The following is a 57,113-nucleotide window of genomic DNA, read 5'->3' on the forward strand; positions in this document are numbered from 1 at the left end:
CGCGCGCCGGACCTGGTGCCGTTCGACCATCCGCTGTGGATCGTCTACTCGAGCGGCACGACCGGGCTGCCCAAGCCGATCGTGCACGGCCATGGCGGCGTGCTGCTGGAGATGCTCAAGGGCTCGATCCACAACAACGTCGGCCCGACGGTGCAGACCAGCGACCGCTTCCACTGGTACAGCTCGACGGGCTGGATCATGTGGAACTGCCAGGTCGGCGCGTTGATGGGCGGCACGACGATCTGCCTGTTCGACGGCAGCCCCGCCGGGCCGAAGGACGCGCCGGACTGGAGCACCTTGTGGCGCTTCGCGGCGCGGTCGGGCGCGACCTTCTTCGGCGCGGGCGCGGCGTTCTACGCGAGCTGCCTGAAGGCCGGCGTCGAGCCGATGAGGCACGGTGACCTGAGCCGGCTGCGCGCGATCGGCAGCACCGGCAGCCCGCTGGCGGACGAGAGCTACGACTGGATCTGGGCGAACTGCCCGACAACCGACGGCCAGCCGATCTGGATCTGCATCATCAGCGGCGGGACCGACTTCGCTGGCGCCTTCCTCACCGGGCTGATCACCGAGCCGCTGGTCCGCGGCCAGATGCAGGTGCGCAGCCTGGGCGCGGCGGTGCACGCGTTCTCGGAGGCCGATGAACACGGGCAGGGGCAGCCGCTGATCGACGAGGTCGGCGAGCTGGTCTGCACGCGGCCGATGCCGTCGATGCCGCTGTACTTCTGGGGGGATCCGGACAACGCGCGCTACCTGTCGAGCTACTTCGACATGTACCGCGGCCCCAACGGCGAGGGCATCTGGCGCCATGGCGACTGGCTGCGGATCACGCCGTCGGGCGGCGCGATCATCTACGGGCGCTCGGACGCGACGATCAACCGGCACGGCATCCGGATGGGCACGGCGGAGCTGTACCGCGCGGTGGAGACGCACCCGGAGGTGCTGGACAGCCTGGTCGTCGACCTGGAGTACCTGGGCCGGCCGAGCTGCCTGCTGCTGTTCGTGCAGCTGCGCGACGGGGTGGCGTTGGACGCGGCGCTGCAGCAGCGGCTGCGGGAGTCGATCAAGAAGGCGTTGTCGGCGCGGCATGTGCCGGACGAGATCCATCAGGTCGAGGCGGTGCCGCGGACCTTGTCGGGCAAGAAGATGGAGCTGCCGATCAAGAAGCTGCTGCTCGGCGCCGCCGCGGAGCAGGTCATGAAGCGCGATGCGATGGCGAATGCGGAGGCGGTGGCCTGGTATCAGCGGTTCGCGGCGGAGCGCGCTGGTTGATGCGCCTTCCCGGACAGGGAAGGAGCGATCGCACCATCGCTCCGCAGTCGCTCAGCGGGGTTTGCGCCGGCGCGACCTGTCGGACCGATCAGACTGCTTGCATCGATTGAAGAGACCGTCGATCGACTGGAGTTGAAACGCCGCGAACTGGCGCGGAAGAGGGAGATGAACCTCGTAGTCCGCGAACGTGCGGCGATCCCGCTGTTCTCGAAGCTGCTTGCCAATGGCCCTGGATTGCCGGGCCTGCGCGGGACTGCACCGCCTGTGCGGACACTGCAGGCGGCTGATCAGGCACGCGTGAACGCCATGGATGCCGTTGTCGTCGCCACGTTTGGGCAACTGCCTTTCCCATTCCAAGCAGCGGTAGTAAGCGGCGTAGTAGCCACGGCTGATGGAGGCTCGCAAGGTCGCTTCGTTCGTGCTGGCCGACAGGTGGCGTGCCAGGTCGAGCAGGTCATGGCAATCGATGGGCATGGACGCTTCCCCCAGGGCGGCGACATCAACGAGGGCCGCGGTCGAGCAGCCAGATCTGGAAGCATTCGATGCGCAGGTCACGGCTGGCGAGCACGTCATCGAATCGGTCTTGCCAGACCGAGATGTCCGGGCCGCTGAGCGCCGTATGGATGTCGTATCGAGCCCAGATGTCGCTCTCGTCGTGGTACGTGCACAACCACGGAGATCCTTCGAGCGGGATGTCGTGGTGTTTCATGAACTCGGCGGCCAGGTGCAGTTTCGCCATGACGAGGTCCGGGGCGACGTCGTAACGATCGAGGATCCTCCTCAGCGACGCCGTCGTCGCCTCCCAGTCCGCCATCTCGCATCGCGCGACAAGGCATGGATCCGCCATCTCCTTGAAGAGAACCTGCGGACGGCGAAGCGCCTCCGCCAAGCGCTCGAACGATGCGGAAGCGGGCGCCAAGCAGGCGCTCGGCGGCGCCTCCTGTGCGGAACGGGTATCGACGCTCATGGACAACTCCTTCGTTGCCGGGCCTCTCGACCCGAAGGCACGCAGTGTCGACATGCGGTGAGCGCCTGTCTTTCCTCCGAATTGCGGCCTCGGCGGGGGAACTGATCGGGGGAGGCCATCCCCCACACGCATCCTCATCAGCGCCTCCACGTCAGCGTCCCGCCGGGATCCGGGGGATGACCACCCACGGACGCATCGCGTCACGCCCGACACCGTTGCGCACACCGTCGCAACACCCAGCGTTACATGACGCTCCCGCGTCGGTTCCGCGACGCGCCCCCGCTTCCGGCGACAAGCCCCCCGAGGGCAAGTTCCCGGCCCGGGGATGACACCGACCCTTCACCGGTCTGTCACCCCGCCCTCTGAACATCCGCCGCGCACCGCCGAGCGGGTGCGCCGGCAAGACCTGACCCCGGTGCACCCGCGCGGCGCTTTCCCGACCGCCGACCTCCCTGGAGTTCCCATGCGCAAGCCCCTTGCCCGCTTCTTCGTCCGCGCCTGCCTGCCGCTGCTGCTGGCCGCCGCCGCGCCCTTCGCCTCGGCCACCGTCGTCACCTTCGACGACCTGACCAGCGACGGCCTTCTCCCCGCCAACTACGCCGGCCTCGACTGGTCCGCCAGCTCCTGGTTCCAGTTCGCCGGCGAGCAGGCGCCCTACACCGCCCACTCGGGCGACCGCCGCGCCACCCTCGGCTTCGACGGCAGCAGCGCCACCAGCGCCATCGGCTTCCTCTCGCCCAGCACCTTCCAGGGCGCGTGGTTCGCCGGCTTCGACGGCGTCAACGTCGCCATCGACCTCTACCTCGGCGGCACGCTCGTGGCCTCCACCGCCACGCTGGACCTGGGCGCGACGCCCGCCTTCCTCACCAGCGGCTACGCCGGCCTGGTCGACCGCCTGGTCTTCCGCAGCAGCGATCCCGCCTTCTTCGTCATGGACGACCTGACCTTCACCTCCGCCGTCCCCGAGCCCGCCTCCGGCGCGCTGGCGCTGGGCGGCCTGGCCGTCGCCGCGCTCGTGGTCCGCCGCCGCAAGGCCGCCGCCAACGACACCGCCGCCAACACCGCCGCCAACACCGCCGCTTGAGGAGCTCCGCCATGACGCAGCAGCAACCGCCCCGCCGCCAGTTCCTCCGCGCCGTCGCCACCGCGGCCGGCGCCACCGCCGCGATGACCAGCTTCCCGCCGGCCATCGCCCGCGCGCTGTCCATCAAGGCCGCGGTGCGCACCGGCACGATCCAGGACGTCGAGCACATCGTCATCCTGACCCAGGAGAACCGCTCCTTCGACCACTACTTCGGCACGATGAACGGCGTGCGCGGCTTCGGCGACCCGTTCCCGGCGCCGGTGGCCGACTCGACCAACGTCAAGGGCCGCAACGTCTGGGTCCAGCCCACCGTCAACAACGCCGCGCCCGGCGCCATCGCCCCGTTCCACCTGAACACCGCGCAGAACTTCGCCTTCATGCGCGTCAGCGGCACGCCGCATTCGTGGACCGACGCCCAGGCCGCCTGGGACCATGGCCGCATGAACAACTGGCCCAAGGCCAAGCAGAACCACTCGATGGGCTACTTCAAGGAGCAGGAGCTGCCCTTCCAGTTCGCCCTGGCCAACGCGTTCACGCTGTGCGACGCGTACCACTGCGCCACGCAGACCGGCACCAACACCAACCGCCTGTTCATCTGGACCGGCACCAACGACCCGCTGCGCCAGGGCAACGGTCCGTCCACCGACAACAGCCACGACTGGTTCAACCCGAACCCGCTGGACGACTACACCTGGACCACCTACCCCGAGCGACTGCAGGCGGCCGGCGTCAGCTGGCAGGTCTACCAGAACATGGACGACAACTTCACCGACAACTCGCTGGCCGGGTTCAAGGTGTTCCGCGACGGCTGGTACAACCGCCCGGGCTTCTCGCAGGTGCTCAAGGACCGCGGCATCTCCACGCGCGACCTCGACCTGCTGCGCGACGACGTCATCAACAACCGCCTGCCGGCCGTGTCCTGGGTCGTCGCGACCGCGGAAGGCTCCGAGCATCCCGGCCCGTCGAGCCCCGCGCAGGGCGCCGACTACACCTCCAAGGTGCTGGACGCGCTGACCGCCAATCCCGATGTCTGGGCCAAGACCGTCCTGTTCATCAACTTCGACGAGAACGACGGCTTCTTCGACCACATGCCGCCGCCGGCCGCGCCGTCCTACGTGACCTGGAACGCCAACCCGGCGCAGGCCGTGCTGGCGGGCGCGTCGACCGTCGACACCACCGGCGAGTACTGCGAGATCCTCAACGGCGCCTCCGCGACCTACCTGCACCGGCCCTACGGCATGGGTCCGCGCGTGCCGCTGTACATCGTCTCGCCGTGGAGCAAGGGCGGCTGGGTCAACTCCCAGGTGGCGGACCACACCTCCACGCTGCGCTTCATCGAAGCCCGCTTCGGCGTGTCCGAGCCCAATATCGGCAAGTGGCGCCGGGCGGTCGCGGGCGACCTGACCTCGTGCTTCAACTTCGCCGACCCGGAGGACAGCGAGTTCTTCTCCAAGCTGCCCGCCACCGTCGCGCTGGCCAACAAGGCGCGCGCGCTGCCCGGCACCACCACGCCGCCGGTGCCCGGCGCGCTGTCGCTGCCCACGCAGGCCTCGGGCGTGCGCCCGGCCCGCGCGCTGCCGTATGACCTGCAGGCCACCAGCGCGCTGACGCCCGGCGCCGGCCCGAACGGCACCTCGATCGCGGTGACCTTCCAGAACACCGGCCGCGCGGCCGCCGTGTTCCATGTCTACGACCGCACGCGCCTGACCGAAGTCCCGCGCCGCTACACCGTCGAGGCCGGCAAGCAGCTCAGCGGCAGCTTCGCGCCGCAGGCCACCGGCGCCTACGACCTGTGGATCCTCGGCCCGAACGGCTTCCACCGCCACCTGGCCGGCAACGCGCGCCGTCCGGCCGCGGCGGGCCAGCCCAACCCGGACGTCGTCGCCAAGAGCGCGCCGGCCACCGGCGAACTCGTGCTGTCGCTGGTCAACACCGGCCCGGTCGCCGCGACCTTCACCGTCGCCCACAACAAGTACCAGAGCGTCGCGCCGGTCACCGTGACCGTGGCGCCGCGCAGCAGCAGCGACGTGCGCATCGGCGTGGCGGTCGCGGCGCACTGGTACGACGTGTCGGTGCGGGTCAACGGCCAGGCGGACTTCCTGCGCCGCTTCGCCGGCCACGTCGAGACCGGCGCGCCGTCGGTCAGCGACCCGGCGATGGAAGGCGCGGCCAAGGCGGACCAGTACAAGGTCCAGGGCGCGTGAAGGTGCGCTGAGCGCGCCAGCATTCCCACAGGGGCGGGCAGGACGCGGGAGCGTTCCTTGCCCAGCCCGGGCCTCCCCATGAAAACACGGAGGTCCTCATGTCCGTCATGCGTCTTCGTCTTCAGCGACAACCGCGTCCCGTTCTCCGATCCACCCTCGCCGCAATGGCGACCGCCGCCGCCTTGGGCCTGTCCGCCGCCGGCGCGCACGCGCAGGCGGGCGTCGTGCCGCAGGACGCGGCCGGCTTCACCGAGTACGTCGCCTCGCAGCTGCGACAGCAACTGGGCGAAGGCACTGTCGTCGTGCGCGAGCCGCTGACGCTCGGCATCGCCGATCACCGGACGCGGCTCGACAAGCTGTATGCGGGTTGCCAGGGCAACCGCGGCAACTGCGCCGACGATGTCAACGTGTTCGTGAAGTCGACGACGGAGCAGTTCCGGGCCTCGACGATTCCCGCGACGCGCGAGTCGCTGCGGCTGGCGGTGCGCACGGCGGCGTCGGTGCAGCAGGCGCAGCGCGAGGTCGGCGGCGACGCGACGACCTTCCGTCCGCGGCCGTTCGTCGGTCCGCTGGTGACGGTGCCGGTGTTCGACACGCTGAGGGCCTCGCGGCTGATCAGCGAGAAGGACTACAAGACGCTGAACCTGTCGGTGGACCAGGTGCGCGAGATCGCGCGCAAGAACACCTACGACGCGATGCCGCAGGTGCTGCAGGCGGCCAAGCCGGTGGCGTCGGGCGAGGTGGGCAAGCTCGATGGTCCGGTGCTCGCGACGGGTCGACTCGTGTTCATCGACGACTGGAAGCCGCTGGCCGAGGCGCAGAAGGGCAAGTTGATCGTGGCCGCGCCGGCCAACGACACGGTGCTGTATGTCAGCGATGACGACGCCGCGTCGCTGGACGCGTTGCGCGCGCAGATGCGGGAGATCAAGGGCAAGACGGCGAATCCGTTGACCGACGTCCTGCTGCGCTGGTCGCCGTCGGGCTGGGCGCCGATTCCCTGATCAACGCTTGTTCCGGACATCGTCCCGACCCGAAGGCCCGACCCGGAGGCCCGACCCGGAGGCCCGACCCGAGGGCCCGATCCGGAGGTCCGATGCGAGGTTCCGACCCGATGTTCTCGGTTGGAGTTCGACGGAAGTTCTCGGTTCGGAGGCGGAGGGAGGCGGGGCGGTTGGCGGCGATTTGCGGAGCTTGCGGGAGCGTATGAGCCGACGGCCGCCCCGCCTCCCGCAGCCGGAGCGATCGATCAGGAGCCGGAGCCGGAGCCGGAGCGGGAGTGGAAGAGTTTCCGCCCGATCCACCACCCTGCGCGTTGTGCTGCGAGGCCGAAGGCGAGGGTGAGGTAGAGCGCCCCGACCAGGATCAATGCGCGGGGTGTTCGCGCGGTATCGGCGAGGAAGCTGCTGGTTCCGGAGTAGGCGATGGTGATGGCGCCGAGGGTGAGTCGCATGCCGCTGATGCTGGCGAGCCAGCTCATCATTGTGGGCAGTCCGATGGTGAGCAGGGCGAGCATGGCTTTGGCGCCGCCTGTGGGCCAGCGTGGCTGGATGCGGAAGTCTGGGTTGGGGACGTACAGGCGCAGGCGATAGATGCTGGTGCCGGCGGAGACCCAGGCGGCCAGGAGGCCGGCGCCGAGGAGGTTTGTCGAGGGCAGGGTCAGGACGAGGAAGCCCCAGAGCGCGGTCGCGGTGACGACGAGGTGCAGGGGCCCTTTGAGGCCGAGCAGGATGCCGGCGATCAGCACGATGACGCCGCCGATGGCGATGGCGGCGCCGACGTCGCCCTGGATCAGGGGGGCGCCTTCGAGCGCCGCGCCGCCCAGCGCGAAGGCGGCGGCGCCGACCCATGGCGAGGCTTTTTCCCAGCGGCCGCCGGAGAGGGCGGTCTTCAGCCAGTCGGGCAGGGCGTCGCGCAGGAAGTCGAGCACGCGGCAGACCAGGCCCATCGCGGTGCAGAAGATGACCAGCGACATCAGGGCGGAGAGGCCGCGCTCGAACGCCGCGCCTGGCTCGTGGCGCAGGGCCAGGTCGAGTGCCGCGACCAGCGCGGCGATGTGCACCACCGCGAGGTTGCGGACGCGGCCGATGACCTTGTTGACGGCGGTGATCTCGGCTTCGTCGAGGCCGAAGCGGCGCAGCAGCTGCCAGCCGGCCCATTGCAGGTGCAGCAGCAGCGCATGGCCCATCAGCAGCGCGCCGAAGAAGGCCTTGATTTGGTCGAGGTCGCTTTGGGATCCCGCCAGTTGCGCGACGCGGACCGATGGGCCGAATTCGGCCAGCGTGTCCGGGTCGGTGATCGGCATCGGACGGCGGTCGAGCACTTCCGCCAGCGCGGCCATCCGTTCGGCGCCGAGCAGCCGCTCGGTGCGGAAGTCGCGTGACCAGTCGAAGTGGTCGCGCAGCAGGTCGAGGAGGGCGCCGGGCAGGTGGTCTTGCAGCGCGATCGCCAGGTCGGCGAAGCGCGCCGAGGCTTCGACCTGCGACGCCAGCGGCAGCTCGCCGAGGGCGACGCGCAGGGCGGGCAGCGCCGCCTCGACCTTCGCGGGGCCGCGCTTGAGCAGGTCGACGAGGTCGTTGCACAGCGCTTCGGGCGTCGGGCCTTGCGGCATCGGCATCGCCAAGGGCGGCGGTGCCGGACGCTCGGCGCGCGGACGGGGGATCGGTGGCGGCGCCGGCGGCAGTGGCGGTGGGGGCGGAGGTTCCCGGTCCAGCATCGCCACGTCCGCGTCGTCGACAGGAACGGGAATCTCGGTGGTGGGCGATCCCGCCGTCGCGGGAATGGGCGTCGGCGCGTCGGCGACGAGGGGCTCGACATGGGTCCGGGACTCGACGACCCGCGGCGGCGCCATCGCCTCCACAGGCGTCGCCGCCGCCGGCTCGGTGTCCCCTGCTGTCCGCAGCGCCTCCGACGTGTTCGCCGTGCCGCCGTCCGCCTCGGCGGCCGCGGCCGCCTCCGCCGCGGCTTCCGCGGCCATCGCCTGCTGCCGCCGCGCGAAGGCGACCAGCCGGTCATAGGCCTCGCGCAGCGCCTGGTAGGCCTGCGCGTCGTCGTCCGGCCGCGTCTTGCGCAGCGTCTTCGCGTACGCGCGCTTGATCTCGACCAGGTCGGTGCTGGGAGCCTCCAGTCCGACGCGTTCGCAGTCTTCCTGCCAGTCGTTCATCCAGGACGTCATCGCCGCGCTCCGCGTCCAGGCTTCAGAAGCGGAAACCGCCGTCGATGCTGTCCAGCGCCTCGCGCAGCCGCTGGCGGCCCTGGCGGATCGCCCGCGGGTCCTGCGCGTCGAGCACCTGCTCGAACTCGCTCAGCCAGGCCTGGATCGCGTTGCGCTGTTCGCCGAGCCGGTCCTCGTAAAGCCGCTTGGCGCGCTCCACCAGGTAGCGGTTTTCCTCTTCCTCGCGCGGATGGCGCTTGAGCGCGCGCAGCTGCAGCAGCGCCTCGGCGATCTGCGCTTCGCTCATCTCGGTGGCGGTGTTGCGGATCAGCGTGCTGGCGGTGCGTCCGCCCTGCACGTCACGCACGTCGACCTCCAGCAGCCCGTTGGCGTCGTAGGTGAAGCGGACCTCGATCGCCGCGTCGCCCGCGGGCAGCGGCGGCACCTCGATGTCGAGCTTGCCCAGGTGCAGGTTGTCGCTGCCGAGCGGCGACTCGCCCTGGCGGATGTCGAGTTCCACCACCTTCTGGTTGTCGGAGACGGTGCAGTAGCGCTCCATCCGCGACACCGGCACCGGCGTGTTGCGCTCGATGATCGGGCTGAAGCGGTCGCCGATGCGTTGCTGGCCGACCTGCTGCGACGTGATCACGCCCAGCGAGAACGGCATCACGTCCGTCAGCACCACCTCGTCCAGCGCCGCGTCGCGCGCCTTCAAACCGGCCTGCACCGCCGCGCCCTGCGCGATCGCCTGGTCCGGATCGATGGTGCGCAGCGGCAGCCGCTGGAACAGCCGCGTGATCATCTGGCGGACCATCGGCATGCGCGTCGCGCCGCCGACCAGCACCACCTCGTCCAGCGCCGACGGTGACAGCTGCGCGTCCTGCAGCGCGCGCTCGATCGGGCGGCGCAGGCGCTGCAGCAGGTCGGCGGTGGCGGTCTCGAAGTCGGCGCGGGTCAGCTCGAGCTCGGCGCGGCGGCCGTCCAGCATCAGGCCCATCGTGGCCGTGTCGCGCTCGCTCAGGTCGCGCTTGGCCTGCTCGGCCGCGCGCCACCACAGGGCGGGGTCCTTCTGCAGCCGCTCGCGGTCGGCCAGCGACAGCGCGCCGCAGCGCTCGATGAACAGCTTGCCGATCGCGTGGGCGAAGTCCTCGCCGCCCAGCCGCGTGTCGCCGGCGCTGGCGCGCACCTCGACGACGCCGTCGAAGTACTCCAGCACCGACACGTCGAAGGTGCCGCCCCCCAGGTCGAAGACCAGGAAGGTGCTGTTGTCGGGCCGGTCCTGCAGGCCGTAGGCCAGGCCGGCGGCGGTCGGTTCGTTGAGCAGCCGCTCGACCTTCAGCCCGGCGAGCTCGCCGGCGGTGCGGGTGGCGCGGCGCTGGGCCTCGTTGAAGTAGGCGGGGACGGTGATGACGGCCTCGGTGACCGGTTCGCCTAGGAAGGCCTCGGCGTCCGCCTTCAGCGCCTGCAGCACCAGCGCGGACAGCTCCTCGGCACGGAAGGCCTTGTCGCCGAGCTTGACGGTGCGCTCGGTCCCCATCCAGCGCTTGAACGCCTGCGCGGCGCGCGCCGGATCGGTGGCGGCGCGTTCCCGGGCGGCCAGGCCGACGATCAGCTTGCCGGTCTCGTCGATCGCCACGGCCGACGGGGTCGAGAAGTCGCCCAGGGTGTTGGGGATCAGCTGGGGACGGCCGTCGCGGAAGACGGCGATGAGGCTGTTGGTCGTGCCGAGGTCGATGCCGACGATCATGGGCGTGTGCGGGGGCCGGAGGTTGCGCGGACCAGGCCGCGGTCCCGCGGGAGCGCGGGGCGGCGGCAGGATATCAGCGCCCCGACGCCGGCCGCGACCCGGAGGGATACCGATCCCCCGCAAGGGCGAGCGATCCGTGAGGGATCGCCCGCGTCGGCTCACACCGCGGTCGCGCCCGCGTTGCGCACCGTCAACAGGTCGCCCAGCTGGACGCGGCGCAGGAACTCGGCGCGGATCCGGTCGGCGACCGCGCTGACCGTCTCGCTGCCGTCGTCCGACGGGTCGATGTGGACCCGGAACGGGCGCTTGCCGAACGGCGCATCGACCACCCGGACCACCGCGCGCGCCACCTCCGTCGGATCGGCGTCGGCGGGCTCGGCCGCGGCGAGGTTGGTCATGATCTCGTGGGCCAGGCCCTGGGTCGCGCCGGTGTCGTAGGCGGCGGCGCGTTCGGCGTCGGCCGGCGCGCCCGAGTGGACGAAGTGGTTCGTTCCCTTGGTGAAGGCGCCCGGCACCACGATGGCCGTCTCGATCCCCCAGCGCGCCAGTTCCCCGGCGTAGCTGACGGCGACCGCGTCCATCGCGGCCTTGGCCGCGAAGTACGGCGCCAGGTAGGGCGGCGTGCCGCCGCGGGTGCTGCTGCTGCCGATCCACAGCAGCAGGCCGCGGCCCTGGCGGCGCAGTTGCGGCAGCGCCGCGCGGTTGACCCGCTGCGCGCCGATCACGTTCACGTCGTAGAGCTGCGCGAACTGCTCGGGCAGGAAGGCTTCCGTCGGGCCGAAGGCCATGTGGCCGGCGTTGTGCATCACGACGTCGAGCCGGCCCTGCTCGGCCACGATGCGGGCGATGGCGGCGTCGGCGGAGTCCTGGGATTGCACGTCCAGTTCCAGCGCGTGCAGCTGGACGCCGTGCTCGGCGGCATGGGCCTGGACGGCCGCGACCTGCGGCGCGTTGCGGCCCTGCGTGGCGCGCATGCTGGCATAGACGACGTGGCCGGCCTCGGCCAGCGCGCGGGCGCTCATCGCGCCGAAACCGCTCGAGGCGCCGGTGACGAGGATGACCTGGGGAGTGGGCTTCTGGGTGTTCATGACGATGCTCCGGAGGGGGAAGTCGGAAGGACAGGGGGCGGTCGATGGGGGGCGATCAGGCGAAGCCGCCGTTGGCGCGCAGCACCTGGCTGTTGATCCAACCGCCGTCGGGGCCGGCGAGGAAGGACACGGCGTTGGCGATGTCCTCGGGCGTGCCCAGGCGTTCCAGCGGCGCGATGCGGGCGACCTGGTCGACCTGCTCCTGCGACTTGCCCTTGAAGAACAGCTCGGTGCCGACCGGGCCTGGCGCGACCGCGTTGACGGTGATCGAGCGGCCGCGCAGCTCGTTGGCAAGCACGTGGACCAGGCCTTCGACGCCGGCCTTGGCGGCGATGTACGGGCCGTAGTTCGGGAAGGACTTGGCGATCACGCTGGTCGACAGCGCCACGATGCGGCCGCCGGCGGCGACCTTCTCGGCGGCGTGGGCCAGCACCAGGAAGGCGCCGCGCAGGTTGGTGTCGATGACCTGGTCGAAGGTGGCCAGGCTGGCCGGCGCGATCGGCGCCATGGGCATCACGCCGGCGCTGTGCACGACGGCGTCGACGCGGCCGAAGCGGCGCAGCGTCTCGTCGAACAGCGCGGCGACCTGACCGGCGTCGGACACGTCGGCCTGGACGGCGACGGCGCGGCCGCCGGCGGATTCGATCGCGGCGACGGTCTCCTGCGCCGCGGCGGCATTGCCGGCGTAGTTGACGACGACCGCGTAGCCGTCGGCGGCCAGCCGCGTGGCGATGGCCTTGCCGATGCCGCGCGAGGCGCCGGTGACGATGGCGGTGCGGATCGGGGAAGAGGTGGTGGCGGGGGTGGTCATGGTGGGCTCCAGGGTTGAAGTGGGGTGCAGAGGTCGGGTCGCGGTGGGGAGGCATTCCCGGTGGCGATGGAACGAATTCTGGTTATTGGCCGCCTTCGGATAAAGGCGCCACAATCGACTTGTTAATTCAACCCAGCTCAACAAAAGTGCGAGAGGATCCCTGCCCATGGACCGCTTCGACACCCTTCAGCTCTTCACCCGGATCGTGGAGCTGCGCAGCTTCACGCAGGCCGCCGCGCAACTGGACATTCCCCGCGCGAGCGCCACCCATGCGATCAAGGCGCTGGAGGCGCGGCTGGGCACGCGGCTACTGGACCGCACGACCCGCGACGTGCGGCCGACGCTGGACGGCCAGGCGTATTACGAGCGCTGCGTGCTGGTGCTCAATGAGCTCGACGATGCCGAGGCCTCGCTCAAGCAGGTGGCGTCGAATCCGCGCGGCGTGCTGCGGGTGGACATGCATGGCGCGCATGCGACGCACATCGTGTTGCCGCGCATCGACGAGTTCCGCGCCCGGTTCCCGCAGATCGAGCTGGTGGTCAGCGGCGGGGACCGGCTGGTCGATCTGGTGCGCGAGGGCGTGGACTGCGTGCTGCGCGCGGGCACGCCGCGCGATTCGACGCTGGTGGCGCGCCGGTTGGCGTCGATGCCGCAGGTGCTGTGCGCGAGTCCGGATTACCTCGCGCGGGCTGGGACACCGCGGCATCCCGATGACCTGCCGTGGCATCAGACGGTGCGCTTCTTCGCCAGCGGCGGCGGGGCGGACTATCCGGTGGAGCTGACCGTCGACGGGCAGTTGCGTCGGTATCAGCTGCCGGGGTGGATCTCGGTCAACGACGCGCAGAACTACGTCACCTGCGCGCTGCGCGGCTGCGGGTTGATCCAGCTGCCACGGTTTCACGTCGAGCAGGAGCTGGACGAGGGGCGGTTGGTCGAGGTGTTGGCGGACTGGGAGAGTCCGCCGATGACGCTCTCCGCGCTGTACCCGCAGCACCGCCAGCTGTCGCCGCGCGTGCGGGTGTTCGTGGACTGGGTGGCGCAGTTGTATGGGGAGAAGTTCGGCGCAGCGGCTTGAGGACTCGGTGATACCCCGCAGTCTCGGACTTGACGCTCCTCGTCCATGTGTATTACTGTACCGATACACGCAAACGACGCCCCGCCTTTCACCGCCCCGCCCGCCCCGTGGACCCCGACCTGATCTTCACCATCAACCCCGGCTCCCCCGAGCCGATCTACCGCCAGCTGGTGGACCAGCTGCGCCGCCGCGTGGCCAGCGGCCAGCTGGTGGCGGGCCAGGAGATCCCCTCGGTGCGTGAACTGGCGCAGGTGCTGGCGGTGAACCCGATGACGGTGTCCAAGGCCTTCGGCCTGATGGAGGCCGAGGGCCTGGTGGAGCGCCGCCGCGGGCTGCCGATGGTGGTAGCGGCGCAGCACCAGAAGGCGATGAAGACGCGTGGCCGCGTCGAGCTGCTGCGGCCCACGCTGGAGAAGGCCGCCGCCGAGGCGCGGCAGCTGGAGTTGCCGCCAGAACAGGTGCTGTCGCTGTTCAAGGCGCTGCTGGAGGACAAGGGAGAGACGCGATGACACAGACGCTGACGATGGACCTGGCCGCGACGCGCGCCGACGAGGCCGCCGGCGCGCCGCCGGTCCAGGCGACCGGCCTGCGGGTCGACTTCAAGGGCCAGCCGGGCGTGCTGGCCGGGCTGGACTGGACGCTGGCGCCGGGCCAGGTCGTCGGCCTGCTGGGTCGCAACGGCGCCGGCAAGACCACGCTGCTGGAGACGCTGCTCGGCCTGCGCGAGCCGGAGGCCGGCGAGGTCCGCCTGTTCGGCCAGCCCGCGCTGATGCCGGACGACGCGCTGCGGGCGCGGCTGGGCTACGTGCCGCAGCAGTCCGCGCTGTTCGAGGACTTCCAGGCCGGCGACCTGCTGCGCTACTTCCGCAGCTTCTACCCGCGCTGGAACGACGCCAAGGTCGACGGCCTGATGTCGCGCTGGGACATCCCGCGCGATCGTCGCGTCGGCCAGCTGTCGCAGGGGCAGCAGCAGCGCCTGTCGATCGTGCGGGCGCTGGCGCACGAGCCGGACCTGCTGGTGCTGGACGAGCCCGTCGCCAGCCTCGACGCGGCCGGGCGGCGCGATTTCCTGCGCGAGCTCGTCGACCAGGTGCTGGACCGCGGCACGACGGTGCTGTTCTCCACCCACATCCTGTCCGACCTGGAACGCGTGGCCTTCAACATCGCCTTCCTCAGCCGCGGCCGCATCGCGCTGCAGGCGCCGCTGGACGTGTTGTCGGACGAGGTCCGGCTGCTGGCCGGGCCGATCGGCCGGCTGCAGGCCGCCGTCGACACGCATGGCGGCCAGGTGCTGAGCCGCCGCGACCTGGGCGAGCAGCCGCGTTGGCTGGTGCGTTTCCCCGGCGGCCGCGTGCCCGAGGCCGACGCGGCGCTCCATTGCGAGGCGCTGAACCTCGAGGACCTGTTCCTGGAGCTGACGCAATGAACGCCGCGCTGCCGCTGCCCGGCGTCGGCGGCCATGGCGCGGTGTTCCGCGCGGTGGCGCGCAAGGTCGGCCGCCTGTGGTGGCTGGCGCTGCCGGTGCTGGGCGCGACCGGCCTGGCCACGATGAGCGGCAAGCCAAAGGTCGTCGCGGTCGCCTTCGCGGTGGCCGCGGCCATCGCGCTGCAGCTGATGTGGTGGGCCGCCGCCAGCGCGCTGGTGAGCTTGAACGACCCGTTGTCCGCGCGATTGGTGCCGGGCCAGGTGCGGCGTCTGCGCGAGGTCGCGGTGGGGCTGATGCTGGTGCTGGCCGTGGCCTGCGGCGCGCTGCTGGGCTCAGCGACTGGGCATGAGCTCGCGATCATCAGCGGCTGCGCGGTCGCGATGCTGGCCTTCGTCGCCTGCCTGCGCTGGCCGAACCTGTGGATCGCGTTCTGGTTCACGCCAGCGATGTTCTCCTCCACCCTGCACGACATGGCGCTGACGAAGGCGCTGGTCGCCTTCGCGCGGGATTGGTACCAGGCCGAGGCGCTGACGCAGACGGCCGTGGTGCTGCTCCTTGCCGGCATGGCGCTGTGGCGTCTGTTCCAGGACGGCGGCTCCGCGCATGCGCAGTCCTGGGGCCGATCGCGGCGCTGGCGCGAGACGATGTCGATGCAGCGCGGCGGCGGCGCGGCACGCATCGCCTGCCCGCGCGGGCCCCTCGCGCCATTGGCGCGGCTGTTCCAGTGGGGTCATCCGCTGTGGCGCGAGCACCTGCTGCGCACCGCCCGACCGACCGCGGCCAGCGTCGCCGCCCGGGCCGACTTCGCGGTGCTGCGCGGCCTGCACTGGTCGGCCAGCGGCTCGACCTCGATCGTGATCCTGGGCTTCTTCCTGATCGCCGAGATCGTCTTGCTGATCACGATCCCCGACCGCGCGGAGCGGGTGATCCGTGGCGCGCTGCCCGGCGTGTCGATCGGGCTGATGAGCTCGATGATGGCGCCGCTGTTCGGCCTGGCCACGACGCTGCTCCAGATGCGCCGCGAGCAGGCGCTGCTGCTGCTGGTCCCCGGCATGCCGCGCGGCTCCGCGATGAACCGGCAGCTGGCCTTCCGTCTGCTGCGCCAATACCTGGGCGTGTGGGCCGTGGCCGTCGGCGCGGTCCTGACGATGGGCGCGCTGGTGCCGGGCGATACCTCGGCCTTCGACGCCCGGATGCTCGGCCTGCACGCCGCCGCGGTGGCGCTGCCGGCCGGCCTGCTGCTGTGGCGCGACTGGTCGCGCCAAGCGCCGCTCAGCGGCGGCCGCGTGGCCACGCGGACGATGGCGATGCTGTTGCTGATGGGCCTGAGCGGCGCGGCCAGCGGCTACTGGGAGTTCTCGCCGCTGTGGACGCTCGCGGCTTCGGTGCTGCTCACGGTGGCGGTGGGCGCGTGGCGCTGGCGCGCGCTGGACCGGCTGGCGCCGTTCTGGCCGGTCGGCCGCCATGGCGGCGGCGAGGACCCGGGCCGCGCCTGAGGCGCGCGCGCCGGGCTCAGATCGGCAGCTCGGTGTAGTAGCGGCCGCCGTGGAAGATCAGCGGCTGCGCGTGCTCGGCACGGCTGCAGGCCTCGACCTCGCCGACGAAGATGACGTGGTCGCCTTCCTCGTACTGGCTGCGGTTGGCGCATTCGAAGACCGCGGCGCAGCCCTCCAGCACCGGCGCGCCGCCGCAGCCCTCGCGGAAGGCCACGCCGGCGAAGCGGTCGATGTCGCGCGTGGCGAAGCGCTGCGCGAGCTCTTTCTGGTCGGCCGCCAGGATGTTGATCGCGTAGTGCGAGCCGCGGCTGAACACCGGCATCGAGCCCGCGCGCCGCGCCAGGCTCCACAGCACCAGCGGCGGCGTCAGCGACACGGAGTTGAAGGAATTGGCGGTCAGCCCGACCAGGGTGCCGTCGTCGGCGCGCGCGGTGACGATGGTGACGCCGGTGGCGAACATGCCCAGCGCGGCACGGAACTGCTGCGGGTCTAGCGGCGAGGTGGCGCAGGCCGGGGACGGCGTGATCAGGGGCGGCTGGGACATGATGGGAGGCATTGTCGCCTCCCTAGAATCCCGCCATGGCTGATGCTGACTTCTCCCCCGATGCCGACGTTCATCTGCCGTCGGCGCCCCTGTACGGATTCGGACGCTGTGACTGCCGCGCCTGCGGCGGCGACGGCGCGCCCCGCCAGCCGGCGCGGCGGCTGTTCACCGGGCTGCTCGCCGCCGGCGGCGTGAGCGCGATGACGCCGGCCTGGGCGCAGGAAGGCGTCGATGTCGGCAAGCAAAGCCGCTTCACCAAGCTGATCTCCGCCGAACAGGTCGAGGCCGCGGCGCAGCAGCAGTACGCGCAGATGACGCGCCAGGCCCAGTCGCAGAAGGCGCTGGCGCCGGCCACCCATCCGCAGGTGGTCCGCCTGCGGGCGATCGCGCAGCGGATCATCCCGTTCGCCGGCGCCTGGAACCCGCGCGCGCAGCAGTGGCGCTGGGAAGTGAACCTGATCGGCAGCCGCGAGCTCAACGCGTTCTGCATGCCGGGCGGGAAGATCGCGTTCTATTTCGGCATCCTGCAGCAGCTGCAGCTCAACGACGACGAGGTCGCGATGATCATGGGCCACGAGATGGCCCATGCGCTGCGGGAACACGCGCGCGAGCGCATGGGCAAGACGGCGGCGACCAACGGCGCGATCGAGCTCGGCGCGGCGCTGCTGGGGCTGGGCAACGTGGGCCGCGGCATCGCCAACATCGGCGGCCAGCTGCTGACGCTGACCTTCAGCCGCGAGGACGAGAGCGAAGCCGACCTGGTCGGCATGGACCTGGCGGCGCGCGCGGGCTACAACCCGCGGGCTGGCGTCTCGCTGTGGCAGAAGATGGGACAGGCCAGCAAGGGCGCGCCGCCGCAGTTCCTGTCGACGCACCCGTCGGGCCCGACGCGGATCCGCGACATCGAACGCACGCTGCCGCGCGTCGAGGGCCTCTACGCCCGGGCGCCCAAGCCGACGCAGCGTTTCCAGCCGCCGGAACCCGCGAAGTCGTAACAGCCGGATGACGTGACGGCCTGACCCCGAGGCCGCCGACGCCCGGGAAGTCCGATGCCATCGGGTTTCTCTCGTGTATCCCTATGTCAAGGGAGACGGCACGGCGATTGCCGACGCCGCCTGCGAGGTCCACACTGGCGCCTCATCGACCAGGGAACGACATGTCGCGAGATGAGTCCACGCACGGGTCCGGTGCGTCGGCCGCACCGCAGGATGGCGTCGAGCACGTCGGCGCGGCGCTGGACTACGTGACCGACGCGGTGATCCTGTTGCGCCACGACTGGACGATCGAGTTCGTCAACGTCGCCTTCGAGCGCGCCTGCGGCCGCCAGCGCGAGGCCTTGATCGGCAGGAATTACTGGACCAGCCTGCCCGGGGTGATGGGCGGCCGCTTCGATGTCGAGGCGCGCGCGGCGATGCAGTCGCGCTCGGCCCACCTGTACGAGGAATTCAATGCGCGCCTGAGCAAGTGGTTCGAGTGCCGCGCGTTTCCCTGCGAGCACGGGCTGGTCGTGCTGTTCATCGACGTCACGATGCGCAAGGCCGACGAGCTGACGCGGGTGGACCTCGAGGAGAAGCTGGTGCGCATCCAGCGGATGGAGTCGTTGGGCACCTTGGCCGGCGGCGTGGCGCACGACTTCAACAACATCCTGGCGGCGATCCTCGGGCACGCCGGGATGATGCTGGACGAGCTGCCGGCGGGATCGCCGTTGCGATCGCACATGCAGCAGATCAAGCGGGCCGGCGACCGCGCGCGCGACATCGTGCAGCGCATCCTGGCGTACGCGCGCGGCAGCGGGCACGAGCTGTCCAAGCACCGGCTGCGGCCGCTGGTGGAGGACAGCATCGGGCTGCTGCGCTCGACGCTGCCGGCGACGGTGCGGCTGACGGTGGACCTGCACGGCGACCACTGCGTCGCGACGGTGGATCCGGCGGAGGTGCAGCAGGTGGTGCTGAACCTGTGCACGAACGCGTGGCAGGCGATGCCGGGCGGGCACGGGACGCTGCATGTCGGATTGCGCGCGGTTCACTTCGACGTGCCGCATGCGTTCGCGATCGGACGCGTGGCGCCGACGCGGTACGCGGAGCTGACGGTGCGCGACGACGGCCACGGCATGGCCGAGGACGTGACGAAGCGGCTGTTCGAGCCCTTCTTCACGACCAAGCCGCGCGGGCAGGGCACGGGGCTGGGGCTGCACATCGTGCACGGCATCGTGCATGCGCACGGCGGCGCGATCGACGTGCAGTCGCGGCCGGGCCAGGGGACGCTGTTCGCGGTCTACCTGCCGGTGGTGGGGGACGAGGCGGCGCCGCTGGACTCGTCGGCGCTGGCCAAGGTGGCCGATCCGGGCGAGGGCGAACACGTGATCTACGTGGACGACGACCCGATCGTGCTGCTGATGGTGGAGGCGCTGCTGAAGAAGGCCGGTTACGACGTGCGGACCTACGCGACGCCCAGCGAGTGCCTGGACGACATCGAGCAGGGCCGGGCGCCGGTGCAGCTGCTGATCACCGACTTCAACATGCCGGGCATGAACGGGCTGGAGCTGGCGGTGGCGGTGCGGGCGACCCTGCCGCGGGTGCCGGTGATCATCACGACCGGCTACATCGGCGACGAGCTGACCGACGCGGCGGACCGGCTGGGCGGCGTGGCGGTGCTGCAGAAGGAGCGCAGCTTCGAGGAGCTCTCCGAGCTGGCGGCGCTGGCGCTGCGCGGGTTCCCGGAGTCGCGTTTCCTGGACACGGGGCTGTCGCCGTTGTGAGCGGCGGCGCGCGGCGGTCAGCCCCAGCGGCCGCCGACGAACGGGTTGGTGCGGCGTTCCTCGCCGAAGCTGCTCTCGTCGCCGTGGCCGGGGATGAAGACGGTGTCGTCGCCCATGGGCCAGAGCCGCTCGGTGATCGAGCGGATCAGCGTGTCGTGGTCGCCGCCGGGGAAGTCGGTGCGGCCGATGCTGCCGGCGAAGAGCACGTCGCCGACGAAGCAGCGCCTGGCCGAAGCGGAACGGAAGACGACGTGGCCGGGCGTGTGGCCGGGGCAGTGGCGCACGGTGAGGGTTTCGTGGCCGATCTGGACGGTGTCGCCGTCCTCGAGCCAGCGGGTGGGGGTGAACATCTCGGCCGGCGTGAAGCCGAACATCGCGGCCTGCTGCGGCAGCGCGGTGATCCAGAACTGGTCGCCCACGTGAGGACCGACGATCGGGAGATCGCGCGTGCGGGCGAGCTCGCCGGTGCCGCCGGCGTGGTCGATGTGGGCGTGGGTGAGCCAGATCGCCTTCAGCGAGAGACCGAGGCGCTCGACTTCGGCGAGGAGCCGAGGGACCTCACCGCCCGGGTCGATGACGGCCGCGTCGTTCGTGACGTCGCACCAGACGATCGAGCAGTTCTGGCGGAAGGGGGTGACGGGGACGGTGTGATAACGGAGGGGCATGGGGGCGGAGTGAAATCCGAAATCAAAGGATCGAATTCGGGATCAAAGGGCGGAATTTGATCTTGGGCTGAACATTCGTCTTGGAAGTCAAGGGGCAGAACTTTTGGACCGAAGGGCTTCGTGCGCGGGAGCCTTGGAGAAATCCTCTGTGCGCCGGACATGATGACATCACAGCGAAAGCGCCGCGCAAGGCTCAAGCGGCGCACTGAGATATTGCTCATGCAGCGCTCGGGCGCCTTCGATCCAGCGCTCGCCGCTTCCATCACTGGACGGCAACTGGGCATGCTCAAGGGCAAGCTGCTCGTTCCGCCGGCCTTCGATGCGCCGCTGCCCGATGACGTCCTTGCGGAGTTTGAAGGTGTACTGCGACCCTGCCAATCCGGCAAATACTTGGTCCGGGCGCGGCCGCGCCGCGAAGTGGCTGGCCGACCACGAGTCCCAGGGGCACAGTCGCCAGGAGTTCAAAGGTTTGACCAAGCCGCAGTGCTAGTCGCCGTGACACGGCGGCCGTTCATACGCCCGGCGGCAGCGAGGCTTCCACTGCCTGCGCCTTGAACTCAGCGCTATGAATTCGCCGCGAGCGGTCGGGGGCCGATTGATCCCCGATGCGTTCATGACCGGGGTGGCTCTTCGCCTCCAACACGCCGCGTGATCAGGCCTTGAGCACGGGAATGTCGATCACGAAATCGACGCCGTCGGGTACGTTCCTGGCGGAGATCGTGCCGCCCATCTTTGAAAGATAGGTGGCTGCGACAAACAACCCCTGACCATGGTTCTCTTCGTCGGCGTCGCGTCGGTCCGACACCCCGTACTCAAAAATCCGATCGAGCAACTCCGAGGAAATGTGCGGACCGTTGTTGTGAATAGTGACTGATGCCGTTGTTGCCGCTGCCTCGAGGCGGATGATGATCGTTGTTCCGAGCGGCCTGTAGCGATTGGCGTTCTGCAGAATGTGTAGGAAAACGTCCTCTAGGGCCGCTTGGTCCGCACGGATCTCGACGCCAGATTCGGGGCCTTGATAGGTCACGTCTTCGATGCCGGCATGATGGGCGTTCTTTGCGGCGCTGTGCAGGTACGCCGAGAGATCCAGTCGCTCCTCCTCTAGTTCCGCACTCTGGATGCCATCCGAGGGGCTGGCGCTCCCATACAGAGCGGCGACGGCCTTGAGCATCCGTCGCACGTAGCCTGAGCCTTCCTTTGAGTCAGCAAGGACAGCTGAGAGCGACTGCAGGGGACCGCGGATCTCATGTCCGATGGCACGCAACATCGATCTCTCCTGCTGGATTCGCACCGTGTTTCTCTGCACGTCGTCTGCAATGCGCTTTAGCAGGTCGTCCAAGCCTGTGGCCAGCACACCAAGTTCGTCTTGACCTTTCAGCTCGGTGAAGTCGATGTTCTTCAAGTTGCCATCCGTGCGCACCGCAAGCGACACAAGGCGCGTCCGCCTGGTCAGACGCATCACCCGCCGCATGATCAAGAACTCGATGGCACCCCAGGCCAGCCCGGTCATCGCAAACATCAGGACCGCGACGGTGGCGACCGACGCGGCGCTTCGCACGAGTTCGGGATCGAGTCCTCGCGCACTACGGTGGTGAACAATCTCGAAGCTATCGCCACGCGTGCCAAAGGAGCGTCGCTCCTCCCGGCCAGGACCGACTCCGGTCAAATCGACGCCGACGAAACGAAGCGCTCTCGCCCCGATGGTCTGAATGCCAAGCCCTCCTGTGGCCGAGGGGCGCGCAAGCGAGAAGAGTTCGTGAAGTCCCTTTCCAGTCTTCTTGTAGATGGTGAGAGATTCCCCTGCTGCCACATAGCTGTCGATGTCCGAGGCACCGAACGGCACCGTGACGGTCTGCCCCGCCCGGGAGTCGAGAACGACGATCGCCTTCCCCTCATGGTTTGGTCCGCTGATTACGGCATCAAGCTGGAGATCATTGGGGGCTACCCGGCGCCCGTCGCCTCGGCTCCAACGGTCTCGCGGGATCGCAATCGAGAACGAGTTCTCGCGCAGGCAGGTGGAGGCATCTCCATTCGGATCGATGCATTCGCCTTCGATGATCCAGGCACCAGTGAAGTCCGGCCTCCACGTGATGGGAACGCCGCTCGCATCGAGTCGATAGGCCGTCAGACTCAGCCCATCGCGCGCCCGATGGGTCCTTCGATCGATGGGGAGTTGCACCGGAAGAATCCACTCATGCTTATCCTTGCCGTCCTGGAGCGTGAGCCGAATCCGATGCGCATCCTGGAAGCGGCGCGCCAGTTGGCGATCTGCGTCAAGTGATCTGGGGTCGATGAATACGTGAGGCACCAGACGGCTGGACAGGAACGTGCCGGTGATGAGCAGGCGCCCCCGCACCTCTGCCGAGTCCCCCTTGCGCACGCCCACGCAAATGGATCCCTGGTCGAGGAGCGAGTCCGGACCTGCTTTGAACAGGATCGGGCACCCGACGGCGCGCACCTGATCAAGCACCACTCCGGGCATATCGGCCTGGATCTCGGAGAAGGGCAGGATCACCGGGCGCAGCGGTGTGGGGGCCGAGACCATCCGCGAAGGGTTTGCAAGTGCCAGCTGTCCAGCCGGACTCAGCAGCCGCTCCACCACGCGCTGTTCCGCAGCCTCGCGATGCTTAAGCTGCTCGGCATCGCTGCGCTCCTTCTGGGTCCGAATCGTCAGATACGGCAGCGCGACGGTGACGATCAGAAAGACCGAGAAGGCGCCGCGGATGGTGATGCGTATCTGATTCGCCTGGAACCATCGAATCAGACTGGTCACCGGCTCACCCATCGATAGCCACGCAGCGGCTCGGCGACGATGCCGTTCCACTTCTTGCCCTCTACGTCGCTGAACGCCGCGCGTATCTGGCTGATCTGACGCTTCAAGTTGGCGGTGTTCTTGCCGCTGGTGAGGAACTCGTAGAGATCCTCGTAGGAGACCGTCGGGTCCTTGTCGTTGCGGCGCGTGTAGATGGCATGGAGCAGGCGCTGCTGAGTCGCGGCTAAGTTCAGTCGGTGGCCCTTCCACGTAGGGTGGGCGGAGATCAACGGGTCGATGTGGAGCGGATCCTCTTCGACCTGCGTCTTGCCATCACCCGCGCCCAGCATGCTGAGCAAGGTCTGGTTGAAATCGTGTTCCCCAACTGGCTTCTGAAGATAGTCCCAGGCCTCCAACGCTTTCATGACACCGCGGTAGAGGTCGGCGGGCATCCCGGTGACGACCAGGATGGGAACGATGCGCGACTTGGTCGCTTCATGGATGAGAGAGACCCCCGCATTGCGTTCGGCGCCCAACTCGATGTCCAGCGTGATCAGGTCATAGGCCGTGGTGCGGATGGCGACCTCCGCGTCCTTGCGTGTGAACAGCTGGTCAATCTGAGCGCCAGGAACAGCCTTGGAAGCCCATTGCGCCAGTTGGTTGCTGGTGGGAAGGTCGTCTTCAATGATGGCGATTCTTGGCATGGGGCAGTCTGTGGCGCTCCTCGCGAGTGTCGGTGCATTGTGGAAAAGAGTCCGTCCACGTCGGTGAAGATTCCTTCACCCACGTCGGCTTTCCCTATCCGCCGGGAACACATCCGCACCTGACGGCAATGAATGTGTTGCCGGAGAAGCCTAGAACGGTTCCCAGGGGGCAATCGAAGATCCAGGTGTCGACTTCTTCTTAGACAAGCCCATGACGACCACGACCTTCAAATGCACCGGCAAGCGCCTGAGCGGTGGCACCGGTCACGAACACATCAGCCACCTGGCCTGGGTCAAGTGGCAAGGCAGCCAGGAAACGAACGAACGTGGGATCAGCACGCGCGAGCAGATGGTCGCCTTCATCGAAGCCAACGGGGACAGTGTGGTGTGGTGTCCGGATCGCAACCCTCAGGTCTCAGGAGCATGGGTGCACGCCCAGAACAATGGTCGGATCAAGTACGTACGCACCGTGGCCGATGGCCGCACCACGGACAACTTGCTTTCTCTGCCTGACATGTGAGCGCTCAAGCGCGCCCGTTGCGCGATCCAAAGAGGGCAACACCAGGCCCCGCAGCACTGCGCCACCCTGCACGCAGGCGCGGGGCAAGGGGCCTCGGCCGATCTTTTCTACACGGAACACGCCACTACTTCCAAGGATCAATCGCAGATGATCGCTCCGCAGGAACACGAATATTCAGTCATGGGAGGAGCCAACCGGGCCAGCGTTGGCCGACTCCTGAGCTTCGCCGCCAGTGCTGTCTCAGCCGCGCTGGTGTTCTCGTTGCTCACGGCCGTCGACCTCGCGCATAGGCTTGGATGGAATGTGAACGTCCCGCCAACGCTGCTGTCGCTCCTGGGCGCCGGGGCGGTGTTCGGCGCGCTGTATGGCGTCCTGAACCGATGGGCGTGGAAGTGGCCTGGCATCGGACTCGCGCTGAAGGTTCCCGACGTCTCGGGCACCTGGGACTGCGTTGGAAAAACGCTCGGCAGCGATGGCAGCACGCGGTACGAGTGGGTCGCGGAGGTCACGATCGTTCAATCCTGGGACAAGCTCCGCATCCGTCTGGCGACGTCGACCTCGGGTTCGAGCAGCATCAGCGCGGCACTTGCTCACGACAGCGTCGATGGCTTTGTACTGCTCTACCACTACCGCAACGACCCGAAGGCGGGAGCAGTGGGTCTCGCGGCCCACGCTGGTTGCGCGGTGATGACGATCGCCAAAGACGTGCAGTCCGCGGCCGGGGACTACTTCAACGGCCGTGGGCGCATGACCTTTGGAACGATGAGCTGGACGAAGAGGAAGTGATGGCCACCGAAATCAACACCCGACTCTCTCAACTGCGCGCGCGCCGTTCGGGAGCCACGCCAACGAGCACCTTCTCGGAAGCGCCATCCATCTTCAATCGAGGCTTCGCCGCCGACGCCGCGAGTATTGAGAGCTGGGAGACCCGCGGCAGTGCTTCCCAGCGCTGGACGCGGTACGCCATTGGGGCCATGCAGGCTGTCGACCGGAGGTACACCGAGATCAGCAAGGAGACGGGCGAGCGTGTTGCCAGTCAGTTGCGGGACCGGTTCGCGAGAGCGGGCATCAATGCCGAGTTCAGGCTGCAAGGCTCGGTACCGCTCGATGTCCACATCAAAGGCGTGAGTGACGTCGATGTCTTGGCGATTACCAAGGACTTCTACACATACAGCCCCGCTGGTGCGACAGCTCTGGGAGGCGGGTATGTCAATCCAAGCGTCCGCACTTCGAGTGGAGTCCTGAGTGAGCTGCGACGGCAGGCGGAGCGCGATCTGGAAGATGCCTTTCCTGCCGCTAACGTTGACAAGAGCGGAGCCAAGGCGGTGAAGGTGACTGGCGGATCACTGGCGCGATCCGTCGATGTGGTGCCAGCCCATTGGTACGACACCAAGGCGTATCAAGACAGCGGTCAACTCGCTCACCGGGCTGTCACGATCTACAACAAGACGACGGGCCAGACGATCGACAACTGGCCGTTCCTTCACATTGAACGGGTGGGCAATCGCTGCGACAGCGTCCTGGGAGGTCTGCGTAAAGCGATCCGTCTCTGCAAGAGCGTCAAGGCGGATTCGGACCGCAACATCCAACTGTCGAGCTACGACATCGCCGCGATCATGTATCACGCTGACATGAGCGCGTTGCGCCTTGGGCAGTACAGCGACCTTGCAGTGCTCGCTGAAACTCAGCGACATCTCGACGCCCTCTACCATGACTCGGCAACAGCGAACGGGCTGTGGGTGCCCGATGGAAGTCGGATGATCTTCGACAGCGCGGAAAAGCGCAGTTGGCTGTTAAGTCTGTCTGTGGAGATGGATGAACTTCTGAAGCATGTTTACGAGGAGAGCTTCCCTGCACTGACCAGCCCGTCGCAGTCTCCTTTTGTGCAGCGGGAGTTGGTCAAGGCGCTGAAGGTGTAGAAGATCGCGGCGTCGTACGGGGATCGGGGACCAACTGATTCGGTCCTTTGATTCATCGTCCTGCCCAACGCTAGATGCACCAGCGGATCCTGTTCAGCCCCTTTTCAACAAGATGGATCAACGTCGAAGCTATCGCTGATCAGAGAGAAAGCTGCGGAACCAGCAGTTCGGTCCTTTTATTCGGCACCTCAGGAGGGAGGGTTCGACACGGCGTTGGGCCGACATCGTAGTCCCGCGCCGGGTCACCGCGAGGTTCGAGGCTACCGACGCTCGAGACATCCGGCGCTCGAGGCCCAGCGAGACACGGTGCTAGGCTGCGCGCCTCCTGCCGGGATCCATCGATGCACAACTCCGACCACCGTGGCGATGGTCATGACGCCGCCATCACCATCGTGCGTGTCGCCACGTTGCCCGACGCGGCGCGCGCTGCGGACTTCTCATTCGACATCGACGGCCGCGTGATGCCGCCGTTCGACGCGCCGGAGCTTCGCGTCGAAGCGACGCCGTCGCGCCCCAAGGCCTACGGCCTGGACGACGCCCTCTTCGAACCGCACGACGGCGACGAGCGCGTGCTCTTCGTCGCCATGTCGGGCGACGCCGTCGCGGGCTACGTCTCCGCCAGCCGGGATTGGAATCGCTGCGTGCTCATCGACGACATCGCGATCGCGCGGCCGTTCCGCCGTCACGGTCTCGCGGGTGCGCTGATGAAGCGCGTCGAAGACTGGACGCGGACGATCGGCCTGAGCGCCATCCGGCTGGAGACGCAGTCCAACAACGTGGCGGCCTGCCGCTTCTACCAGCGCTACGGGTTCGAGCTTGGTGGCTTCGATCGCCGGCTCTATCGCGAGTTGGACGTCGATGTCCGCGACGAAGTCGCGCTGTTCTGGTACCTGTCCGTGGATCGAGATCGCGGAGGGCGTCTCGCCGAAGGACCGACGCATCGCTTCGAAATCCTTTCCGGCTCGCGGGTGGTGGGGACTTCGGAACTGGAGCACGGAGATCCACCGATGGCGATCGCGTATGGCCGCCTGTGGCCAACCGATCACTACTCGTCCACCGAAGATCTCCGCGCGATCCGCAGTGGCACCGAGTCGCGTGATCAGCTGGCTCAGCGACTGGCTGTCCGTCTCGCCGGCGGGCGCGAACTCGAAGGCGCCAAAGTCTTCATCGAAGAGCTATCCGATGAGACGGGTGTGGATGAAATCCATGTCACCGTCCTTTGCGCTTCCGCCGAGCAATACGCGACGTTGTTCCCGCAACACGTCGCCGCGTATGAGGCTCAGTTCGGCGCTTAGTCACCCCGTCGGAAACTCGATCTCCAACCGGGGCACCAGCGCCAAGGCCCGCGTCACGCCTTCGCCAACCGCTCCTTCGCCAGCTTCGTGCCTTCCGCCAGCGCCTTCAGCTTGCGCCAGGCCACGTCCCGTCCCATCGGCGCCAGGCCGCAGTTCGTGCACGGGAACAGCCGCTCCTTCGGCACGAACGCCAGCGCCCGGCCGATGGTGTCGGCGACCTCCTCGGGCGTCTCGACCACGTCGCTCGCCACGTCGATCACGCCGACCATCACGTCCTTGCCCGCCAGCAGCGCCATCAGGTCGGGCGGCACATGGGAGTGGATGCATTCCAGGCTCACCTGGTCGATGCTGCTGCGGGCCAGCGCGGGGAACACCGCCTCGTACTGGCGCCACTCGTCGCCCAGGGTGCTCTTCCAGTCGGTGTTGGCCTTGATGCCGTAGCCGTAGCAGATGTGCACCGCCGTCGTGCAGGTCAATCCCTGCGCCGCGCGCTCCAGCGCCTGCACGCCCCAGTCCGCGGCCTCCTTCATGTAGACATTGAAGGCGGGCTCGTCGAACTGGATGATGTCCACGCCGTCGGCCTGCAGCGCCAGCGCTTCCTGGTTGAGCAGCTCCGCGAACGCGAAGGCCATCTTGACCTTGTCGCCGTAGAAGCGGTCCGCCACGGTGTCCACGATGGTCATCGGACCCGGCAGCGTGAACTTCAGCTTCTTCTTCGTGTGCGCGCGCGCCAGCTGCGCCTCGAAGGCATGCACCCGGCCCTTCAGGCGCAGCGCCGACACCACCTGCGGCACCATCGCGTCGTACCGGTTGTCGCGGATACCCATCTTCACCTTGTGCTCGAAGTCGATGCCCTCGACCTGCTCCAGGAACCCATGCACGAAGTGCTGCCGCGACTGCTCGCCGTCGCACACGATGTCCAGCCCGGCGTCTTCCTGGGCCTTGATCCACAGCAGCGTCGCGTCGGCCTTGGCTTGAAGCAGCGCATCGCCTTCAGCCCGCCACTGGGGCCAGAGCTTGTTGGTCTCAGCCAGCCAGGCGGGTTTGGGCAGGCTGCCGGCGATGGAGGTTTCGAACATCCGGGAATTCCTTTCAGGCAATGCGGGCGGTGCCGCGAATTTTTGGGAGACGGTCGAGCGCGCGCGGGTCAGAGCGCGCAAGTGGCGGCCCAGCTTTCCAGCGCGCGCTTGTGCGGCTTGATGAAATGCTCTTCCGTGAACTTCCCCTGCTTCACGGCCAGCTGGCTGCGCTCTTCCCGGTCATAGACGATCCGCGTCACCGAGTAGTCCGGATGCTTCAGGCTGGGTCGATACACCTTGCCCGCCGCGGAATTGGCGTTGTAGATCTCGGGGCGGTAGATCTTCTGGAAGGTCTCCATCGTGCTGATCGTGCTGATCAGCTCGAGGTTGGTGTAGTCGCCCAGCAAGTCGCCGAGGAAGTAGAAGGCCAGCGGCGCCACGCTGCCCGGGGGCATGAAGAAGCGGACCTTCAGGCCCATCTTCCCGAAGTACTCGTCCGTGGACGACAGCTCGTCCTGCTGGTACTCGACGCCCAGGACCGGGTGCTGGTTCCCGGTCCGCTGGTAGGTCTTGCTGCTGGACGCGCTGATGCAGATGACCGGCGGCTTGCGGAAGTGCGCCTGGTAGGCGCTCGAATTCAGGAAATGCTTGAAGAGCTTGCCGTGCAGGTCGCCGAAGCCGGCGGGCGTGCTGAACGCGGCACGATCCTTGTTGTGCTCCAGCAGCAGGACGCTGAAGTCGTAGTCGCGGACGTAGGAAGAGAAGTTGTTCCCCGCGATGCCCTCGATCCGCTCGCCGGTCCGCTTGTCGAGGATGCGGGTGTTCAGGATCTCGATCAGCGGAAACGCGTCGGGACCGACCTGGTCGCCCACGTTCATCTCCACGGACACGATGTCGAGTTCGACGGCGTAGCGGTCGCCGGTCGGGTTGTCCCAGTCGGCCAGCGCGTTGAAGCGGTTGTCGATCATCCGGAGCGTGTTGCGCAGGTTCTCCTGACGCTGTTCCCCGCGCGCCAGGTTGGCGAAGTTGGTCGTCGTGCGCGTGCTCTCGGCCGGCTGGTAATGCTCATCGAAACACAGGGTCTTGATGCTGAAGGCGAAGTCGTTGCTCATGGGGCGGCCTCTTGCTTCCGAGGTTCTGGAATGGGTCTGATCCGACGCGGGCCGCTTCAGGCCGCGATGCTTTCCTGGGCGACGTCCGCGCCGGCCAGGCGCGCCAGCTCGACCAGGGGCAGTCCCCGCTGGACGGCCAGCCGGCATCGCTGGACGAGGGCCTCGTCCCGCACGCGGTGATCGACGAAATCCTTGTCGGTCGCGTAGATGCCCAGCGGCAGCGTGCGCGCCTGGAAGAAGCTGAACAGCGGCCGCAACTGGTGGTCGATCACCAGGGCGTGGCGCTCGCTGCCGCCGGTGGCCGCCAGCAGGATCGGCGTGTCGATCAGGGCGTCCTGGTCGATGAAGTCGAAGAAGTGCTTGAACAGCCCCGTGTACGAGCCGCGATAGACCGGCGTCGTCACCACGAGGACGTCCGCCTGCTCGACCGCGGCGAGCTCCCGTTCCACCGCGCCCGGCAACTGGGAGCGCCACATCGCGCCGGCGAACTGCGGCGCCAGCTGGCCCAGCTCGACGAGGCGCTGCTCGCAGGGGACTTCCTCGGCGATCAGGTCCAGCAGGTGCTCGGCGAGGGCGGTGGACCGGGACGGGCGCTGCATCCCCCCGGAAACCGCGACCAATCGAAGGGGGCGAGTCATGTTGTTGTCTTCGGGAACTTCAATGGGAGCGGATGCTAGTGAGCGAAGACCATGACGTAAAATGGTTTGTTCTCACGAATCCATGAATTTGGCTCATTCAAATGCTGGAGCGCATCCATCTCAGCATCGTCCAGCAGGTCGAGAAGCAAGGCTCGTTGACGGCCGCCGCGGGCGTGCTCAACCTGACCCAGTCGGCGCTGAGCCACAGCATGCGCAAGCTGGAGCAGCAGCTCGGCACCGACGTCTGGCTGCGCGAAGGCCGGAACCTGCGCCTGACGCAGGCCGGCCAGTACCTGCTGGCGGTGGCGAACCGGGTCCTGCCGCAGCTGGACCTGGCGGAGGAGCGCCTGGGCCAGTTCGCGCAAGGCGAGCGCGGCGCGCTGCGCATCGGCATGGAATGCCACCCGTGCTACCAGTGGCTGCTCAAGGTGGTGTCGCCCTACCTGGCCGCGTGGCCGGACGTGGAGGTGGACGTCAAGCAGAAGTTCCAGTTCGGCGGGATCGGCGCGCTGTTCGGCTACGAGATCGACTTGCTGGTCACGCCCGACCCGCTGTTCAAGCCGGGGTTGAAGTTCGAACCCGTGTTCGACTACGAGCAAGTGCTGGTCGTGGCCAAGGGCCATCCGCTGGCGTCGGCGGCCTACGTGAAGCCGCAGCAGATGACGCAGGAGGTGCTGATCAGCTACCCGGTGGACATCGAGCGGCTCGATATCTACAACCAGTTCCTGCTGCCGGCCGGCGTCACGCCCAAGCGCCACAAGGCCATCGAGACCACCGACATCATGGTGCAGATGGTGGCCAGCGGCCGCGGCGTGGCGGCCCTGCCGCGCTGGCTGGTCGAGGAGTACGCGGCCAGGATGGACGTGGTGCCGGTGCGCCTGGGCGCCCGCGGCATCGCCAAGCAGATCTTCCTGGGGGCCCGCGAGGCCGAGACCACCATCGACTACGTGCGGGCCTTCATCGACCTGGCCCGCGAACCGGCCCATGCCAGCGCCGTCGCGCGAGGAGCCGTCGGGCGGCGGCCGGCCTGACGGCGCGCCGACACGCTTCACCCCACCGGAAACTCGATCTCCAACCGGCACCCGCGCCCCGGTGCCGAGTCCACCGTGAGCCGTCCGCGCAGCCGCTGCAGCACGGTCACGTGCGCGACGAACAGCCCCAGCCCGCTGCGTCCGCGACCGAACTGCGTCGACACATACGGATCGAACACCCGCGGCAGCAGCTCCGCCGGAATGCCGCGCCCGTGGTCCGTCACGCTCAGCATCACCGCGCCGTCGGCCGCGCGCGCCTCGACCTCCACCACCCCCGCCTGCCCCGCCGCGTAGGCGTGGCGCTCCACGTTCTGGAACAGCTGCAGCAGCACCTCCGTCAGCGCCTCGGCCGGCAGCTCCGCGTCCAGCTCGACCCGCCGGCGCAGCGTCAGCGCCGTGCCCGGCGACATCGCGCGCCGCCACGCCGCCTCCACCAGGCAACCCAGCGAGATCCTTCGCGTCGGCTCGACCGCGTGCCGGGCATCGATGTGCTGGTAGCTCTGCACCAGCGCCAAGGCCTGCTCGACATTGCGGCGCGCCAGCTCCGCGCTCTCCTGGCAGCGCTCGAGCTCCGTCGTGAAGTGGCGCCGCGACACCGTCCCCGCCGTCAGCCGGTCCACCAGCCCCGCGTTCAGCTCCGTGACCGTCGACAGCACCGTCAGCGCCGAGCCCAGCGGCGTGTTCATCTCATGCGCGACGCCCGCGAGCAGATGCCCCAGCGTCGCGAGCTTGCTGCGCTCGATCAGCTCCGCCTGCATCTGCCGCTGCAGGTCCAGCGCCTGCTGCAGCGCCCGGGCCTTGTCCGCCAGCTCGTCGGCGTGCGCCTCCGCCCGCGCCTTCAGCTGCTGCGCGTGCGCGACCTCGATGCGATGCAGCGTCGTGGCCGAATCGAGCCGGCTGCTCTCCCGCGTGTCCTCCAGCTCCAGCGCATGCGCCTCGCGCAGCGACGCCAACGCGTCCCCCGTGCGGCCGCTGTCCTCCTGCCACCGCGCCAGCTGCTTGAGCCGGTGCACCACCTGCCGGCGCATCGAGAACTTGCGGCTGTCGTCCACCACCCGGCGCATCAGCGCGATCGCCGTGTACGCGTCGCCCTGGCGCCAGGCCAGCGCGGCCTGCGCCGCGAAGAGCTCCTTGGCGATGCGCTCGCCGCCCGCGCCCGCCAGGCGCAGCGACGTCTCCGCCTCATGCAGCAACGCGACCGCCTCGTCCTCGCGCCCGTCGATCATCAGTTCCTCGGCCAGCGACGCGCCCGCGTTGCAGGCCGAGATCCAGCGCCGCTGCGCCACCGCGACCGACAGGCCCTCGCGCAGCACGTGTTGTTCCTCGTCGCGCCGGCCCAGGTGCCGGTGCGCGATCGAGATGGAGGCGTAGATGTCGACCCAGCGTCCGCGGTCCCCGCTCGCGCGGAACAGGCGGATCGCCTCCTGCATCGCCGCGATCGCGGGCTCGAACTGGCGCTGCAGCGACAGCGCGTTGCCCAGCGCGCGGGAGCAGTGCGCCTGGTCCACCGGCCACGGGCTGGCCGCGGCGCGGCGCGTGATCTCGTCCAGCAGCACCAGCGCCGGCGGCAGCCGGCCGAAGCGCAGGTGCATGCGGCAACGCAGCGACAGCACCGGGATCGCCGCCTTCTCGCCGAAGCCCGCGGCCACCCACGGCATCACCGCGTCCAGCACCGATTCGATCTGCTCCGAGCGCCACAGCTCGCCGCACAGGTCGGTCAGGTGCCAGGCCAGCTCGACGCCGAAATCGCCGGGTTCCCCCGCCACGACCTGCTCGAACAGCGCCATCGTCGGCGCGAGCCGATCCTGCGCGCTGCAGGGATCGTCGGCGTAGGCGCGGATCTCCGCATCCAGCCAGGACCTGCAGGCATCGACGTCGGAGACGGGCGGCGGCGCGTTCACGATTTCGGATCCAAGGGGGTCGGTCGATTATGGGCGTCGACCTCCCGCCCCGCCGTCGCGCTTCCCCCAGTCGCGGGGATCCTCGATTTGGACGATGCTGTCGCCCGCCCTCACACCACCTTGACGGCCCCGAGCGCCGCGCGCTCCGCCTCGGTCGGGAAGGCCCGGACCCGCATCCGCGGCGGGTACAGGTCCTGCGGCACCATGTAATGCCCGGCGATGCGCTCCGCGTCGGCCCACCAGACGAAGATGGGTTCGTCCGGCTTGTCCTGCGACGTGAAGGCCACCAGGTCGGTGTGCGGGAGCAGCGTGTCCACGCGCTCCGGCCAGACCGAGTAACTCACCACCCGTTCGCTGTCCTTGAACTGCAGCAGCTGCGCCGAGCTCACGAACGGCCGCGCGGCCTCGTCACCGTCCGGGGCGTCGCCGGCTTCCAGCAGGCGCTTCTGCGCCGCGTAGGCATCGGCGTCCTCCATCGCGACCAGCTCCTGGAACATCGACCGCAGCGCCTCCGGCACCTCGAACGGCTGCCACTCGCGGTCCACCAGGTGCAGCGGCCGGCACGACAGCCAGCGCGTCTGCTCGCCCAGCCACTGCTTGGCCGCGGCGGCCATCAGCGCCAGGCCCGCCAGGTCGTTGGCGTCCGCCACCAGCAGCACGTGCCGCAGCGGCACCAGCACCACCGGATGCGCCACGCCGGAGCGGTAGATCAGGTCCGGCGCCAGCACGCGCGACGGCTCATAGGAATCGTTCCAGGCGCCTTGCCACAGCCCCGGCGCCAGCTGTCGCCAGCCGTCGCCTTCCGGCAGGTCGCGCAGGTTGGCCAGCGCGTCCTCGAGCGCGGCCTCGAAGCTCACGCCCCAGCGGTCCAGCATGCCTTGCGTCACGCGGGCGGTGCTCTGCGGCGTGTCCAGTCCCAGCATCGCGACGTAGTCGCCGGCCACCGCGCGCCACGGCGTGTCGTTGGCGGGGGAGGCCAGCGCCTGCGCGCCCAGCTCGAGCGACTGCGTCGCGTTGAGCGCGTTCTTGGCGATGTCGGCGCGGGTGCGCAGCAAGGGCAGCAGCGTCGCGCGGATGCTGGCGTAGTCCTGCGCGTCCTCGGGCCGGTCGCCCCACATCGGCCGCAGCACCACCCCCTCGACGAAGCGTTGCAGCACGCCGTCGCGCTCCCGGCCCGTGGCCCGGCACAGGTCCTGGTACAGGTGGTGCAGGTTGGACTGCATCTGCCCGCCGTTGAGCGCGAAGCGGATCTCCGGCGGCTCGATCGAGATCGACTGGATCGACGCCCCCGCCGTGTTCAGGCGCTCGACCACGCGCTGCACGACGTCCTCCGCCGTGGGTTGGCCGAACCGCCATCGAAACCATTTCATCGCGCGCCTCCCCGGGGCCTGGTGTGTGGGAGGCATTGTGGTCGCCGGCCCCGGCGGTGGCCGGGACCCGGAGCGCGAAGATGAGGAATCTGTCGCAGCATCGGCGGCGCCCGGCCCCGCGGGGCCGGGCCGGTGGCGATCAGTAGTCGATCGCCACGCGCAGGCCGAAGGTCCGCGGATCGTTCCAGTAGCCGCGCACGAAGCCGCCGCCGTCCTGGGCCGAATTGCGCGTCATCTTGTTGGTCGCGTTCAGCACGTAGAGCTCGGCGCGCCAGTTCTTCGGCGACACCAGCTTCACGCTCGCATCGACCTTGGCGAAGGCCTTCTGGCCGTCGGAGACATGCGCGTTGTCCAGGTTCAGCAGCGTGAAGTACATCTTGTCCTGCCACTTCAGGTTGACCCACGGCGTCAGCTCCCAGCCGTCGCCGACCTGGAAGGTCTGCGCGAAGTTCACCCCGAAGGTGTACTTCGGCGACATCGGCAGGTGGTTGCCGGTGATGTCCAGGATCTGGCGGCCGGCGAACTCGCGGATCGGCCCGCTGTAGGGATCCGGGCAGGGCGGGGCGCCGACGTCCGCGCGCACGCCGCAGTTCCAGGTGTCGCTGTAGGACGGGTAGTTCTTCACCTTGCTGTTGATGTAGCTGAAGAAGCCGCCCAGCCGCGCGCCGGCCCAGGGCTTGTAGTCCACCTCCAGCTCCAGGCCGGGGATGTCCACCGTGCCGACGTTCACCGTCTGCCACTTGGTGATGATGTCGCAGGTCGGGTTGTCGTCCGGGCAGGGGCCGTCGTGCTTGACCTTGGACGCGAAGAAGTCGCCGGTGACCTGCATGTCCTTGTAGCGGCTGAAGAACAGCGTCGCCGACAGGCTCAGCCGCTTGTTCAGCAGCAGGCCCTTGTAGCCCAGCTCGAAGTTGGTGACCGTCTCCGGCTTGTACGGGAAGAAGGTGTACTGCGGGCCGGCCGGACCGTCCACGCATTCCTTGCCGCCGCAGCGGTCGTCCTTGTCGCCGAAGCCGCCGGCCTTGTAGCCGCTGGACAGCGATGCGTAGACCATGTCCAGCGGCGTCAGCTGCTTGGACAGGCCCAGGCGGTAGGTGAACTTCTTCCAGGTCTGCGAGTGGTCGTTGCCCGCCGGCTCGCCCCACAGCCCGTAGGCCGCCGGGCCGGCGAAGGGGCCCATCTGCTCGGTCAGGTCGCGGCCGTTGTGCGCGCGGAAGCCCGGCGTCCCCGGCGTGCCCGGGTCGAAGAGGCCGTTGTAGTACGCCGGCGTCGAGCCGTCCCAGCCGCCGTAGACCTGGCCGCCCTTGTCGGCCTTCTTGTCGACGCTGTAGCGGCCGCCGACCGTCGCCGTCCAGGTCGGCAGGAACTTCCAGTCCGCCTGCGCGAAGATCGCCTTCGCGTCGATCTGGCGATCGGGCTGGTGGTAGTACTGGCTGGTCGGGAAACCGAAGGGCGCGGTGACCAGCTGCTCCTGCGCGTAGTCGATCTGGTTCTTCTCGTGCATCCAGAACAGGCCGGTCACCAGCTGCACCGTGTCGGTGTGCTGCTTGTACTGCAGCTCATGCACCTGGGACTTGTACTTCGAGCCCAGCGTGAACGACCCCTCGTCCTTGATCGGCCAGGTGCCCCAGTCGCCGTCCGGGCCGATCGGCTGGTGCACCGTGACCTGGCTGGGCAGCGGCTGGTAGCCGCCGTCGTCGTCGGACTGCTGCGAGCGCCGCTGGTCCGCCAGCGCGAAGCCGTATTCCAGGCTGCTGCTGGGCGTCAGGTTCCAGGTCAGGTTGGAGCGCAGCGTGCCGATCGACATGTCGGTCTTGCCCGGCAGGTTGATCTTCACGTCCCACTTGCCGCCCTGGCACGCGAAGGCGGTGCCCGCGGCCATGTCGCAGTCCTTCATCGCGACGTCGCCGGCGCCGTTGTTCTGGAAGCGCTCGTAGGCCAGCAGCCATTCGATGTCGCGCGTCAGCTTGAGCCGGCCGGCGATGCGCGCCGCCCATTCGTCGCGGTTGTAGTAGTACTTGCTGCGCGACACCTTGGCGTTGCGGCGCTGGTCCACGTCGGGGATGCCGTCGGGCGTGACGCCGTGGTCGGGCAGGTTCAGGTCGGTGAAGTCCTGCTGCTGGTTGATCCAGCCGTCGCGCTTGATTTTCGTGACCGTCGCGCGCAGCGCCAGGCTGTCGTTGACCGCGAAGTTCTGGATCAGGTTGAGCTGGCGCTTGTTGTAGTTGCCGATGTCGAGCTCGGCGGTGCCGTAGGTGGCGCCGAACTCGGGCTTGGCCGGGATGATGTTGATGCTGCCGCCGGTCGAGTTGCGGCCGAACAGCGTGCCCTGCGGGCCGCGCAGCACTTCCACCTGCTCCAGGTCGAACATCAGCGCCAGCGCGCCCTGCGGCCGCGGCGAGTACAGGCCGCCGACATGCAGGCCCACCGCCGGGTCGCCGATCTCGGTGAAGTTGGACGAGCCGATGCCGCGGATGCTGATCTGCACGCCCGAATCGGCGCCCGAGGAGATCTGCAGGTTGGGCACCGTGCCCGACAGGCCGCGCACGTCATGGATGCCTTCGCGGCTCAGCGCCTCCTGCGTGATCGCGGTGACCGCCACCGGCGTCTTCAGCAGGCTGGAGCTCACGCGCGTCGCGTTGATCATCACGGTCGGCAGCGCGTCCTTGTCCTTCTCTTTCTCCTTGGCCTCGTCGCGGGCGCCGCCCGTGCCGGACGCGGCCTCTGCCGCCTTCGCCTGCTCCTGGGCCCAGGCGCCGGCGCAGGCCAGCAGGGCGGTGACGGCCGCGGTGGCGGTCAGCGTGCGGTGGAAGGCGCCTCGATGGGCCGCTCTTGGGGTCTTGTTCATCGTCCTTGTCTCCTGTTGGCTGTGTCGGGGCGGCCGGCGTCCCGGCCGACGAGGGGCCGTGCGCGCGGGAACGGGGGAATCAGGCCTCGGGCCTGGGTTTGAGCTGGGCGATCAGGCGGGACAGCGGCACCGTCTCGTTGCGCACGAGCGGCCGGGCCCAGGCGCCGATCGCCAGGATGTAGGTCAGGGTCAGGAACACGGCGCACATCGCCGCGCGCAGGCCGATCGCGTCGCCCAGCACGCCCACGAGCATCGGCACCACCGCGCCGCCGAGGATGCCGGTGCACAGCACGCCGGAAAACGCGCCGTGATGGCGCGGCACCGAGTTCAGTCCCAGCGAGAACACCACCGAGAACATCACCGACAGGAAGAAGCCCGAGACCGGGAAGGCCCACAGCGCGACCGAGGTCGGGCCGAACAGCGCCAGCGCAACGCAGCCGATCGCCAGCACGGTGAAGCCGGCCAGCACGACGCGCGAGTCCAGCAGCTTCAGCAGCCCCAGCCCGAGCAGGCAGCCCAGCGACATCAGGCCCCAGAAGCCGCCGACCGAGTCCGCGCCCTCGCCGGTGGCGGCGACCTGGTGGTAGGTCGCGAGGAACTGCGACATCCAGTTGGCCAGCGTCTGCTCGGTGCCGACGTAGGCCATGATCCCGAGGAAGAACAGCCACGCGTCGCGGCGCGAGAGCAGTTCCTTGTAGGCGGCCCAGCCGCCGGCGCGCTCGTCGTCCTTGAGCTCGACCCGGGGCAGCGGCAGCGTCTGGTTGGCCACGATCAGCGCGATGAAGCCGGCCGCGAAGACCCAGTAGAACGGCACCCACGCCAGCCCCTGCGCCGAGGCGCCGGGACGCTCCATCAGCAGCTTGAACGCCAGCGGGCTGAGGAACGAGGCCAGGCCGAAGACCAGCTGCCCCATCACCGAGAAGAAGGCGAAGTGGGCCTCGCCGCCGGCGGTGCGCATCAACGGGTTGATCACCACCTGCAGCAGCGCCATGCCCAGGCCGATCACGAACAGGCCGCCGATCGCCGTCGCGTAGCTGGGCCACAGCGCGATCGCCAGCGAGCCGGCGAAGTTCAGCGCGAAGGCCACCAGGATCGTCGTGCGCGGGCCCCGCGCCTCGACCAGCAGCCCGCCGGGGATCGACACCAGGCCGTAGGCCAGGAAGAAGGAGAAGGGCAGGAAGCCCGCCATCGCCAGGTTCAGCTGGAAGTCCTGGATGATGATCGGCATCAACGGCCCGATCAGGTTGGTGACGAACGAGATCACGAACCAGATCAGCAGGATGTAGCCGACGATCAGTGCGCGGTGCTTCATGGCCTTGCCCCTTCGATGCGCTCAGGCGACGCAGTCGGCGAATTCGCCGGCGCGGATGGTCTGGCGCGGGAAACGCGCCAGGATGGCCGCCGCGGTCCGGCAGCCGGCGGCCAGCGACTCCGCCAGCCCCGCCGCGCGCAGCCGCGCCGACAGGTAACCGGCATTGAAGGCGTCGCCGGCGCCGATGGTGTCGAAGATGTCGACCGGCTCGATCACGTGCTCCACGCGGCGGCCGCCTTCCAGTCCCAGCGCGCCGCGCGCGCCGACCTTCACCACCAGCGTGGACGCGGGCTTGAGCTCCGCGGCGATGCGCGTGATCGCCAGTTCCAGGTCCTCGGTGCCGGCGATGCTGCGGGCCTCGAGGTCGTTGATCAGCAAGTGGTCGCAATGGCGCAGCCAGCGGCGCACCTCGGCCAGCGTGCCGTCGCGCCAGCCCTCGGGCGGCCAGCCGGTGTCCAGCGCGACGCGGTAGCCGCGGGCCGAGGCCTCGGCCAGCAGGTCCTCGTAGCCGTCGCGCAGCCCGGTCAGCAGGAAGGGCGCGGTGAACAGCGCGATCGCCGGCGTGGCGGTGGGCGGCAGGTGGCGCAGCACATGCGCCGCCGACAGCCGCTGCAGGTGGCCCTGCGTGGTGAAGAAGTTGCGGTCGCCGCAGGCATGCATCAGGCCGACCGACATCGTCGTCTGGCGATCGCAGACCTCCAGGCTGGTGCGCAGCCCGGCGAACTGCTCGGCCAGCCACTGGCCGAGCGGATCGTTGCCGATCGCGGAGATCAGGTGGGCCGGCTGGCCGATGTGGCGAGCCGCGAGCGCGGAGTTGGCGCCCGAGCCGCCGGCGCGCAATTCGCTGCGTGGCATCAGCAGCTCGGTGCCAACGGCGGGCCAGCCGTCCAGGGTGCCGAGCACCAGGTCGACACCGGCGTCGCCGACGATGCTCAGCGGGGCAATGACAGGGAAGTCCGTTTCCATGGGCGCCGACTATAGGAGCCCGGAAAACGGCCTGTCAATAATTAAATCCAATGGATTGAAGTATTTACCCTAACGTCTGGGGAGCGGCTTGTTGCCCAGCAGTTCCGCGGCGTCGAGGCTGCCGCGGCGGTCCTGCTGCAGCACTTCCAGGCGCGGGGAGAGCATCTCGTACAGGGGCAGCACGGCCGCGCCGAGCAGCGAGGAATCGTCCTGGCGGTCCGACAGCAGCAGCCGGGTGCCGGGCTCGGCGACGCCGCCGCGCACCGAGCGGTGCCAGGGCTGCGCGAGCGCCACGAGGTGCTCGACCAGCACCTTCGGCGCGGAGCCGCCGATGACGATCGCGCGCGGATCCAGCATGTTCTCGATCATGCAGACCGCGTCGCGCAGCCGGTCGGCGGCCTGGCGGCACCAGCGGTGCAGCGCCTCGTCGGCGGGGTCGCGCAGGCGTTGCGCCAGGTCCAGCGACCAGACGTCGTGGTCGCTGACCTCGAGCGCCTCGGCCAGCGAGTGCATCGACACGTAGCGCTCCAGGCAGCCGCGGTTGCCGCAGTAGCAGGGCGTGCCGCCGGGCACGGCGGGCACGTGGCCGATCTCGGTCGCGTTGCCGTTGGCGCCGGGATAGGCCGAGCGCCCGATCACCAGCGCGCCGCCCAGGCCCAGGCCCAGGTGCAGGTAGAAGAAGTCGTCGAGGTGGCGGGCCACGCCGAACAGCGTCTCGCCCAGCGCGCCGGCCACGCTGTCGATGCGGTGGAACAGCGGCAGCCCGGTGGCCTCGCCCAGTTCCTCCAGCACCGACAGGTCGGTCCAGCCCTCCAGCGCGGTGGGGCCGACGAAGCTGATGTCGGTGTGCCCCAGCGGCCCGGGCAGCGCGATGCCGATGCCCCAGAGCCGGTCGGTGGCCTCGCGCCGCAGCCGCGCCACCAGCTGCAGCAGCGTCGCGAACATCTGCTGGCGGTCGCGGGTGTCGATGTCGACCTCGCAGCGGTGCTGGATCTCGCCGACCAGGTTGACCAGCGCGGCCGAGGCCCGGCCCGGTTCCAGGCTGATGCCGATCGAATGGCCGGCCTGCGGGTTGAGCTCGAAGGCGATCGGCGGCTGCCCGCGCGACTTGTCCACCTTCTGGCGGCGCGACACGATCAGCCCGATGGCCTCGAGCTCGTTGGTGATGTTGGCCACCGTCTGCGGGCTCAGCGACACCATGTCGGCGATGTCCTTGCGCGAGGCCGCGCCCTGCTGGCGGATGAAATCCAGCACGACGCGGCGGTTGTACGGGGCGCTGGACTGTTGGGTGGCTCCTCGGCCAATCGTTCTCATGGGCGGCTGTCGACGTTCGTTTCGCCCGCGATGGCGGGCAGGGCACCGGTGTTCACGCGGCGTTATACGCGTGTCGCGCGAAGCCTGTCGTGCAGGCTCTCCCGACCGGGCGGTCAGTGTAGCGGCGCGACCCGACCGGAACATTTCAATACATCCAATGGCTATAAATATTGACGACGCCGGGATGGATCTCCTACATTCGGCGCCGGCGAGCGCTCCCGAAGCAGTCCCGCGCCTCGCCTGAACGACCCCCCGTGGCCCAGCGCCACTCGACTTCAGCGGAGGCACACCCATGCACTCTCTTCGACCCGGTCTTCGTCGCTTCGGATCCCCCGTGGCGCTCACCGCGCCCGGCGCCGCCAGCGCCATCAAGGCCGTCACGGCGCTCGCGCTGCTCGGCGCGTCCTCGCTGGTCCTCGCCGGCGCGCCGCACAACGGTGCCGGCAAGGCCACCACCTATGTCCAGGACGGCTGGCAGTACACCACCACCGAGACGGCCACCGGCCAGCCGCTGGTCACCGCCGCCAAGCCGGCGGCCGCGGCCGGCGTGATCCCCGTCGGCGACTCGCGCGTCTACGGCGCGGTCTTCGACAAGGGCCGCAAGCTCACCGTCAACCAGTGGCAGGCCGTGCTCAGCATGGACGCCTATCCGGAGAACGGCACCACCAACTACCAGGACCCCGGCCCCTGGCGCTACTGCGAGGTGGACTACGAAGCCTCGCAAGGCATCTCCGACTACCGCGGCGACACGCTCGGCCCGGTCGGCGTGACCACGGTGGGCGACTTCCCCGACTACTTCAAGAAGGCCTTCGCGCCCTACGTGCTGGGCAAGGCCAACGCCACCAACGCCGACATGCTGGCCTGGGGCGTGCAGGTGACCGGCGTGTCGTCGGGCAACTTCAAGGCGGACAACTCGGCGCTGGACCCGTACCCGTCGCGCAGCCGCTCCGACTCGGCCAAGCGTTCGGCGCTGACCAAGATCTGCAAGGCGGTGCAGTCGGCCTTCGACACGCAGCAGGACAAGTACGTGATGAGCCATTACGCGCACATCGACCAGGACAAGCTCGTCCCGGTCCTGAACGCGCTCAAGGGCCTGGGCTTCACCAGCTTCGGCACCTACAACCTGGTGGGCCTGGCCTTCCAGGTGCAGGTCAACACCGGCTCGATCGGCAGCATCTCGGCCTTCTCGTCGGTGAAGTCGGCCGGCAACTGCGGCAGCCTGAGCAACGAGACCTGCTTCGCGACCTACCTGACCGACCAGTACATCCGCTGGCTGAAGTCCTCCAGCCTCGGCGACGACCCGTCCAACTGCTGGCGCGCGAGCATGGCGCTGGACATCTACAAGCAGGATTCGACGATGGGCAGCGTCAGCGTCGTCAACAACATCATCAACAGCAAGTACCCGAACAATTCGGGCAAGTGCCCGACCTCGGGAATCAAGTGGTCGAAGAACATGTCCTGGCAGTGATCGCCGGGTGAGCCCCGGGGCGGCGCCAGCGTGATGAGGCGCCGCCGATTTCTCGATACCAATGCACCCACCTTCGCCGGGGCACCGCATCGCGCGGTGCCCCGGTGCTTCAAGAACGATGGAGACAGACGCCCCCATGAAGACTTCCGCCCCTGCCCGCCGGATGCCCACCACCCGCCGCGCCGTCCTGGTGATGGCCGCCGTCGCCGGCGCGGCGCTCGCCGTGTCGCCGGGCCTGCGCGCCGCCGACGCCGCCGGCGCGGCGCCGAAGACGACCGTGTCGATCCGCCTGCCGGCCGATCCGCTGCAGGTGCAGATCAACCAGGTGGCGCTGGAACGCGTCGGGCCGAAGAAGGCGATCGTCGAATCCACCGGCGCCGCCGAGACCGGCCGCTATCGCGTGCTCGCCGACGGCAAGGTGGTCGCGCAGGGCGAGCTGGCGGCGCTGCCGGCGTTCTCGGCCTGGGGAGAGGGCCGGCGTTACTTCGAGGTGGACTTCTCGTCGCTGCAGCGGCCCGGCGTCTACCGCGTCGAGGCCACGGTCGGCGGCAAGCGCGTGCTGTCGCCGGCGGTGCGGGTGCGCGATCGCGCGCTGTTCACGACGATCGCCGACAAGACGCTGGACTACTTCCATCGCGGCCGCCACACCGGCGCCGGCGACCGCTCGATCCGCATCTTCGAGACCGACCGCCGCGTCGACGTGCACGGCGGCTGGAAGGATGCCGGCGGCGACACCGGCAAGTACCTGTCGCACCTGGGCTACGCGAACCACTTCAACCCGCAGCAGACCTCGATGGTGGCGTGGGTGCTGGCCTACACCGCGCAGACCGCGCCCGCGCTGTACCGCCGCGCGGGCCTGGAGCGGCGCGCCCAGGACGAGGCCTTCTGGGGCGCGGACTACCTGCACCGGATCCTCGATGCCGAGGGCTACTTCTACACGACCGTCTTCGACAAGTGGGGCACCGACGGCGCGGAGCGCATGGTCGTCGGCTACGAGGGCGAGGACGGCAAGTACACGACGCTGTACCGCTCGGCCTACCGCGCCGGCGGCGGCCTGGCGATCGCGGCGCTGGCGCGCGCGTCGATGCTGGCGAAGCAGTCTGGCCGTCATGGCGAAGTCGATGGCGCGACCTACCTGGCCGATGCGATCCGCGCGTTCGACCACCTGCAGAAGTTCAACGCGCAGTACGGCGCGGACAAGACCGAGAACCTCATCGACGACTACGCCGCGCTGATGGCCGCGGTCGACCTGTTCGAGGCGACGCGCGAACCGCGCTTCCTCGAGGCGGCGCGCGATCGCGCCGATCGGCTGCAGGCGCGGCAGGCGGCCGACGGCAACTTCATCAGCGACGGCCAGTCGCGTCCGTACTACCACGCGGTCGAAGCGGGCTTCCCGGCGCTGAGCCTGAGCCGCTACCTGACGGTCGAGACCGACGGGGCGCGACGCACCCGCGCCGGCGCCGCGATCAAGTCGGCGCTCGAGCGCGAGCTCGCGATCACGCGCCGCGTGAGCAATCCCTTCGAGTACGCGCGCCAGTCGTTCCAGCTCGCGCCGGAGGGCAAGGCCACCGGGCCGGTGCGGGAGGGCTTCTTCATCCCGCACAAGAACGAGACCGGCTACTGGTGGCAGGGCGAAAGCGCGCGGCTGGCCTCGCTGAGCGCGGCGATGGTGGTCGGCGGCCGGCTGGTCGCGCCGGCGAGCGACGCGGCCTTCGGCATCCCGGCCGACTGGGCCGGCTACGCGCAGAGCCAGATCGACTGGACGCTGGGTCGCAATCCCTACGCGATGTCGATGCTCTACGGCTTCGGCCGCCGCAATCCACCGGCGGTGCCGTCGAGCGCGGGCGACATGTTCGTGGGTGGCATCTCCAACGGGATCACCGGCGCGGCGGACAGCGACACGGGCGAGGGCATCGCCTTCGGGCCCGGACCGGACGACGCGCAATGGCGCTGGGTCGAGCAGTGGATCCCGCACTCGGCGTGGATGCTGCTGGCGGCGACGGAGATGGCGCGCTGACGGATCGCGGACGAGTCGCTGCCGACCGCTGATGGATCGCTGACGGCGCGAGGAGGCAGCGCTGGTGCGGGATCGGTCTCAGCGATTGGCGGCTGCGTCCGTCGACGCGCCGTCGCAGCGCACGCCGGCCACGCCGAGCGAGCGCGCCGCCGCGCAGGCGTTGATCGCGCCGGAGGCGCTCATCGAGCCCATCAGCGCCTGCCGGAGCCGCTGCGCGTCGGCGCCCGGCACGGCGGCGCGCAGCAGCGCGATCACGCCGGTCGCATGCGCCGCGGCGAGCGAGCTGCCGGTGTCGACGTCGTAGCCGCCGCCCGGCACCGTCGTCAGCACCGCGCGGCCGGGCGCGGCGAGCCAGTCCGCGTGGTCCGGCGCATCCCCGGCGCTGGCGACGACGATCGCGCCGGGCACCTCGCTCGGAAAGCCCTTGCCGAGACGGCCCGGCGGTGCCGCGGCGACCAGCACCGCGCCGCGCGACTGCGCATGGCGCGCGAGCTTGGTCAGCAGCGGATCGCTCGGTCCGCCCAGGCTCAGGTTGATCACGTCCGCGCCGTCGGCGATCGCGGCGCCCAGCGCCTGCGCCAGCGTGAACGAGTTGCAGCGCGCCGGCGCCGGGCCCGCGCCATCCGCGCGCGCGGCGTCGGACCAGCAGGCGCGGTAGCTCGTGACGGCGGCGCCGGGCGCGACGCCGACGATGCCTTGCCGGTTGTTCACGCGCGCGGCGATCAGGCCGGCCACCTCGGTGCCGTGGCGTTCCGGCACCGCGTCGACCAGCGCGCCGCCGCCGGCGACGTAGTCGCGCTGGCCGGACAACTGGCCCGCGAGGTCGGGATGACTCGCGTCGACGCCGGTGTCGATGACGGCGACCTTCACCCGGGCGCCGGTGCTGACCTGCTGCAGCGCCGCCGTCGACATCTGCTGGAAGCCCTTCTGCAGGCCGAAGTAGGGATCGTTGTAGAGCGCCTGCGTCGGCTCGGGCGCGGCGGCGGCCGCCGGCGAAGTCATCGATGAAGGCGACTGTGACTGCGATTGCGATTGCGACGACGCGCTGGGCACCGCGCGCGCCGCGGGCGGCGCAGACGGGTCACCGAGCGTCTCGAATTCGTTGAGCGGCTGAGCGAGCTTCACGCGCTCGTCCTGGCGCAGCCGCGCCAGCACCGCGTCGGCATCGGCGCCCTCCGCCAGCGCGTACAGCATGCAGCGCAGGTTCAGCGGCGCGATCGTCCACGCGGCCTGCTCGCGCAGGCCGTACTCGCGCGCGACGGCCTCGGAGATCGCCTCGGCCCGCGCGCTGCCGGCGTAGCCCACCATGCGGCGGTAGTCGCCGCGCGGGGAGCCGCCCGCGCCGGGCAGCGGCTCGCCGCGGTCCTCGACGGCGAGGATGACGTAACGGCCGTCCGGGGACAGCATCGTCGATGCCGATGCCGTCGTCGACAGCGAGGCCGACGTTGTTACCTCCGTTGACGAGGCCGGGACGCTCGTCTCCTCGGCCCGCGCGGGAGCGCCGATCGTCAGCAGCGCGACGAGCGCCGCGCCGGCCACGCCGGCGACTCGCGCGATCCAGGACGCCATCGTTCAGCGTCCCAGCGCCGCGGCGCCCACCGGCTCGGCCAGCAGCACGCCGGGCTCCGCCCGCAGCCGCTCGACCATCCCCGGCACCGCCTGCGGCGCGGCCGGCTGCACCGGCGCCAGCAGCAGGCTGCTCGCGTCCTCGTCGGCGCCGACGATGCGCAGCCCGTGATGCGTCAGCACCTGCCGCAGCCGCGCCATGTCGACACGCTCCTCCGGCACCAGGCGCACCACCGCGCCGGCGGGCAGCGCGGCGCCCTGGCTCAAGGTGACGTAGTCCGCCGGCGGCCGGGCGTCCTGCCAGACGCGCAGTCCCAGCACGCACAGCGCGACCGCCTGGACCGCGACCGCCGCGGTCAGCCAGCGCGTCGCGCGCGGCCCGCCGTCGTTGACCGCCGCGCCGCGCGCGCCTTCGGCCGGCAGCGTCGGGCCCGCCTCCCGGTCGCGTTCCCACAGCCGGTCGAGGCCGGCGCGGATCGCCGCCTCGTCCGCGACGGCGCCGGCCGGTTCCTGCATGCCGCCGTGGATGCGCCGCTGCAGTGCCAGCTCATCGCGGCAATGCGCGCAATGCGGGAGGTGGGCCTCGAGCGATCGCCGCTGTTCGGGCGTCGCCGTGCCGGCCACCACCCACGCGATCGCGTCCCACACCTGGCGGTGCTCGTTGGGGTGCCCGTGAGCGGGATCGGCGGCGTCGGGCCGGTCGGATCGGTCGGGGGGAGCGTCTCGGGAAGTCATCGGATCGGTCCTTCGGTGCCGCTGGCCGGGCGGCTCTCGCCGCCCAGCTCGGGCAGCACGTTGCGCAGCCGGACGCGCGCATGGAACATGCGGGCCTTCACCGTGCCGGTGGCGCAATTCATGATGCGGGCGATGTCCTCGCAGGTCTCGCCCAGGAAATAAGCCAGCTCCAGCGTCACCCGCTGTTCCACCGGCAGCGCCGCCAGCCCCCGCGCCACCCAGTCCCGCAGCTCGCGGTCGGCGGCCTCGTTGACCGCCGGCTCGGCCAGCGCCAGCTCCGCCTCCTGCACCGCGGAGGCATTGATCTCCTGCGCCGTCACCCCGTCGCGCAGCGCCTTGAGCATGCAGCGGTAGGCGATGCCATGGATCCAGGTCGAGACCCGCGACTCGCCGCGGAAATTGCCCGCGGTCCGCCACACGATCCACAACGCGTCGTTGACGACCTCCTCGGCCAGGTCGGGCCGGCCGCAGCAGCGCAGCACGAAGCGCGCGAGCCGCGGCTGGCAATGCCGGTACAGCTGCTCGAAGCTCGCCCGGTCGCCGGCCGCGGCGGCCTGCAACCAGGCACGCAGACGCGACTCGACGGCCGTGTCCGCCTCATTCGGAACAGGTTGAAACATGGGCGACTGATTTCTGCAGAAGTGTCTCTCATGGGTGCCACAATCCGCGCCGATGGTTGCCGAGCCCCTCGAAAAAGACGCCAGCGCGCCCGGGATCCGGGGGCCGGCGGGGGCACGGCAAGGGCCGGCGCGGGCGATGGCCGCGGGCCTCGCCCTCGCGGCGGCCGGGATGGCCGCCCCGTCCGCGGCCGGTGCACAAACCTGGGGCGGCACGCTGACCGCGGTGACGGAACGCGTCTCCCGCGGCATCAGCCTCAGCGGCGACCACCCCGGCGCCACCGCCGACCTCTACTACCGCGACGACCGCAACTGGAGCCTCGGGCTCGGCCTGGGCACGATGCGCGCCGCCTACGGCGCGACGACCGAGGTCATCCTCTCCGGCACGCGCTGGTGGCAGCTCGACGACCGCCGCACCGTCATGGTGTCCGCCGCGCATTACGCCTATGCCGGCGGCGCCGCCTCGGACCGGCTGCGCTACAGCGAGGTGTCGGCCGGCGGCACCTGGGACATGGCCCGATGGGGCCAGTGGAGCGGCACGCTGTCGGTGTCGCCGGACCTGTCGTCCAGCAACGCGTGGGGCTACCTCGGCCATCGCGGCGCGACCCTGGTCGAGCTGACCTGGCATCGCCGCCTCGTCGGACCGGTGGCGGCCGACCTCGGCTGGGGCCTGGTCGACCCGTGGGCTCGCGGCAGCGGCGCCTACCGCTTCGCCAACGCGGGCCTCAGCGTCAGCGTCGGGGACTGGCGCTTCTCGGTCACGCGGCTCTACAGCTCGGTGCCGCGCGGCAACGACGACGCGCTGCAACGCTGGGTCGGCGGCGTGGCCTGGTCCTTCTGATCCGCCTGGCGCTCAGAGCGCCGCGCGGTCCAGGCGCGCCGCGAATTCCTCCGCCGGCAGGAACCCGATCGTGCGCGCCGCCGGCAGCTCGCGGCCGCTCGCGTCGAAGAACAGGATGCCCGGCGGGCCAAACAGCTGGAAGCGCTTGAGCAGCGCCTTGGCCTCGGCGCTGTTGGCGGTGACGTCGGCCTGCAGCAGCCGCGCCTGGCGCAGCCGCGCGGCGATCGCGGGATCGGCGAAGGTCAGGTGCTCCATCTCCTTGCAGGCGACGCACCAGTCGGCGTAGAAATCCAGCATCACCGGCCGGTCCGTGGCCGCGAGCGCCGCGTCCAGCTGCGCGAGCGTGGTGATGCGCTCGAACGCGGGCGCGGTGGCGGGACGCGAGGCGGCCTCGGCGCTGGCCATCGGCAGGTCCGCGCCGGCGCCGCGCGCCAGGTGGCGCAGCGGCATCAGCACGCTGTCGCCGCCGGACAGCGCCCCGCCGATCATCGCGACCGACCACAGCGCCACCAGCGCGCCGCCGGCCTTGAGCAGGCGCGGGCGGCCGGATTCGAAGGCGCCCAGGCAGATCGCGGCGACCAGCGCGGCGGCGCCGATCAGGAACATCAGCACGCCGGTCGGCAGCACCGGCGAGACCAGCCACAGCGCCACCGCGATCAGCACCAGGCCGAAGAAGGTCTTGACGTGCTCCATCCAGCGGCCGGCGCGCGGCAGCAGCGTGCCGGCGGACAGGCCCAGCAGCAGCAGCGGCACGCTCATGCCGCAGGCCAGCGCGAACAGCGCGGAGCCGCCCAGCACCACGTCGCGGGTCTGGCTGATGTAGACCAGCGCGCCGGCCAGCGGCGCGGCCACGCAAGGACCGACCAGCAGCGCCGACAGGCCGCCCATCAGGAACACGCCCACATGGCGGCCGCCCTTCAGGCGGTTGGAGGCGTTGTTGACGCGCTCCTGGATGAAACCGGGCATCTGGAATTCCCAGACGCCGAACATCGACAGCGCGAGCGTGGACAGCAGCAGCGCGAAGGCGCCCAGCACCCAGGGGTTCTGCAACGCCGCGGCGAAACCCGCGCCGAGCAGGCCGGCGACGATGCCCGCGGCGGTGTAGACCGTCGCCATGCCCATCGAGTACGCCAGCGCCAGCGTGAAGCCGCGCGAGCGCGAGACCGGTGCGCCCTGGCCCACGATGATCGACGACAGGATCGGGAGCATCGGCAGCACGCAGGGCGTGAAGGACAGCAGCAGGCCGCCGAGCAGGAACATGCCCAGCACGCGCAGCAGGTTGCCGGACTGGAGCGCGGCGGCGCTGCGGTCGACCGGGGCGGCGTCGGTGGCGGTGGCGGTGGAGGGGGCGGCGGAGGCGGCCGTCGTCGAGCTTGTCGTCGCGGCCGTGGCCGATGTGCTCGACGACCCCGATGCCGGCGCGGCCCTCGAGCCCGTGGCCGCCGTCGCCGCGGCTTTCGGCGCCTCGTCGATCGGCGCGGACAGCGCGTCCGGTTGCGCTTCCCATCGCGCCTTCAGCAGACCGTCGCCGCCGCGTTCCAGGTGCACCAGCGCCTGCTGCGGCGGATAGCAGAGCCCGCGATCGGCGCAGCCCTGGTAGCGCACCGTCAGCGTCGCGGGCACCGGTCCGGCCGGCAGCGGCTGCACGACGCGGATCGCGCCGGCCCACAGCGTCATCGTCTTGTTGAAGTTCGGGTCGAACTCCGCCTTGCCGGCAGGCAACGACGGCGCGGGCAACGCCGCGCCGCCGGACTCGATGGCGAAGCGCTCGCGGTACAGGTGATAGCCGCGCGCGACGTCGAACGCGATGACCAGCGGCCCGGGCGTCCGAGCGCCGGGCGCGGCGTCCTCCAGGCGCGCCTGGCCGGCGAAGGCCTGCGCGGGGTCGAGGAAGGCGGGGTCGTCCGCGGCACGGGCCGCGCCCGGCGCGCCGATCGTCAGCGCGAGCGCGGTCGCGGCGCCGGCGAGGAAGGAGGCGAGGAGTCTCATGGCGAAGGAGGAGGGTGGATCAATCGATCGAGGTCGTGCGTGCGGACCTGTCCGTCGGCGTCGACCAGCAGGAACCCGACGCCCGGCGTGCTCAGCCGCGACGGCGCGGACGCGCCGATCAGCATCGACATCGTGGCCAGCGCGCCGGCGGCGACGCACAACGGGGCCACGACGCTGACGGCCTGCCAGTGGCGGACCGGCTGGCCGGTGCGCGGATCGAGGATGTGGCAGCAGCGCCGGCCATCGGGGGCGATGAAGAAGCGTTCGTAGTCGCCGCTGGTGGCGAGCGCGCCTTCGCTCAAGGGGATGCGGGCGCAGACTTCGTCCTCGCGGCGCGGGTGCCGGACGGCGAAGACCCACGGCTGGTCGTCGGGACGCGGGCCGAGGACGCGCAGGTCGCCGCCGAGGTTCACGAAGCCATGCTTCAACCCGAGCGCCTGCAGCGCCGCGACCGCGCGGTCGGCGGCGTATTCCTTGCCGATGCCGCCGAAGTCGATCTCCATGCCGCAGGCGGGCAGCGCGATCGCGCGGCCATCCCACTGCACGCGGTCCCAGCCGATGCGCGCGAGCACCACCGCCAGCGCGTCCGGCGAGGGCTCGCGCCCGGCCTTGAAGTCCCAGGCGCGGCGCAGGCAGCCGCTGGTGATGTCGAAGAGACCGTCGCTCTGGCGATGCAGCTCGGCGGCGAAGTCCAGCAGCTGCGCGGTCTCCGCGTCGACCGTCAGCCCGCCGCGACCGGCGCGCGTGTTGATCGCGGAGACGACGCTGTCCTCGCGGTAACGCGAGTACTTCTGCTCGATGCGGCGGACCTCGGCCTCGACCGCGTCGAAGGCGTCCTCGGCGACCGCCGATGGCACGCCGCCGAGCACGACCTCGTTGGGCGAGGCCATCGCGGTGAAGGCGCGGCGGTGCACGGACCACATGGCGGACGACGCGTCAGAAACGATGCGACACGCCGACCTGCAGCCAGTCGGCCTGGAAGCGCGCCAACCCCGGCGAGCCGCTGCCGCCCAGGCGCCAGGCGGCGCGCTGCTCGTAGTGCTCGAGGCTGAGGTCGGCGGTCCAGCGGGGGGCGAACTCGTAGGCGACCTTCAGTCCGGCGGTGACCGCGCCGAAGGCGGACAGACGCTGGTCGGGCGACAGGAACTGCGGCGAGGTCGACGTGTAGCCCGGAGGGAACGGCGCGCCGAGCGCGGGGTCGTAGACCGGGTCGTAATAGAAGCTCGCCGCGCGCTGCGTCGTGTAGCGCAGCATCGGCGTCAGCGTCCAACCGCCGGCCAGCGGCTGCACCCAGGCGGCCTCCACCGTGTTGGCCCGCACGCCGAAGCTGTCGGCGTAGTAGCGCCAGCTGCCGCGCAACGTCGCCTTCCAGTCGGTGAAGTGATGGTTCCAGCGCGCCATCAGCGTGTACTGCTCGCGCCGGTCCGGGCGGCGGTCCGGGAACTTGTACGGGTCCGAGTACATGCCGTGACCCCAGCTCGCGCCGAGGTTCAGCTGCACCAGGTCCACCGGCGTCCATGCCTGCGTGACGCCGGCGATCAGCTGCGTGGTGTTGCGGCCGCGGCTGAGCGTCGGATCGTCGGAGGAACCGATCCAGTCGTCGCTGAAGGCGGCGCCGATGTTCCAGGTCGTGTTGTTGTCCTCGCTGGCGCGGCGGTAGTCGGCGGAGACGGTGCGGGAGCGGTAGTCGTGCTCGGTCGAGTAGGCCGCGCCGAGCGACCAGGCGTCGCGGTCGTTGTAGCGGGTCACGCGGACGTCGCCGGCCTTGCGGGTCTCCTCCAGGCGCGAGGCGCCGGAGACCGCGCTGTGATACCGCGGAGAGGCGCCGGAGACGCTGTCCGTCACCAGCGATCCTTCGACCGACCAGCGGCCGGCCACCGGCACCATCAGGTAGACCGACGGGGCGGTGACCTTGATGCGGTCGAAGCCGGGCTGGCGGTCGCGGTAGGACAGCAGCTTGACGGCCATCTCGGCCTGTTCGGGCGGCGTCTCCGCCTGCGCTGGGAGCTGCAGTCCCGGCAGCAGCAGCGCGGCGGCCAGCACGCCGCCCCAGGCGGCCGGGGTTGCCGCGGGGGTTGCCGCCGAAGTTGCGGCGGGCGTTGCGGTCGATGTCGCGGCGGGCGTCGCGGCGGGGGCCGCATCGTCGAGGTCAGTTGCAGCCACAGCCACCCCCTCCCACGCCGTTGCCGCCGGAGGCGTTCTCCTTGCTCGTGTAGATGTGCTGCGCGAAGCGGTCGCCCAGGACGTCACCGCCCATCGTCATCTCGGGACGGGCAAGGGCGCCCTTCTCCCACGGCTGCGGCGGCCGCATCGCGCAACCGGTGGCGGCGAACGCGATCAGCACGGTCGTCGCGAATGGAATGGCCCGGTCAATCGCCAGGTGGCGACGCGGCGTCGGGGGCAAGGACATCGGAGTACTCCTGGAGCGGTGACGAAGAAGGAAACCCACGCTCATGGCGTCTTCAGCGCGGCGGCGATGCGAGCCTCGAGCGCGGACTCGTCCTCGGCACGGAAACCGGCGTGCTCCATCAGCACGCGACCGTCCGGACCGATCAGCACCGAACTCGGCATCGCCCGCACACCCACCCGGCGGGCAGACTCCCCCTTCGGATCGAAGGCGAGCGCGACGGTGGCAGGCACCTCCTTCAGGAAGGCCTGCGCATCGGTCCGGCTCGCGTCCAGATTCACCGCGACGATGCGCAAACCCTGCGCGCCGTACTTCGCCTGCATCCGGTTCATCCAGGGGAACGACTGGCGGCACGGGCCGCACCAGGAGGCCCAGAAATCGACGTAGGTCAGCTTGGCCTTGCCGTCGTGCAACACCACCGGGGCGCCGTCGGGGCCAGGAACGGTCGACACGGCGAGCGGTTGGCCGACATCCGCCGCGTGGGCCGGGGAGGTGAACCACAGCAGGGTCGTGGCGGTGGCGAGCAGGACACCCACTGCGAGTCGCCAGGCGCGGGCTCTCCACGGGGCATGGGGCCTCCCTCCGGGAACCCCAAGCCCCATTCCGGCCCCAGCCGCACTCGCTGCCTGCACGTTGGACGACACGCTCGCTGCCCGCCCGTTGGACGACACGCTCGCTGCCTGCACGTTGGATGACACGCTCGCTGCCGGCTCGTTGAACGAGAAGCTCGTTGCCCGCGCGTCGCATGACACGCTTGCTGCTTGCCCGTTGAACGAAGCGTTCGAGCGGGCGCGGCGCAGCCACAGGACCAGCCCCGAGAGCGCGGCCATCACCAGCAGCAACGGATCCGCCGCGCCAGTGCCCGAGCCGATCGTGCAGCCGCCGCCACCGCTGTTGGACATGCCGTTGTTGCCCGCCGAGCCATTCAGCGTCACCGTCGCCGTCGCGGGCGTCATGTCGCCCTGCAGCGTCAACACGCCGGTCTCGGTGCCCGCGGGGGCCGAGGCCGCCGCGCCGGCACCCAGCCAGCGCAGCGTGATCTGGCAGCTCGCGCCCGGTTGGACGGCGAACGGTGCCGCGCCGCAGGCATTGGCGCCGCCGGTGTCGATCGAGAAGCGCGCGCTGTTCAGCGCCAGCGCGCTGATGTGCAGCACGCCCTGGCCGCTGTTGGTCAGCGTCAGCGGGCGGCCGGCCGTGTCGGTCGGGCTGAAGTCGAGCGTGGCCGCGGACAGCTGCAGCGCCGGCTGCGGCGCCGCGCGGCCGACACCAGTCAGCGTCAGCGGCGCCGGCAGCGACGCGTTGTTGGCGACGACCGCGGCCGTGGCGGCCCGCGTGCCGACCGCGCGCGGGCTGAAGCCGATCGCCAGGTCGCAGCTGGCGCCGACGGCCAGCGACGCGCCGGCAGCGCAGGTGGAGCTGGTGTCGACGCGGTAATCGGCCGCGGCATCGCCCGCCAGCGCGAAGCTGCCGAGCGTCGCGCTCACGTCGCCGGTGTTGCTCAGCGTGAAGTGCTTGAGGCCGCCGTCGTCGCCGACGGTGACGGTGCCGAAGTCGGCCGTCGCGGCGGCGCTCCAGACCAGGATCGGCGTGTTGGCCAGGACGCCGGTGCCGCTCAGGGCGACGGCCTGCGGCGATCCGGCCGCGTTGCTGGCCAGGCTCAGCGAGCCGGTCGCGGCGCCGGCCCCCGTCGGCACGAAGCTGACGTTGACGGTGCAGCTGCCGCCTGCGGGAACGCCGCCGCCGCAGTTGTCGGTGCTGGTGAAGGCGCCGCTCGCGGCGATGGCGCTGAAGGTGAGGGCGGCGTTGCCGGAGTTGGTGATCGTCACCGTCTGCGCGGCGCTGGTGCGGCCGACGGTCAGCGCGCCGAAGGCGAGGCTCGTCGTCGACAGCGTGGAGATCGGTGCCGGCGCGGTCTGGCCGGAGCCGCTCATTGCGATGTTGACGTTGGCGGTGGCGTTGTTGGCCGTGGGCGCGGTGGCGGCGACGGCCAGCGTGGCGGCGCGCCCGCCGGCCGCTGCCGGGGTGAAGGTCGCGGTGACGGTGCAGGTGGCGCCGACGGCCAGCGGCGTGCCGACGGCGCAACTGCCACCGCGGCTGAAGTCGCCGGCATTGGCGCCGGTGACGCCGAGGCTGCCGAAGTCCAGCGGGGCCGTGCCGGTGTTGGTGAGGGTGACGGTGCGCGCGGCGGAGGCGCTGCCGATGGGCTGGGCGCCGAAGTCGATCGTCGAGGCGTCGGCCGACAGGCCCGCGGTGAGGGTGACGTTGGCGGTGCCGCTGAGCGCGATCGGGATCGGCGTGGAGATGCCGTTGTGGTTGATCGTCAGCGCGCCGTTACGGGTGCCGGAGGCGGTCGGGCGGAAGACGACACCGACGGTGCAGCTGGTGCCCGCGGGCACGCTGGCGCCGCAGCTGCCGCCCTGGACGGCGAAGTCGCCGCTGGCGGCGGCGGTGAGACTGGCCAGGGCCGCGAGGCGGCTGGCGCTGATGGTGATCGTCGAGACGGCGCTGGTCTGGCCGACCGGGGTCTGCGCGAAGCTGATCGAGGCCGGCGAGTTGCCGAGGTAGGCGGCGATGTCGGCGAGGTCCGAGGCGTTGAACACGCCGCCGACGGAGCTCATCTGCGGGATGGTGTTGATCGCGTTCTGGATCATCGCGGGGTTGTTGCGGCCGCGGTCGACGACGGTGGTGGAGGCCACCGTGTGGCAGGCGGCGCAGACCTGCGAGAACTTGGACTGGCCGGCGATCGGGTCGGCCGCGAAGGCAGGCCCGGCCAGGACCGCGGCGGCGAGCGCGGCGATCGCGCCGGGGACGGCGGAGCGGGGAAGGAGGGTCATGGCGCGTGCCTCGTCAAGGGGAAGAGAGAAGCGGAAGGAGCGCGGGCGCGGCGAACCACAGCCAGCAGGCGTTGAAGGCGGCATGCCAGGCGATGCAGCGCGGCAGCGAGCGATGCCGCCGGTAGCCGCGGCCGATCCACCAGGCCGGCACGGCGGTGGCCAGCGCGAGCAGCAGCAGGACGGGCAACGGCGTTGAACCGGTGATGCCGGTGAGGGCAGCGGCGGCGATCACGAACGCATGCGCGAGGCCGAAGGCCACGGCGGTCCACGCGACGGCATGGCGTCGCAGCGCGCCGATGCGCGAGGCGTGCAGCCAGTCCTGCAGGCCGAGGCGGAAGAGGATCTCTTCCGCGCAGGGCGCGAGCAGGAGTTGCCGGAGCAAGACGTCCCAGGGCACCGGGACGAGGACGAAAGGCGGCATGAGCGCGATCGGAAATCAGGCAGGAGTTCTGCGTGGGTTCCGGCGCGCGATGAAAAGGTTGTGGTCCCGTCGCAATCTGTTGCGAAGTGACGGGGTGACGATTCGGTGACTGCGGCGCAGTTGTGGCGCAGTTGTGGCGCGGTGATGGCGCAGTGGTGACGTGGTGATGGCGTGCAGGCGCGTCGCTGCGGTGATATCTCGGTGAGGATGCGGTGATGCCGTCCCGCGTCAGGCGTCAGCTGAGCGCGAGCAACGCTTGGTGGTGCAGCGCACAGAGGCCGCGGAACTCATGGCTGATGCGGTCGTCGTCGGCCGCGAGGCGCCAGAAGACGCGCGCGGCTGCGATGACTGCGCGCGAGGAAGGGGCATCGCCGCCGACCGGGAGCGACGGGCGGCGAATGGCCACTGGCAAGCGGCCGTCGCGCCGAGGCGCCAAGGACATCGGCAGCATGTCGTAGACCGGCGCGAGGTCGAACGAGACCGTGCCGTCGTCGCGGGTCCGCGGCCGAAACGACAGGTTGCCGTCATGCATGTCGTTGTTGGCGATGAGCTGGCCGAAGCGCCAGGTCCGCTCGACGAGGGTCAGGTCATGCGCGTCGATCCATCCATCGCAGTGCAGCGATCGCAGGGCGTCGTGCCAGGGCTGCCCGACGATGCCGACGAAGGTCGCGTTGAGCGCGAACCACGACACCAGCGGAGACCGCCCGAGCCCGCCGTGCCGATCGAAGCGATCGACCTCCAGGAAGGTCCGGCCGGCATGCGCGTGGACCCGCGAGGTCGCCGCCGGGACGCCGAGTTCCGACGCCAGCACGCGTCCCGCGAGGTGCTCGCAGACCAGCAGGTCGGCCCAGCGCCGTGTCGCGGGCGAGTCGTCGTCGCCGGTGAACTTGACGAGCACGTGTTGCTGGCTGCCGTCGGGCAGCAGACGCAGCGTGGTGAACTTCGGGAACTCGCCGCCGGCCGAGGAACCGGGAATCCCTTCGGTCAGGATCAGCCGGGCCAGGGCCGGGAAGGCATGCGGCACGTCGTCGTCGGCGACGCCGCGGGAGGTCCGGCCGGCGGCGACCTGGCGCAGGTGCTCCCGCCATTGCTCGCAGGCGTGTTCGCCGACGATCAGGTCCCCGGGCGCCTCGGCACCGACCAGCGACATCGCATGCAGGGCATCGTCGTCGGACCAGTCGTTGGGGTTCTCGGAGACCTGCAGCAGCGGCGCGTAGTACCTCGCCAGATGC

At 70.0% G+C, this 57,113-nt stretch carries 48 protein-coding genes (1 of these 48 running past the window's edge); 18 read left to right on the plus strand and 30 right to left on the minus strand.

All coding sequences use genetic code 11. The annotated features are described in order from the left end of the window. Positions 1-1,269: AMP-binding protein (locus N5D62_RS05440; protein WP_279756621.1), on the plus strand; the 1,269-nt coding region annotated here is incomplete at its 5' end. 51 nt (positions 1,270-1,320) lie between these two features. Here the strand turns inward: N5D62_RS05440 and N5D62_RS05445 are convergent. Beyond that, positions 1,321-1,743 (minus strand): hypothetical protein, encoded by a 423-nt coding sequence (locus N5D62_RS05445; protein WP_279756622.1) that lies wholly within the window; start codon positions 1,741-1,743, stop codon positions 1,321-1,323. Between the two features lie 25 nt (positions 1,744-1,768). Next, positions 1,769-2,236, minus strand: a complete 468-nt coding sequence (locus N5D62_RS05450; RefSeq protein WP_279756623.1) for a hypothetical protein — start codon at positions 2,234-2,236, stop codon at positions 1,769-1,771. A gap of 463 nt (positions 2,237-2,699) precedes the next feature. On the opposite strand from N5D62_RS05450, the gene N5D62_RS05455 reads away from it, so the two are divergent. The 3 genes from N5D62_RS05455 (at position 2,700) to N5D62_RS05465 (ending at position 6,525) form a co-directional block, all read left to right on the plus strand. Beyond that, positions 2,700-3,320: a PEP-CTERM sorting domain-containing protein gene (locus N5D62_RS05455; RefSeq protein ID WP_279756624.1), complete on the plus strand. Its 621-nt coding sequence runs from the start codon at positions 2,700-2,702 to the stop codon at positions 3,318-3,320. 11 nt (positions 3,321-3,331) lie between these two features. Continuing rightward, complete coding sequence (locus N5D62_RS05460; RefSeq protein WP_279756625.1) at positions 3,332-5,524, plus strand: phospholipase C, phosphocholine-specific; 2,193 nt, start codon at positions 3,332-3,334, stop codon at positions 5,522-5,524. A 164-nt stretch (positions 5,525-5,688) separates the two neighbouring features. Continuing rightward, positions 5,689-6,525: a hypothetical protein gene (locus tag N5D62_RS05465; protein WP_279756626.1), complete on the plus strand. Its 837-nt coding sequence runs from the start codon at positions 5,689-5,691 to the stop codon at positions 6,523-6,525. 245 nt (positions 6,526-6,770) lie between these two features. On the opposite strand, the gene N5D62_RS05470 is transcribed toward N5D62_RS05465, so the two are convergent. The 4 genes from N5D62_RS05470 to N5D62_RS05485 all read right to left on the minus strand — a co-directional run bounded on the left by N5D62_RS05470 (position 6,771) and on the right by N5D62_RS05485 (position 12,321). Then, positions 6,771-8,696 (minus strand): hypothetical protein, encoded by a 1,926-nt coding sequence (locus N5D62_RS05470; protein WP_279756627.1) that lies wholly within the window; start codon positions 8,694-8,696, stop codon positions 6,771-6,773. A 22-nt stretch (positions 8,697-8,718) separates the two neighbouring features. Continuing rightward, the gene (locus tag N5D62_RS05475) at positions 8,719-10,422 is read right to left on the minus strand and encodes a molecular chaperone HscC (RefSeq protein ID WP_279756628.1); all 1,704 of its coding nucleotides are present in this window, start codon (positions 10,420-10,422) and stop codon (positions 8,719-8,721) included. 158 nt (positions 10,423-10,580) lie between these two features. Beyond that, positions 10,581-11,510, minus strand: coding sequence for an SDR family NAD(P)-dependent oxidoreductase (locus tag N5D62_RS05480; RefSeq protein ID WP_279756629.1), 930 nt, complete (start codon positions 11,508-11,510; stop codon positions 10,581-10,583). Between the two features lie 55 nt (positions 11,511-11,565). Next, the gene (locus tag N5D62_RS05485; RefSeq protein ID WP_279756630.1) at positions 11,566-12,321 is read right to left on the minus strand and encodes an SDR family oxidoreductase; all 756 of its coding nucleotides are present in this window, start codon (positions 12,319-12,321) and stop codon (positions 11,566-11,568) included. Positions 12,322-12,487: 166 nt separating this feature from the next. Here N5D62_RS05485 and N5D62_RS05490 point away from each other — a divergent pair, with 166 nt between their 5' ends. From N5D62_RS05490 to N5D62_RS05505, 4 genes are all read left to right on the plus strand, one after another. Beyond that, positions 12,488-13,396, plus strand: coding sequence for a LysR family transcriptional regulator (locus N5D62_RS05490; RefSeq protein WP_279756632.1), 909 nt, complete (start codon positions 12,488-12,490; stop codon positions 13,394-13,396). 107 nt (positions 13,397-13,503) lie between these two features. Next, positions 13,504-13,905 carry a GntR family transcriptional regulator gene (locus N5D62_RS05495; protein ID WP_279756634.1) on the plus strand — a complete coding sequence of 134 codons (402 nt, stop codon included), beginning with the start codon at positions 13,504-13,506 and terminating at the stop codon, positions 13,903-13,905. Continuing rightward, the gene (locus N5D62_RS05500) at positions 13,902-14,822 is read left to right on the plus strand and encodes an ABC transporter ATP-binding protein (protein ID WP_279756636.1); all 921 of its coding nucleotides are present in this window, start codon (positions 13,902-13,904) and stop codon (positions 14,820-14,822) included. The genes N5D62_RS05495 and N5D62_RS05500 overlap by 4 nt, the downstream gene beginning before the upstream one ends. Beyond that, positions 14,819-16,318, plus strand: a complete 1,500-nt coding sequence (locus N5D62_RS05505; RefSeq protein ID WP_279756637.1) for a hypothetical protein — start codon at positions 14,819-14,821, stop codon at positions 16,316-16,318. The genes N5D62_RS05500 and N5D62_RS05505 overlap by 4 nt, the downstream gene beginning before the upstream one ends. A 16-nt stretch (positions 16,319-16,334) precedes the next feature. Here the strand turns inward: N5D62_RS05505 and N5D62_RS05510 are convergent, their stop codons facing one another. Then, positions 16,335-16,862 carry a flavin reductase family protein gene (locus N5D62_RS05510; RefSeq protein WP_279756638.1) on the minus strand — a complete coding sequence of 176 codons (528 nt, stop codon included), beginning with the start codon at positions 16,860-16,862 and terminating at the stop codon, positions 16,335-16,337. 35 nt (positions 16,863-16,897) lie between these two features. On the opposite strand from N5D62_RS05510, the gene N5D62_RS05515 reads away from it, so the two are divergent. Together N5D62_RS05515 and N5D62_RS05520 are read left to right on the plus strand one after the other, a co-directional pair. Then, positions 16,898-17,857, plus strand: coding sequence for a M48 family metallopeptidase (locus N5D62_RS05515; RefSeq protein WP_279756639.1), 960 nt, complete (start codon positions 16,898-16,900; stop codon positions 17,855-17,857). Positions 17,858-18,018: 161 nt separating this feature from the next. After that, complete coding sequence (locus N5D62_RS05520; RefSeq protein ID WP_279756640.1) at positions 18,019-19,620, plus strand: ATP-binding protein; 1,602 nt, start codon at positions 18,019-18,021, stop codon at positions 19,618-19,620. A gap of 17 nt (positions 19,621-19,637) precedes the next feature. Here N5D62_RS05520 and N5D62_RS05525 read toward each other — a convergent pair whose 3' ends face one another. The 4 genes from N5D62_RS05525 to N5D62_RS05540 all read right to left on the minus strand — a co-directional run bounded on the left by N5D62_RS05525 (position 19,638) and on the right by N5D62_RS05540 (position 23,741). Continuing rightward, positions 19,638-20,285 carry an MBL fold metallo-hydrolase gene (locus N5D62_RS05525; RefSeq protein WP_279756642.1) on the minus strand — a complete coding sequence of 216 codons (648 nt, stop codon included), beginning with the start codon at positions 20,283-20,285 and terminating at the stop codon, positions 19,638-19,640. A gap of 168 nt (positions 20,286-20,453) precedes the next feature. Continuing rightward, positions 20,454-20,762, minus strand: coding sequence for a hypothetical protein (locus N5D62_RS05530; RefSeq protein ID WP_279756643.1), 309 nt, complete (start codon positions 20,760-20,762; stop codon positions 20,454-20,456). Between the two features lie 175 nt (positions 20,763-20,937). After that, positions 20,938-23,058 carry a HAMP domain-containing sensor histidine kinase gene (locus tag N5D62_RS05535; RefSeq protein ID WP_279756644.1) on the minus strand — a complete coding sequence of 707 codons (2,121 nt, stop codon included), beginning with the start codon at positions 23,056-23,058 and terminating at the stop codon, positions 20,938-20,940. Next, positions 23,055-23,741, minus strand: coding sequence for a response regulator (locus N5D62_RS05540; protein ID WP_279756645.1), 687 nt, complete (start codon positions 23,739-23,741; stop codon positions 23,055-23,057). Before N5D62_RS05540 ends, N5D62_RS05535 begins: the two co-directional genes overlap by 4 nt. Before the next feature lie 211 nt (positions 23,742-23,952). On the opposite strand from N5D62_RS05540, the gene N5D62_RS05545 reads away from it, so the two are divergent. From N5D62_RS05545 to N5D62_RS05560, 4 genes are all read left to right on the plus strand, one after another. After that, the gene (locus N5D62_RS05545) at positions 23,953-24,261 is read left to right on the plus strand and encodes a DUF3892 domain-containing protein (protein WP_279756646.1); all 309 of its coding nucleotides are present in this window, start codon (positions 23,953-23,955) and stop codon (positions 24,259-24,261) included. Between the two features lie 147 nt (positions 24,262-24,408). Further along, entirely contained in the window at positions 24,409-25,047 is a 639-nt protein-coding gene (locus N5D62_RS05550) for a hypothetical protein (protein WP_279756647.1), read from the plus strand. Continuing rightward, complete coding sequence (locus N5D62_RS05555; protein ID WP_279756651.1) at positions 25,047-26,180, plus strand: hypothetical protein; 1,134 nt, start codon at positions 25,047-25,049, stop codon at positions 26,178-26,180. Before N5D62_RS05550 ends, N5D62_RS05555 begins: the two co-directional genes overlap by 1 nt. Before the next feature lie 341 nt (positions 26,181-26,521). Further along, positions 26,522-27,475, plus strand: coding sequence for a GNAT family N-acetyltransferase (locus N5D62_RS05560; RefSeq protein ID WP_279756653.1), 954 nt, complete (start codon positions 26,522-26,524; stop codon positions 27,473-27,475). Positions 27,476-27,528: 53 nt separating this feature from the next. On the opposite strand, the gene N5D62_RS05565 is transcribed toward N5D62_RS05560, so the two are convergent. The 3 genes from N5D62_RS05565 to msuE all read right to left on the minus strand — a co-directional run bounded on the left by N5D62_RS05565 (position 27,529) and on the right by msuE (position 30,244). Then, positions 27,529-28,554, minus strand: a complete 1,026-nt coding sequence (locus tag N5D62_RS05565; protein WP_279756655.1) for a methionine synthase — start codon at positions 28,552-28,554, stop codon at positions 27,529-27,531. A 68-nt stretch (positions 28,555-28,622) separates the two neighbouring features. Further along, positions 28,623-29,606, minus strand: coding sequence for a DUF1852 domain-containing protein (locus N5D62_RS05570; protein ID WP_279756656.1), 984 nt, complete (start codon positions 29,604-29,606; stop codon positions 28,623-28,625). A 56-nt stretch (positions 29,607-29,662) separates the two neighbouring features. Next, positions 29,663-30,244 (minus strand): FMN reductase, encoded by a 582-nt coding sequence (gene msuE, locus N5D62_RS05575; RefSeq protein WP_279756657.1) that lies wholly within the window; start codon positions 30,242-30,244, stop codon positions 29,663-29,665. A 101-nt stretch (positions 30,245-30,345) separates the two neighbouring features. On the opposite strand from msuE, the gene N5D62_RS05580 reads away from it, so the two are divergent. Continuing rightward, positions 30,346-31,275, plus strand: coding sequence for a LysR family transcriptional regulator (locus N5D62_RS05580; protein WP_279756658.1), 930 nt, complete (start codon positions 30,346-30,348; stop codon positions 31,273-31,275). Between the two features lie 17 nt (positions 31,276-31,292). Here N5D62_RS05580 and N5D62_RS05585 read toward each other — a convergent pair whose 3' ends face one another. The 6 genes from N5D62_RS05585 to N5D62_RS05610 all read right to left on the minus strand — a co-directional run bounded on the left by N5D62_RS05585 (position 31,293) and on the right by N5D62_RS05610 (position 40,986). Continuing rightward, positions 31,293-33,176, minus strand: a complete 1,884-nt coding sequence (locus tag N5D62_RS05585) for a HAMP domain-containing sensor histidine kinase (RefSeq protein ID WP_279756659.1) — start codon at positions 33,174-33,176, stop codon at positions 31,293-31,295. A 110-nt stretch (positions 33,177-33,286) separates the two neighbouring features. After that, the gene (locus tag N5D62_RS05590; protein WP_279756660.1) at positions 33,287-34,546 is read right to left on the minus strand and encodes a hypothetical protein; all 1,260 of its coding nucleotides are present in this window, start codon (positions 34,544-34,546) and stop codon (positions 33,287-33,289) included. A gap of 139 nt (positions 34,547-34,685) precedes the next feature. Next, entirely contained in the window at positions 34,686-37,394 is a 2,709-nt protein-coding gene (locus N5D62_RS05595) for a TonB-dependent receptor (RefSeq protein WP_279756662.1), read from the minus strand. Positions 37,395-37,473: 79 nt separating this feature from the next. Continuing rightward, positions 37,474-38,706 (minus strand): MFS transporter, encoded by a 1,233-nt coding sequence (locus N5D62_RS05600; protein WP_279756663.1) that lies wholly within the window; start codon positions 38,704-38,706, stop codon positions 37,474-37,476. Between the two features lie 21 nt (positions 38,707-38,727). Further along, positions 38,728-39,672, minus strand: a complete 945-nt coding sequence (locus N5D62_RS05605) for a carbohydrate kinase family protein (protein WP_279756665.1) — start codon at positions 39,670-39,672, stop codon at positions 38,728-38,730. A gap of 69 nt (positions 39,673-39,741) precedes the next feature. Further along, complete coding sequence (locus tag N5D62_RS05610; protein ID WP_279756666.1) at positions 39,742-40,986, minus strand: ROK family transcriptional regulator; 1,245 nt, start codon at positions 40,984-40,986, stop codon at positions 39,742-39,744. Between the two features lie 334 nt (positions 40,987-41,320). Between N5D62_RS05610 and N5D62_RS05615 the strand changes: the two genes are divergently transcribed. After that, a complete protein-coding gene (locus tag N5D62_RS05615; protein WP_279756667.1) occupies positions 41,321-42,454 on the plus strand; it encodes a hypothetical protein in 1,134 nt (377 codons plus the stop codon). Positions 42,455-42,590: 136 nt separating this feature from the next. Further along, positions 42,591-44,471: a glycoside hydrolase family 9 protein gene (locus N5D62_RS05620; protein ID WP_279756668.1), complete on the plus strand. Its 1,881-nt coding sequence runs from the start codon at positions 42,591-42,593 to the stop codon at positions 44,469-44,471. 78 nt (positions 44,472-44,549) lie between these two features. Here N5D62_RS05620 and N5D62_RS05625 read toward each other — a convergent pair whose 3' ends face one another. Genes N5D62_RS05625 through N5D62_RS05635 form a run of 3 tightly spaced genes read right to left on the minus strand, consistent with a single transcriptional unit; the run spans position 44,550 to position 47,392 of the window. Next, positions 44,550-46,040, minus strand: coding sequence for a S8 family serine peptidase (locus N5D62_RS05625; RefSeq protein WP_279756669.1), 1,491 nt, complete (start codon positions 46,038-46,040; stop codon positions 44,550-44,552). 3 nt (positions 46,041-46,043) lie between these two features. Next, the gene (locus tag N5D62_RS05630) at positions 46,044-46,772 is read right to left on the minus strand and encodes a zf-HC2 domain-containing protein (protein WP_279756670.1); all 729 of its coding nucleotides are present in this window, start codon (positions 46,770-46,772) and stop codon (positions 46,044-46,046) included. Continuing rightward, positions 46,769-47,392 (minus strand): sigma-70 family RNA polymerase sigma factor, encoded by a 624-nt coding sequence (locus N5D62_RS05635; protein ID WP_279756671.1) that lies wholly within the window; start codon positions 47,390-47,392, stop codon positions 46,769-46,771. The genes N5D62_RS05630 and N5D62_RS05635 overlap by 4 nt, the downstream gene beginning before the upstream one ends. Before the next feature lie 169 nt (positions 47,393-47,561). On the opposite strand from N5D62_RS05635, the gene N5D62_RS05640 reads away from it, so the two are divergent. Further along, the gene (locus N5D62_RS05640; RefSeq protein WP_279756672.1) at positions 47,562-48,230 is read left to right on the plus strand and encodes a hypothetical protein; all 669 of its coding nucleotides are present in this window, start codon (positions 47,562-47,564) and stop codon (positions 48,228-48,230) included. Positions 48,231-48,242: 12 nt separating this feature from the next. Here N5D62_RS05640 and dsbD read toward each other — a convergent pair whose 3' ends face one another. From dsbD to yjjJ, 7 genes are all read right to left on the minus strand, one after another. Further along, positions 48,243-50,219: a protein-disulfide reductase DsbD gene (gene dsbD, locus N5D62_RS05645; RefSeq protein ID WP_279756674.1), complete on the minus strand. Its 1,977-nt coding sequence runs from the start codon at positions 50,217-50,219 to the stop codon at positions 48,243-48,245. After that, a complete protein-coding gene (locus N5D62_RS05650) occupies positions 50,216-51,142 on the minus strand; it encodes an FAD:protein FMN transferase (RefSeq protein WP_279756676.1) in 927 nt (308 codons plus the stop codon). Before N5D62_RS05650 ends, dsbD begins: the two co-directional genes overlap by 4 nt. Positions 51,143-51,155: 13 nt before the next feature. Then, on the minus strand, positions 51,156-52,382 hold the full coding sequence (locus N5D62_RS05655; protein ID WP_279756677.1) for a DUF3570 domain-containing protein: 1,227 nt from the start codon (positions 52,380-52,382) through the stop codon (positions 51,156-51,158). Next, the gene (locus N5D62_RS05660; RefSeq protein WP_279756678.1) at positions 52,369-52,629 is read right to left on the minus strand and encodes a DUF4266 domain-containing protein; all 261 of its coding nucleotides are present in this window, start codon (positions 52,627-52,629) and stop codon (positions 52,369-52,371) included. The genes N5D62_RS05655 and N5D62_RS05660 overlap by 14 nt, the downstream gene beginning before the upstream one ends. Before the next feature lie 41 nt (positions 52,630-52,670). Continuing rightward, a complete protein-coding gene (locus N5D62_RS05665) occupies positions 52,671-55,460 on the minus strand; it encodes a choice-of-anchor D domain-containing protein (RefSeq protein ID WP_279756680.1) in 2,790 nt (929 codons plus the stop codon). Between the two features lie 13 nt (positions 55,461-55,473). Next, on the minus strand, positions 55,474-55,881 hold the full coding sequence (locus N5D62_RS05670; protein ID WP_279756681.1) for a CPBP family glutamic-type intramembrane protease: 408 nt from the start codon (positions 55,879-55,881) through the stop codon (positions 55,474-55,476). 235 nt (positions 55,882-56,116) lie between these two features. Further along, positions 56,117-57,113, minus strand: the 3' portion of a protein-coding gene (yjjJ, locus tag N5D62_RS05675; protein ID WP_279756682.1) for a type II toxin-antitoxin system HipA family toxin YjjJ. Its footprint extends 254 nt past the window's final position; the window shows 997 of its 1,251 coding nt (coding positions 255-1,251); the start codon falls outside the window, past its right edge; it ends in the stop codon at positions 56,117-56,119.

Source organism: Mitsuaria sp. GD03876 (assembly GCF_029840635.1).
Lineage (GTDB): Bacteria > Pseudomonadota > Gammaproteobacteria > Burkholderiales > Burkholderiaceae_C > Roseateles.

Bases quoted from the DNA above. Each gene is read 5' to 3' on its own strand.
- N5D62_RS05465 (WP_279756626.1), top strand. From the start codon at position 5,689: ATGGCGACCGCCGCCGCCTTGGGCCTGTCCGCCGCCGGCGCGCACGCG.
- N5D62_RS05590 (WP_279756660.1), bottom strand. From the start codon at position 34,546: ATGAAATGGTTTCGATGGCGGTTCGGCCAACCCACGGCGGAGGACGTC.
- N5D62_RS05665 (WP_279756680.1), bottom strand. From the start codon at position 55,460: ATGACCCTCCTTCCCCGCTCCGCCGTCCCCGGCGCGATCGCCGCGCTC.
- N5D62_RS05455 (WP_279756624.1), top strand. From the start codon at position 2,700: ATGCGCAAGCCCCTTGCCCGCTTCTTCGTCCGCGCCTGCCTGCCGCTG.
- N5D62_RS05565 (WP_279756655.1), bottom strand. From the start codon at position 28,554: ATGTTCGAAACCTCCATCGCCGGCAGCCTGCCCAAACCCGCCTGGCTG.
- N5D62_RS05485 (WP_279756630.1), bottom strand. From the start codon at position 12,321: ATGACCACCCCCGCCACCACCTCTTCCCCGATCCGCACCGCCATCGTC.
- N5D62_RS05475 (WP_279756628.1), bottom strand. From the start codon at position 10,422: ATGATCGTCGGCATCGACCTCGGCACGACCAACAGCCTCATCGCCGTC.
- N5D62_RS05540 (WP_279756645.1), bottom strand. From the start codon at position 23,741: ATGCCAAGAATCGCCATCATTGAAGACGACCTTCCCACCAGCAACCAA.
- N5D62_RS05625 (WP_279756669.1), bottom strand. From the start codon at position 46,040: ATGGCGTCCTGGATCGCGCGAGTCGCCGGCGTGGCCGGCGCGGCGCTC.
- N5D62_RS05550 (WP_279756647.1), top strand. From the start codon at position 24,409: ATGATCGCTCCGCAGGAACACGAATATTCAGTCATGGGAGGAGCCAAC.
- dsbD (WP_279756674.1), bottom strand. From the start codon at position 50,219: ATGAGACTCCTCGCCTCCTTCCTCGCCGGCGCCGCGACCGCGCTCGCG.
- N5D62_RS05570 (WP_279756656.1), bottom strand. From the start codon at position 29,606: ATGAGCAACGACTTCGCCTTCAGCATCAAGACCCTGTGTTTCGATGAG.
- N5D62_RS05470 (WP_279756627.1), bottom strand. From the start codon at position 8,696: ATGACGTCCTGGATGAACGACTGGCAGGAAGACTGCGAACGCGTCGGA.
- N5D62_RS05545 (WP_279756646.1), top strand. From the start codon at position 23,953: ATGACGACCACGACCTTCAAATGCACCGGCAAGCGCCTGAGCGGTGGC.
- N5D62_RS05605 (WP_279756665.1), bottom strand. From the start codon at position 39,672: ATGGAAACGGACTTCCCTGTCATTGCCCCGCTGAGCATCGTCGGCGAC.
- N5D62_RS05560 (WP_279756653.1), top strand. From the start codon at position 26,522: ATGCACAACTCCGACCACCGTGGCGATGGTCATGACGCCGCCATCACC.
- N5D62_RS05525 (WP_279756642.1), bottom strand. From the start codon at position 20,285: ATGCCCCTCCGTTATCACACCGTCCCCGTCACCCCCTTCCGCCAGAAC.
- N5D62_RS05620 (WP_279756668.1), top strand. From the start codon at position 42,591: ATGAAGACTTCCGCCCCTGCCCGCCGGATGCCCACCACCCGCCGCGCC.
- N5D62_RS05650 (WP_279756676.1), bottom strand. From the start codon at position 51,142: ATGTGGTCCGTGCACCGCCGCGCCTTCACCGCGATGGCCTCGCCCAAC.
- N5D62_RS05445 (WP_279756622.1), bottom strand. From the start codon at position 1,743: ATGCCCATCGATTGCCATGACCTGCTCGACCTGGCACGCCACCTGTCG.
- N5D62_RS05595 (WP_279756662.1), bottom strand. From the start codon at position 37,394: ATGAACAAGACCCCAAGAGCGGCCCATCGAGGCGCCTTCCACCGCACG.
- N5D62_RS05480 (WP_279756629.1), bottom strand. From the start codon at position 11,510: ATGAACACCCAGAAGCCCACTCCCCAGGTCATCCTCGTCACCGGCGCC.
- N5D62_RS05670 (WP_279756681.1), bottom strand. From the start codon at position 55,881: ATGCCGCCTTTCGTCCTCGTCCCGGTGCCCTGGGACGTCTTGCTCCGG.
- N5D62_RS05510 (WP_279756638.1), bottom strand. From the start codon at position 16,862: ATGTCCCAGCCGCCCCTGATCACGCCGTCCCCGGCCTGCGCCACCTCG.
- N5D62_RS05580 (WP_279756658.1), top strand. From the start codon at position 30,346: ATGCTGGAGCGCATCCATCTCAGCATCGTCCAGCAGGTCGAGAAGCAA.
- N5D62_RS05555 (WP_279756651.1), top strand. From the start codon at position 25,047: ATGGCCACCGAAATCAACACCCGACTCTCTCAACTGCGCGCGCGCCGT.
- N5D62_RS05515 (WP_279756639.1), top strand. From the start codon at position 16,898: ATGGCTGATGCTGACTTCTCCCCCGATGCCGACGTTCATCTGCCGTCG.
- N5D62_RS05610 (WP_279756666.1), bottom strand. From the start codon at position 40,986: ATGAGAACGATTGGCCGAGGAGCCACCCAACAGTCCAGCGCCCCGTAC.
- N5D62_RS05505 (WP_279756637.1), top strand. From the start codon at position 14,819: ATGAACGCCGCGCTGCCGCTGCCCGGCGTCGGCGGCCATGGCGCGGTG.
- msuE (WP_279756657.1), bottom strand. From the start codon at position 30,244: ATGACTCGCCCCCTTCGATTGGTCGCGGTTTCCGGGGGGATGCAGCGC.
- N5D62_RS05630 (WP_279756670.1), bottom strand. From the start codon at position 46,772: ATGACTTCCCGAGACGCTCCCCCCGACCGATCCGACCGGCCCGACGCC.
- N5D62_RS05635 (WP_279756671.1), bottom strand. From the start codon at position 47,392: ATGTTTCAACCTGTTCCGAATGAGGCGGACACGGCCGTCGAGTCGCGT.
- N5D62_RS05460 (WP_279756625.1), top strand. From the start codon at position 3,332: ATGACGCAGCAGCAACCGCCCCGCCGCCAGTTCCTCCGCGCCGTCGCC.
- N5D62_RS05660 (WP_279756678.1), bottom strand. From the start codon at position 52,629: ATGTCCTTGCCCCCGACGCCGCGTCGCCACCTGGCGATTGACCGGGCC.
- N5D62_RS05450 (WP_279756623.1), bottom strand. From the start codon at position 2,236: ATGAGCGTCGATACCCGTTCCGCACAGGAGGCGCCGCCGAGCGCCTGC.
- N5D62_RS05640 (WP_279756672.1), top strand. From the start codon at position 47,562: ATGGCCGCCCCGTCCGCGGCCGGTGCACAAACCTGGGGCGGCACGCTG.
- N5D62_RS05520 (WP_279756640.1), top strand. From the start codon at position 18,019: ATGTCGCGAGATGAGTCCACGCACGGGTCCGGTGCGTCGGCCGCACCG.
- N5D62_RS05490 (WP_279756632.1), top strand. From the start codon at position 12,488: ATGGACCGCTTCGACACCCTTCAGCTCTTCACCCGGATCGTGGAGCTG.
- N5D62_RS05500 (WP_279756636.1), top strand. From the start codon at position 13,902: ATGACACAGACGCTGACGATGGACCTGGCCGCGACGCGCGCCGACGAG.
- N5D62_RS05600 (WP_279756663.1), bottom strand. From the start codon at position 38,706: ATGAAGCACCGCGCACTGATCGTCGGCTACATCCTGCTGATCTGGTTC.